Annotated in this window: 51 protein-coding genes (1 of these 51 cut by a window edge); 15 read left to right on the top strand and 36 right to left on the bottom strand. The window is 35.3% G+C overall.

Going from position 1 to position 45,654, the window contains the following annotated elements:
- Nucleotides 1–174: 174 nt before the first annotated feature.
- Both JOC48_RS13525 and JOC48_RS13520 read right to left on the bottom strand, forming a co-directional pair.
- Complete coding sequence (locus JOC48_RS13525) at nt 175–1,200, bottom strand: SepM family pheromone-processing serine protease (RefSeq protein ID WP_204500539.1); 1,026 nt, start codon at nt 1,198–1,200, stop codon at nt 175–177.
- On the bottom strand, nt 1,197–1,985 hold the full coding sequence (locus tag JOC48_RS13520; protein ID WP_239584366.1) for a patatin-like phospholipase family protein: 789 nt from the start codon (nt 1,983–1,985) through the stop codon (nt 1,197–1,199). Before JOC48_RS13520 ends, JOC48_RS13525 begins: the two co-directional genes overlap by 4 nt.
- Nucleotides 1,986–2,159: 174 nt before the next feature.
- On the opposite strand from JOC48_RS13520, the gene ylbJ reads away from it, so the two are divergent.
- Entirely contained in the window at nt 2,160–3,383 is a 1,224-nt protein-coding gene (gene ylbJ, locus JOC48_RS13515) for a sporulation integral membrane protein YlbJ (RefSeq protein ID WP_204500537.1), read from the top strand.
- A gap of 88 nt (nt 3,384–3,471) precedes the next feature.
- On the opposite strand, the gene coaD is transcribed toward ylbJ, so the two are convergent.
- The 8 genes from coaD to JOC48_RS13475 all read right to left on the bottom strand — a co-directional run bounded on the left by coaD (nt 3,472) and on the right by JOC48_RS13475 (nt 8,139).
- Nucleotides 3,472–3,975 carry a pantetheine-phosphate adenylyltransferase gene (gene coaD, locus JOC48_RS13510; RefSeq protein ID WP_204500535.1) on the bottom strand — a complete coding sequence of 168 codons (504 nt, stop codon included), beginning with the start codon at nt 3,973–3,975 and terminating at the stop codon, nt 3,472–3,474.
- A gap of 20 nt (nt 3,976–3,995) precedes the next feature.
- Complete coding sequence (rsmD, locus tag JOC48_RS13505) at nt 3,996–4,583, bottom strand: 16S rRNA (guanine(966)-N(2))-methyltransferase RsmD (protein WP_338024312.1); 588 nt, start codon at nt 4,581–4,583, stop codon at nt 3,996–3,998.
- Between the two features lie 325 nt (nt 4,584–4,908).
- Nucleotides 4,909–5,184: a YlbG family protein gene (locus JOC48_RS13500; protein WP_204500532.1), complete on the bottom strand. Its 276-nt coding sequence runs from the start codon at nt 5,182–5,184 to the stop codon at nt 4,909–4,911.
- Between the two features lie 39 nt (nt 5,185–5,223).
- Complete coding sequence (locus JOC48_RS13495; protein WP_204500531.1) at nt 5,224–5,667, bottom strand: YlbF/YmcA family competence regulator; 444 nt, start codon at nt 5,665–5,667, stop codon at nt 5,224–5,226.
- Nucleotides 5,668–5,728: 61 nt separating this feature from the next.
- Nucleotides 5,729–5,962: a YlbE-like family protein gene (locus tag JOC48_RS13490; protein WP_204500530.1), complete on the bottom strand. Its 234-nt coding sequence runs from the start codon at nt 5,960–5,962 to the stop codon at nt 5,729–5,731.
- Nucleotides 5,963–5,974: 12 nt separating this feature from the next.
- Entirely contained in the window at nt 5,975–6,391 is a 417-nt protein-coding gene (gene ylbD, locus JOC48_RS13485) for a YlbD family protein (protein ID WP_204500528.1), read from the bottom strand.
- A 100-nt stretch (nt 6,392–6,491) separates the two neighbouring features.
- On the bottom strand, nt 6,492–7,553 hold the full coding sequence (locus JOC48_RS13480) for a CAP domain-containing protein (protein ID WP_204500527.1): 1,062 nt from the start codon (nt 7,551–7,553) through the stop codon (nt 6,492–6,494).
- A gap of 151 nt (nt 7,554–7,704) precedes the next feature.
- Nucleotides 7,705–8,139: a CBS domain-containing protein gene (locus JOC48_RS13475; protein ID WP_204500526.1), complete on the bottom strand. Its 435-nt coding sequence runs from the start codon at nt 8,137–8,139 to the stop codon at nt 7,705–7,707.
- A gap of 195 nt (nt 8,140–8,334) precedes the next feature.
- Between JOC48_RS13475 and JOC48_RS13470 the strand changes: the two genes are divergently transcribed.
- Together JOC48_RS13470 and ytvI are read left to right on the top strand one after the other, a co-directional pair.
- The gene (locus tag JOC48_RS13470; protein ID WP_204500525.1) at nt 8,335–8,700 is read left to right on the top strand and encodes a YugN family protein; all 366 of its coding nucleotides are present in this window, start codon (nt 8,335–8,337) and stop codon (nt 8,698–8,700) included.
- Nucleotides 8,701–8,843: 143 nt separating this feature from the next.
- On the top strand, nt 8,844–9,902 hold the full coding sequence (gene ytvI / locus JOC48_RS13465) for a sporulation integral membrane protein YtvI (protein ID WP_204500524.1): 1,059 nt from the start codon (nt 8,844–8,846) through the stop codon (nt 9,900–9,902).
- A 114-nt stretch (nt 9,903–10,016) separates the two neighbouring features.
- Here the strand turns inward: ytvI and JOC48_RS13460 are convergent, their stop codons facing one another.
- From JOC48_RS13460 to cyoE, 9 genes are all read right to left on the bottom strand, one after another.
- The gene (locus JOC48_RS13460) at nt 10,017–11,192 is read right to left on the bottom strand and encodes a GNAT family N-acetyltransferase (RefSeq protein ID WP_204500523.1); all 1,176 of its coding nucleotides are present in this window, start codon (nt 11,190–11,192) and stop codon (nt 10,017–10,019) included.
- A gap of 6 nt (nt 11,193–11,198) precedes the next feature.
- Nucleotides 11,199–11,702 carry a GNAT family N-acetyltransferase gene (locus JOC48_RS13455; protein WP_204500522.1) on the bottom strand — a complete coding sequence of 168 codons (504 nt, stop codon included), beginning with the start codon at nt 11,700–11,702 and terminating at the stop codon, nt 11,199–11,201.
- 81 nt (nt 11,703–11,783) lie between these two features.
- Nucleotides 11,784–12,239, bottom strand: coding sequence for a DUF420 domain-containing protein (locus JOC48_RS13450; RefSeq protein ID WP_204500520.1), 456 nt, complete (start codon nt 12,237–12,239; stop codon nt 11,784–11,786).
- Nucleotides 12,240–12,286: 47 nt separating this feature from the next.
- On the bottom strand, nt 12,287–13,186 hold the full coding sequence (gene ctaG, locus JOC48_RS13445) for a cytochrome c oxidase assembly factor CtaG (protein ID WP_204500519.1): 900 nt from the start codon (nt 13,184–13,186) through the stop codon (nt 12,287–12,289).
- 252 nt (nt 13,187–13,438) lie between these two features.
- Nucleotides 13,439–13,762, bottom strand: a complete 324-nt coding sequence (gene ctaF, locus JOC48_RS13440; protein WP_204500518.1) for a cytochrome c oxidase subunit IVB — start codon at nt 13,760–13,762, stop codon at nt 13,439–13,441.
- A gap of 3 nt (nt 13,763–13,765) precedes the next feature.
- Nucleotides 13,766–14,383 carry a cytochrome (ubi)quinol oxidase subunit III gene (locus tag JOC48_RS13435; RefSeq protein WP_204500516.1) on the bottom strand — a complete coding sequence of 206 codons (618 nt, stop codon included), beginning with the start codon at nt 14,381–14,383 and terminating at the stop codon, nt 13,766–13,768.
- Complete coding sequence (gene ctaD, locus JOC48_RS13430) at nt 14,383–16,239, bottom strand: cytochrome c oxidase subunit I (RefSeq protein ID WP_204500515.1); 1,857 nt, start codon at nt 16,237–16,239, stop codon at nt 14,383–14,385. Before ctaD ends, JOC48_RS13435 begins: the two co-directional genes overlap by 1 nt.
- Nucleotides 16,240–16,274: 35 nt before the next feature.
- On the bottom strand, nt 16,275–17,342 hold the full coding sequence (coxB, locus tag JOC48_RS13425) for a cytochrome c oxidase subunit II (protein ID WP_204500514.1): 1,068 nt from the start codon (nt 17,340–17,342) through the stop codon (nt 16,275–16,277).
- A gap of 67 nt (nt 17,343–17,409) precedes the next feature.
- Nucleotides 17,410–18,345 (bottom strand): heme o synthase, encoded by a 936-nt coding sequence (gene cyoE, locus JOC48_RS13420; RefSeq protein ID WP_204500512.1) that lies wholly within the window; start codon nt 18,343–18,345, stop codon nt 17,410–17,412.
- A 533-nt stretch (nt 18,346–18,878) separates the two neighbouring features.
- Between cyoE and JOC48_RS13415 the strand changes: the two genes are divergently transcribed.
- Nucleotides 18,879–19,784, top strand: coding sequence for a COX15/CtaA family protein (locus JOC48_RS13415; protein WP_204500511.1), 906 nt, complete (start codon nt 18,879–18,881; stop codon nt 19,782–19,784).
- A gap of 82 nt (nt 19,785–19,866) precedes the next feature.
- Here JOC48_RS13415 and ftsW read toward each other — a convergent pair whose 3' ends face one another.
- Both ftsW and JOC48_RS13405 read right to left on the bottom strand, forming a co-directional pair.
- Nucleotides 19,867–21,060, bottom strand: coding sequence for a putative lipid II flippase FtsW (gene ftsW, locus JOC48_RS13410; RefSeq protein ID WP_204500510.1), 1,194 nt, complete (start codon nt 21,058–21,060; stop codon nt 19,867–19,869).
- A 183-nt stretch (nt 21,061–21,243) separates the two neighbouring features.
- Complete coding sequence (locus JOC48_RS13405; protein WP_204500508.1) at nt 21,244–21,528, bottom strand: Fpa/YlaN family protein; 285 nt, start codon at nt 21,526–21,528, stop codon at nt 21,244–21,246.
- A gap of 201 nt (nt 21,529–21,729) precedes the next feature.
- Between JOC48_RS13405 and JOC48_RS13400 the strand changes: the two genes are divergently transcribed.
- Both JOC48_RS13400 and JOC48_RS13395 read left to right on the top strand, forming a co-directional pair.
- The gene (locus tag JOC48_RS13400) at nt 21,730–22,197 is read left to right on the top strand and encodes a hypothetical protein (protein ID WP_204500507.1); all 468 of its coding nucleotides are present in this window, start codon (nt 21,730–21,732) and stop codon (nt 22,195–22,197) included.
- Nucleotides 22,198–22,413: 216 nt separating this feature from the next.
- Nucleotides 22,414–23,004, top strand: a complete 591-nt coding sequence (locus JOC48_RS13395) for a YhcN/YlaJ family sporulation lipoprotein (RefSeq protein ID WP_239584365.1) — start codon at nt 22,414–22,416, stop codon at nt 23,002–23,004.
- 83 nt (nt 23,005–23,087) lie between these two features.
- Here JOC48_RS13395 and JOC48_RS13390 read toward each other — a convergent pair whose 3' ends face one another.
- Nucleotides 23,088–23,345, bottom strand: coding sequence for a hypothetical protein (locus JOC48_RS13390; RefSeq protein WP_204500506.1), 258 nt, complete (start codon nt 23,343–23,345; stop codon nt 23,088–23,090).
- A 143-nt stretch (nt 23,346–23,488) separates the two neighbouring features.
- On the opposite strand from JOC48_RS13390, the gene JOC48_RS13385 reads away from it, so the two are divergent.
- Nucleotides 23,489–23,692: a YlaI family protein gene (locus JOC48_RS13385; protein ID WP_204500504.1), complete on the top strand. Its 204-nt coding sequence runs from the start codon at nt 23,489–23,491 to the stop codon at nt 23,690–23,692.
- A gap of 44 nt (nt 23,693–23,736) precedes the next feature.
- Here the strand turns inward: JOC48_RS13385 and JOC48_RS13380 are convergent, their stop codons facing one another.
- Nucleotides 23,737–24,114 carry a YlaH-like family protein gene (locus JOC48_RS13380; protein WP_204500501.1) on the bottom strand — a complete coding sequence of 126 codons (378 nt, stop codon included), beginning with the start codon at nt 24,112–24,114 and terminating at the stop codon, nt 23,737–23,739.
- Nucleotides 24,115–24,398: 284 nt separating this feature from the next.
- Between JOC48_RS13380 and JOC48_RS13375 the strand changes: the two genes are divergently transcribed.
- Nucleotides 24,399–24,593: a DUF5325 family protein gene (locus tag JOC48_RS13375; RefSeq protein ID WP_204500499.1), complete on the top strand. Its 195-nt coding sequence runs from the start codon at nt 24,399–24,401 to the stop codon at nt 24,591–24,593.
- Between the two features lie 59 nt (nt 24,594–24,652).
- Here JOC48_RS13375 and JOC48_RS13370 read toward each other — a convergent pair whose 3' ends face one another.
- Nucleotides 24,653–25,459, bottom strand: coding sequence for an inositol monophosphatase family protein (locus tag JOC48_RS13370; protein WP_204500497.1), 807 nt, complete (start codon nt 25,457–25,459; stop codon nt 24,653–24,655).
- 189 nt (nt 25,460–25,648) lie between these two features.
- Between JOC48_RS13370 and JOC48_RS13365 the strand changes: the two genes are divergently transcribed.
- Complete coding sequence (locus JOC48_RS13365; RefSeq protein ID WP_204500495.1) at nt 25,649–26,272, top strand: YktB family protein; 624 nt, start codon at nt 25,649–25,651, stop codon at nt 26,270–26,272.
- Nucleotides 26,273–26,334: 62 nt separating this feature from the next.
- Here the strand turns inward: JOC48_RS13365 and JOC48_RS13360 are convergent, their stop codons facing one another.
- Nucleotides 26,335–26,601: a UPF0223 family protein gene (locus JOC48_RS13360; protein WP_204500493.1), complete on the bottom strand. Its 267-nt coding sequence runs from the start codon at nt 26,599–26,601 to the stop codon at nt 26,335–26,337.
- Between the two features lie 171 nt (nt 26,602–26,772).
- Here JOC48_RS13360 and JOC48_RS13355 point away from each other — a divergent pair, with 171 nt between their 5' ends.
- Nucleotides 26,773–28,245: an aminotransferase class I/II-fold pyridoxal phosphate-dependent enzyme gene (locus JOC48_RS13355; protein WP_204500490.1), complete on the top strand. Its 1,473-nt coding sequence runs from the start codon at nt 26,773–26,775 to the stop codon at nt 28,243–28,245.
- Between the two features lie 166 nt (nt 28,246–28,411).
- Here JOC48_RS13355 and JOC48_RS13350 read toward each other — a convergent pair whose 3' ends face one another.
- Nucleotides 28,412–29,278, bottom strand: coding sequence for a polysaccharide deacetylase family protein (locus JOC48_RS13350; RefSeq protein ID WP_204500487.1), 867 nt, complete (start codon nt 29,276–29,278; stop codon nt 28,412–28,414).
- A 184-nt stretch (nt 29,279–29,462) separates the two neighbouring features.
- Between JOC48_RS13350 and JOC48_RS13345 the strand changes: the two genes are divergently transcribed.
- Nucleotides 29,463–29,894, top strand: coding sequence for a hypothetical protein (locus JOC48_RS13345; RefSeq protein WP_204500486.1), 432 nt, complete (start codon nt 29,463–29,465; stop codon nt 29,892–29,894).
- A gap of 22 nt (nt 29,895–29,916) precedes the next feature.
- On the opposite strand, the gene lpdA is transcribed toward JOC48_RS13345, so the two are convergent.
- The 5 genes from lpdA to JOC48_RS13320 form a co-directional block, all read right to left on the bottom strand.
- Entirely contained in the window at nt 29,917–31,326 is a 1,410-nt protein-coding gene (lpdA, locus tag JOC48_RS13340) for a dihydrolipoyl dehydrogenase (protein ID WP_204500485.1), read from the bottom strand.
- A 4-nt stretch (nt 31,327–31,330) separates the two neighbouring features.
- Entirely contained in the window at nt 31,331–32,626 is a 1,296-nt protein-coding gene (locus JOC48_RS13335) for a dihydrolipoamide acetyltransferase family protein (protein WP_204500484.1), read from the bottom strand.
- Between the two features lie 28 nt (nt 32,627–32,654).
- Nucleotides 32,655–33,632, bottom strand: a complete 978-nt coding sequence (locus JOC48_RS13330; RefSeq protein ID WP_204500483.1) for an alpha-ketoacid dehydrogenase subunit beta — start codon at nt 33,630–33,632, stop codon at nt 32,655–32,657.
- A gap of 3 nt (nt 33,633–33,635) precedes the next feature.
- Nucleotides 33,636–34,718: a pyruvate dehydrogenase (acetyl-transferring) E1 component subunit alpha gene (pdhA, locus tag JOC48_RS13325; RefSeq protein ID WP_204500482.1), complete on the bottom strand. Its 1,083-nt coding sequence runs from the start codon at nt 34,716–34,718 to the stop codon at nt 33,636–33,638.
- Between the two features lie 679 nt (nt 34,719–35,397).
- Nucleotides 35,398–36,054, bottom strand: coding sequence for a YkyA family protein (locus tag JOC48_RS13320; protein WP_338024311.1), 657 nt, complete (start codon nt 36,052–36,054; stop codon nt 35,398–35,400).
- A 299-nt stretch (nt 36,055–36,353) separates the two neighbouring features.
- Between JOC48_RS13320 and def the strand changes: the two genes are divergently transcribed.
- The 3 genes from def to rnjA all read left to right on the top strand — a co-directional run bounded on the left by def (nt 36,354) and on the right by rnjA (nt 39,317).
- Complete coding sequence (def, locus tag JOC48_RS13315; RefSeq protein ID WP_204500544.1) at nt 36,354–36,908, top strand: peptide deformylase; 555 nt, start codon at nt 36,354–36,356, stop codon at nt 36,906–36,908.
- Nucleotides 36,909–37,435: 527 nt separating this feature from the next.
- Nucleotides 37,436–37,645, top strand: coding sequence for a DNA-dependent RNA polymerase subunit epsilon (locus tag JOC48_RS13310; RefSeq protein WP_204500480.1), 210 nt, complete (start codon nt 37,436–37,438; stop codon nt 37,643–37,645).
- Nucleotides 37,646–37,649: 4 nt separating this feature from the next.
- A complete protein-coding gene (rnjA, locus tag JOC48_RS13305; protein WP_204500478.1) occupies nt 37,650–39,317 on the top strand; it encodes a ribonuclease J1 in 1,668 nt (555 codons plus the stop codon).
- 117 nt (nt 39,318–39,434) lie between these two features.
- Here the strand turns inward: rnjA and JOC48_RS13300 are convergent, their stop codons facing one another.
- The 5 genes from JOC48_RS13300 to JOC48_RS13280 all read right to left on the bottom strand — a co-directional run bounded on the left by JOC48_RS13300 (nt 39,435) and on the right by JOC48_RS13280 (nt 45,219).
- Nucleotides 39,435–40,109: a potassium channel family protein gene (locus tag JOC48_RS13300; protein WP_204500476.1), complete on the bottom strand. Its 675-nt coding sequence runs from the start codon at nt 40,107–40,109 to the stop codon at nt 39,435–39,437.
- Between the two features lie 144 nt (nt 40,110–40,253).
- The gene (locus JOC48_RS13295) at nt 40,254–41,996 is read right to left on the bottom strand and encodes an ABC transporter ATP-binding protein (protein WP_420829221.1); all 1,743 of its coding nucleotides are present in this window, start codon (nt 41,994–41,996) and stop codon (nt 40,254–40,256) included.
- 112 nt (nt 41,997–42,108) lie between these two features.
- Nucleotides 42,109–43,860, bottom strand: coding sequence for an ABC transporter ATP-binding protein (locus JOC48_RS13290; protein ID WP_204500472.1), 1,752 nt, complete (start codon nt 43,858–43,860; stop codon nt 42,109–42,111).
- Between the two features lie 270 nt (nt 43,861–44,130).
- A complete protein-coding gene (locus tag JOC48_RS13285) occupies nt 44,131–44,580 on the bottom strand; it encodes a TlpA family protein disulfide reductase (protein WP_204500470.1) in 450 nt (149 codons plus the stop codon).
- 96 nt (nt 44,581–44,676) lie between these two features.
- Nucleotides 44,677–45,219 carry a peroxiredoxin gene (locus JOC48_RS13280; protein WP_204500468.1) on the bottom strand — a complete coding sequence of 181 codons (543 nt, stop codon included), beginning with the start codon at nt 45,217–45,219 and terminating at the stop codon, nt 44,677–44,679.
- A gap of 360 nt (nt 45,220–45,579) precedes the next feature.
- Here JOC48_RS13280 and JOC48_RS13275 point away from each other — a divergent pair, with 360 nt between their 5' ends.
- Nucleotides 45,580–45,654, top strand: partial view of a mechanosensitive ion channel family protein gene (locus JOC48_RS13275; protein ID WP_204500466.1) — the 5' portion only. It continues 771 nt past the right edge of the window; 75 of the gene's 846 nt are visible here — the first part of the coding sequence; it begins with the start codon at nt 45,580–45,582; its stop codon lies beyond the right edge, outside the window.

The raw sequence follows: 45,654 nt of genomic DNA, 5'->3' as shown, positions 1-45,654 counted from the left end.
GAGCGAAAGCTCGAGGAGGCTCACCAGCCGCCCGCGGAAAGCGAAGTGTATTTCCGCAGCGATATTCGAAGCTATCACTCTGGCGCATTAATCGTATATTGCGCATCATAGTTTTTGTGTAAATATTAGAAAAAAGGATGTCTATAGGTGCTCCTAAAAGACATCCTTTTATTGTTATTGCCTCGGCTCTAATTGTTTTAAATATTCAATTGCGTCACTAAATGTATCAACAGCCACAATCTCCATATCTGTTTCAATTTCCTTCGCAGTTTCTAAGGCTACTTGGTAATTGGAATTTTTCGAGCCAGATTCATTTGGTGCAAAAAAGATGTCACAGCCTTCCTCATCGGCTGCTATCACTTTTTTATCAATTCCACCGATACGTCCTACTTCCCCCTCATAGCTTATTTCACCCGTACCAGCTATTTGATAGCCTTTTGTAATATCTTCTTCCGTTAATTGATCATAAATTTCTAGTGCAAACATCAAACCAGCACTTGGTCCTCCAATATTACCACTAATAAATTCAAGTTCTGGATCTACCTTGACATCACGGTTCGTAACTAACTGTATGCCCATACCTACTTTTTCTTCCTGATTCGGAAAAGCTTCTAGTTGAATGGTCTGCGTTAATTCTTCTTCTTCTCTTTCAACAGTTATATCGATTGTATCACCAACTTCCTTCGCTTCAACATACTTAATTAATTGATCCGTATCTTCTATGGTTTGGTTATCAACCGATAATATTTTATCTCCCGTTTTTAATATTCCTTTTGCAGGCATCCCCTCAATCACACTAACCACATATACACCCTCATAATTGATTTCAATATGTTTATTTGCTGCTTGGTATGCAACGACTGTTGATGCTTGCTGGGAGTTTTCCATCATTTGTAGCTGTGCTTGAAAATAGTCTTCCTGTGAAACCCCTTCAGGTATAACCTCTTCAATTGGTGTAATATCTTGATGCTGCTGAATGGAAGCAAGAAGATATTGCATTGGAGTTGCTTGCCCCCCTCTGACTGTAACTAAATGCATTTCTCCTTCACTTTCAAAAGCTCCATCTACTTTTACAATTGGATTTAATTCATCAGCATTACCAGGTTTATAAACATAATAAGGAAGACGATATCCCATGAGAAATGCAATGATTGCAACTAAGATAATTGAAAAAATAAAACTGCGACGATTAAAATTCATTTTTTCTTCTCCTTCCAAATCTCGATGCACTGAAAAATCTGATTTAATTTTTGTTTTGCTTCCTTTTCTCCCGCTTCAACAATCTCCATGATGTTCGTATAAGCCCTTGAACTATAATTTGATACGTCAGGGATTAGCATGACATCAGCGTCAACACCTATGTAGTTTACTAATTCATCTTGCATAATATCTATACTTTGAAGCATAACATCATAAATCGATTGAATATCGGTATTTACTATAAAGTGCGAACAATCAACAGCAATCACAATATCTGCACCCATTTCCTTCGCCACTGAAACCGGTACTCGATCAATGACACCACCATCAATATAAAGTTCATCTCCTATTTGGGCAGGTACAAAAAAACCGGGAATCGATATACTTGCACGAACCGCTTCAGCAGGACTTCCTTCCGTAAATACCTTTTTCTTTCCGGTATATAGGTTTGTCGCCACTATTCCTACAGGAATATGAAAAGCCTCTAATTTCTTATTATACGTAAATAATTGGATGTAATCCTTTATGCGATTCCCTTGAATAAAGCCCATTTTTGGAACAGTAAAATCTAAAAAATATTTACGTTTGAATGTTTTTGCTAATTGATATAAATGATCCACCTGCTGGCCAGCTCCATATAATGTACCAATAAGCGCACCCATACTGCTGCCTGCAATAAAATCTATTGGAACTCCATTTTCTTCTAAAACCTTTATTACACCTAAATGAGAAAAACCTCTTGCGCCACCAGAGCCCAACGCCAATCCTATTTTTGGATTTTTCAAATGATTACTCTCCTCAACGTAAAACTGTTTTTTATCATAATATGGCATAAAAAAAGCATCTATGAGCGTATATTGATATAGAGATGCTTGTACGAAAAGGAGTTAAGCCTATTTTACTATTACTAATGTGATAAGTACAGATATTGTGAAGCCCGCAGTTGGGAGGCCTCTAAGTTGAAATCTTTGTTCAAATCAATAAGCTTTGCAAGTATAGCATTATTTTTGGCAATTGCACTTATCAAATTCCCACAGGAAGCTTTAGAAGCTAGCACTCGCGGAATCGATATGTGGTGGGGCACTGTTTTCCCCTCTTTATTACCTTTTTTTATAACTGCTGAATTATTAATTGCATTCGGTGTGGTTCAATTCATCGGCGTTTTATTTGAGCCGATTATGCGCCCACTCTTCAATGTTCCAGGTGTAGGAAGTTTCGTTTGGGCAATGGGGATGGCAAGTGGCTATCCGTCAGGTGCTAAACTTACATCCCGGTTACGACAAGAAAAACAAATATCTAAAGTTGAAGCAGAGCGACTCGTGTCATTTACAAATGCTTCTAATCCACTATTTATCATTGCAGCAGTTTCAGTGGGGTTCTTTCATGACGCAACGCTCGGGCTCTTATTAGCCATCTGTCATTATACAGGGAACGCAATTGTTGGTATTTGCATGAGATTCTATGGAAGAAGCGCAAATGAAAAATACGAAGAAAAGAAAAGTAAGGCTTCACTAAAAAAAGCATTTAAAGAACTACATAGAACCCGTATCAAAGATAGACGTCCATTTGGTAAAATTTTGGGTGATGCCGTTGTTAATTCAGTTCAAACGCTTTTGATGATCGGTGGCTTTATCATTATGTTTTCCGTGTTTTCTAAGCTAATCTACCTCGTAGGTATATCAACTATTTTTGCAAGTGGATTATCTGTGTTAATGAAATTATTTGGACTACCAACAGATTTATCACTACCGATGCTCTCCGGCTTGTTTGAAATTACACTTGGAGCACAATTAATTTCGGAAACAAACGGAATTGAGATGCTAGCAAAGGTGATCGTGATAAGTTTTATCCTAGCCTTTAATGGTTTTTCTGTCCAAGCACAAGTTGCAAGTATTCTAGCAGAAACAGATATTCGATTTGCTCCTTATTTCTTTGCAAGAATTCTACATGGCTTTATAGCCAGTATCCTTGCTATATTTTTATACAAACCACTTTATATTGACCAGAAGGCGTCTAGTCCATACATTGAACCTGTGTTTTACCAAATTTCACATAGTTCCTGGTTAGAAGCATTAACGCTATTACAAAGGATTGGTCCTGCCATCACCTTGGTTACTCTCACTCTTACTATCTTTATCCTACTTCTAAGATCAACGAATGTTAAAAATATAAAAAAAACATAATGTATAAAAACGACAAGTCTTTCGTATGAGTAACTACATGCCAATGTGATTACTTCTTTCTTTACTTGGAACAAAGCTGAAAGTGATTTTAGCTTTCAGCTTTGTCATCTACATATGAATATTTCCCTTTTAACGCTTTTTCTACCATTTCTGGGACAAGGTCTGAAACGTTTGCATTAAACTTCGCAATTTCTTTTACCATGCTTGAACTTAAAAAAGAATACTGGTTATTCGTCATGATAAAAAATGTTTCCACATCTTCATTAAGCTTACGATTCATCGACGTGATTTGTAACTCATACTCAAAGTCACTTACAGCACGTAAGCCACGTAAAATAGCCTGTGCATTTTTCTCTCTCGCATAATCCATTAATAAACCACTACATGAATCAACAGAAACATTTGACAGATCCTTTGTGGCATCTTCTAACAATTGTACTCTTTCCTCAACAGTGAATAACGGTGATTTAGACTGATTATTAAAAACAGCAACAATCACTTGATCAAATACCTTTGCCCCTCGTTGGATAATATCTAAATGACCATTTGTAACTGGATCAAAACTACCTGGACATATTGCAAGACGTGTCATTGTATGTTCCCCCTTTTCCTTCATTGCGTACTTTGTTGGTGATAGATCGTAATAGCAGTCGTTCCTCCGTATACTTCTGTCTTAACCTTTTCAAAATTACTATGAAAATTTGGCAGCTGTTCCGAAGCATCATGCTCACATACAATCATTCCATTCGTATCCAAGAGTTGATATGTATTAATTTCTTCTAACAATTCCTCATAGGCTATTTTAGTATATGGAGGATCAAGAAAAATTATTTGAAACGACAACCCTCTTTTACCCGCCGCTTTCAATGCACGAAAAGCATCTGTTCGGTAAACCTCAGCTGCATCCTTCAAATCTAAAAACTTTAAATTATTATGTATCGTTTGGATTGCTTTTGGATGTAGATCAACAAATACAACTTTATCCATACCTCTGCTTAATGCTTCGATACCTAACCCACCACTACCGGCAAATAAATCCAGACAATTACCTCCATCAAAATAAGGACCAATCATTTGAAAAAGAGCTTCTTTTACTTTATCAGTAGTCGGCCTTGTTAGACGATTTGGGACTGGTTTTAGTGGATGACCTTTGTATTTTCCGGAAATCACTCTCATCAACTTGACACCTCTCTTAAGTATTCGAACTTATCCTACCACAAAATATTCCTACTAGGAAACATAGAACTTTTTATGACATCGATGTATATTTTTGACTATAACGTCCATAATAAGCTACTGAAGCGACTAAATATCGAAATTTAGTTGCTTCTGAAGACGGAGAAGACTTACGTTTCCCCATAAGTTCTTCCTCCGGTTTCTCCTCTCCCTTTGCCTTTTTGTTTTCTAATTGAAAACAAAAAGGGCCTGCAGATTTAATATCTGCAGGCTTTTTTTATCCTTTCAAAAGAAAGTAATTCAATGTAGTAAAAGTTTTAGGAGTTCAACAGGATACTTTTAGATACACCTAAATCCCCATTTTATAATCGTATTCCTTTGCCTTATCCACTTTTGCATTATCAAATTCGGTTCTTATAAAAGGTTTATAAGATACATCTACTTTTGAAACATATGGAAGTCTATCAATTTTTTCTATTTTTTCTTCTATTTCATCCTGATGAACGTAAAGTACAGCATAATGCAAGTCCTTCGAGACATAGATTAAGTGTCCATAACGTCTTATTTGTTTAATATTTTTCATGTGTTGAAACCAAACAATAACCCCTTGACGTTTTGCAAACATAATTATACCTCACTTCACCAATACTTTATATAATGTTTATTACGATGCTTTACAACCGCACCCACTACTTCCGGAGCCACAACCACAACCACCATCTTTTAATAATGCTCCATCCTGTGGGACCTTGATGTTATCACTTACACTAAACGCGACAAGCTGACTTACCTCATCTAAAAGCTCTTGCAGATTCCTTTCTGCTACTTTAAATGACGCTACCTTGTCATTCATGTCCATTTCTCTTTTCGTTGAACGAATGGACTTCATTATATGATTATAATCAGGATGATATCTTCCAAAGCGCTGAACTTCTTCGTATTGATCTTTCGTATGCTTAAAAGCAGCAATTAATTGTTGGGCCTCGTCATCTTCTTCTAAATTGTTTTTAGCATGACGATATGCCTCCATCACATCTGATTTAAGTATCAACTGGGCAATATCCTCTGATTTATCAATTAAATCAACAATCTCTAATGTGGCTATCAATATATCCACCTCCACAACAACTATCATACCAATAATCGTTCACAAATAAAAGAGGCAGGCCCTAATCTTTCATTGTACCTGCCATTTGTAGAAGCATCGAAATCATTTGAATTTGATTGGAAACCTTTTCTATTCTCTGAGGAACTGTCTTTCCATAGAAAACTTTAGCTTCTTGTTCCATAACTGGAATCTTGTTTGGATCCCTTGTTAGTTCTCTATACCATTGTGGGTTTAGACGAACAAATTGGAGTAGATCTGGACGTGATTGTAAGAATTCATAAAGCCCTGGTTGCATGTTCCATCCCCCCTAATCTTTATTAAATTGGAACGGTGGCCTGTGTTCTCCTTTGGTTGAGTTATTTTTTCGAACGTTTTGGAATTGTCCAATTAGTGATTGAATATTTGTAATAGCCCCATTTAATTGATTAATATGGCCTTCGACTTTATCAAGATCCACATTTTCAACCATATTCATGATTTGATTCATAATGTCACTTTTATCCTTTTTAGATTCCGTGGTTTCAGCCTTTTCTCCTTCTTTTGAACTTTTCTTTTTCTCTTTATATTTCTCCCATGACGGATCATCTTCTCCTAATAACACCCATTTTTCATAATAAGTTTGCCAACTCTCATTTCCACTACGAACATGTTTAATTAACCCTGGGTGCTTTTTTACAAAAGTTTTAAATTCTTCAATCGAAGGATGCAGATCTTTCTTACCCAACTTCCTCACCTCAATTGTATTACTTTTCTTAATCCATTTTATGATTTGAGGTAGACCTTGTGACTAGGCTGATATTAGAAACACGATTCGTTAAATAAAACTATTCCTCCATGTGTTTTTGTAAAAAATTCTGTGTGTAATAATAACGATAAACACCAACACCTAAATGTGTGTATTCTCCCTTAAGTAAAGCGTCCCGGTGTCCTTCACTATTTAACCAACCCTCTACAGCAGCAGGGCCGTCCGTATACTGAGCAGCAATATTTTCTCCAGCAGATAAATAGTTAATTTCTCCATTTATTAATCGTTCCTTTAAACCTTCACCATTTGGTGAGTAATGAGAAAAGTAATTTTTCTCCGACATATCTTTACTATGTCCAAATGCCACTGTAGCAACAGCATCATCCCAATCCAAAGTTGCTTTTTCATACCTGGAACGAATAACATTGGTAATATCAAATATTTGTTGTTCCATTCCACCCTCCACTTTTGTCCACTCATTTTCTGTTAAGACGCGTTCCTCTGGAAGACTTCCTCGATAAAAAATTTCATAAGGACGTTGCGCTAATAAAACTTCAGGTCTTAATATTCGGATGGAAGAAAGGCTATTCAAAAAGGTGTCAAAGTATAATTGGATAAATACTTCTTCTTCTAGTTGAATTAATGGCCTAATTTTCAAATCACTTTCACTTAGGTTAAAACGAAAAGAACCATCTCCATTAGAGAAAGAGACCTCTTTCTGAATATCTAACACCTGCTCAATGTCTTCATAGGGTTGTCCAATTTCGATTGGATGAATTGGGAGCACATCACCTGTTGCAAAAATAGTGACTACTTGGTTATTTTTGACTCCAAATTGAATATGCCTGTTTGGATCGTCGGTATAAACCCACCATTCATATCCATAAGAACTTAAATCCTTTCTGTTTGGTAAACCAAATTGTTTCTCCAATTCATGCACGGACTTATCCACCCAATAGAATAATTCACCTTCTGTTGAAGTATTTAGATCTATGTAGGACTCTTTTGACTCAAAAGACAACTCCCTTAGTTTAAGGTCTACATTCGATAGTAAATGATTAGGTTCTAATTTCTCTTGTATAATATAGATAATTCCTCCTGCTATTAAAGAAAGGATAAATAGATACCTTATTCCCCTCATTGTAACTCTCCCTATTTTTTACTCCTTTAACTATTATAGTATTTCGTTATTAAGTATATGAACAAATAAATGATGGCATATAAAAAAACACAAAAAATGAGGCTGTCCCAAAAGCAAAGGATCAGCCTCATTTTTTTAACTGCTTTGTAAATTAATGAATTTCATTGTGATGATGCTCTGAAATATTCTCGAGTGCTCGACCTGCTGCTTCGTTGGATTTATCTTCTAGTGCCAAATCACCAAGAGCAACAATTCCAACCAGTTCTCCACGGTCTACTACTGGCAAACGACGAATTTGATGCTTTGCCATCAGCTTACTTGCCTCTTGAACAGAAGTATCAGCTGAAGCCGAAATTAAGTGATCACTCATGACATCCTGTAATTTAGTTGATTCACCTTTTCCTTCTGCAACACATCGTACAACAATATCACGGTCTGTTACCATTCCTAAAAGCTTTCGATCTGAACTACATACTGGAATAGCACCAGCATCTATTTGTTTCATCTTTTTAGCCGCTTCTACAACAGTATCATCTGAATTACAAAAAGAAACATCTGTAGTCATAACATCTTTTATTGATTTCATCGCAGTTCCTCCTTAACAAAGATTTAATGGTTTAATCCATTCAAATATTAGTTTTACCCGGAATACAATAGAACTTGCATGTCAATAATAAAAAACCAATAACAGATTCTTTAGTTAACCTTTGTTAATTATTGCAACTTCGTTTAATTCATACTATTATAGGTTTAGTTGATACAATTATGTGAGGTGGAAGTAATGAGAATTGAAGATACTGGAATTGAAGATGCAATTGTTGATTTAAAACCATTAGACCATTTAATGGAATCCATTAACTTTGTCCGAGCTGGTCAGTGGGATTACGAAAGAGTGACGTATGATTATAAAATTGGTTCTGCAGAAAAAAATATTACCTATTACATAAGAGTGCAAGGATATGCAATGGAAGGTGATGTAGATCGAGGAAATGCTGTCATTAAACTTTTGACTCCACTTATTGGTAAGCATTATTATCCACATGGAATAGAATATGGAGAACAAGAAAACTTTCCACAATCAGTTATCGATCGAGCGAATAGCTTGTTAACCAAAGTTAAGGAAGAAGTAGACAAATACAAAAACTAATGGAAAAGACTGTTGAGTAAGTATCAACAGTCTTTTTTATTAACTTTTTATTAATTTTTCCCAAAAAGAATCGCTAACGTGGTAAAATTTAATTAGATATAATTGATTAAGTTTGTTCTGTTGAAAGGAGATACATAACTAAATTGTTCCGTTATCTGACAAAGCGCCAGTGGATACTAATATTATTAGCATTAATTTTCGTAATAGCAGGCTACTTTATTTTACCAGTATCAATTCCATTGCTATTAGCTTTTTTCACAGCACTTTTCTTAAACCCATCGATTCGGTGGCTGCAGTTTCGATTTAAATTAAACCGAAAAATTTCCGTGATCATTGTATTTGTCGTATTTCTTGTCATCATTAGTGTAATTGGAACTTATTCTGTCACACGTGCAGTGACACATATCGTTAATTTTGCAGAAAATGCACCATCTTATGTAAATCAAATTAATGCGAAACTAATTGAATTGGAAACGGATTTGGATCATGTTACGGAGGACTTACCACCGGAATTCGTGAAAGAAGTTAAAGAAGGAATAGAAACTAACCTATCTAGCTTTACTGATTTTGTAAAAGATCGATTTCAATTAGAAAAGATAGCATCTGCAATTAGTAAGGTTCCAGAATACTTAGTTAGTTTAATTGTTTATTTACTTGCTTTATTCATGTTTATGTTAGAGCTGCCAAGGTTAAAAGCAAATGCCTATAATAACTTAACCGATGAAACTGCAGAAAAAGTTCGTTTTATGAATGCACGTTTATCCTATGTTGTGTTAGGCTTTTTAAAAGCTCAATTTTTAGTTAGTATAATCATCTTTATTGTTTCATTAATAGGTTTATTAATAATTGCTCCTGAATTTGCTGTAATCATGTCCATCATTATTTGGTTGATTGATTTCATTCCAATTATTGGTTCAATCGTCATTCTTGGTCCATGGGCGTTGTATATGCTTATTACTGGAAATGTATTTGCTGGAACACAGTTAGCTGTATTGGCTGTTATATTATTAGCGATACGGAGAACAGTAGAACCAAAAGTGATGGGAAAACACATTGGTTTGTCGCCATTAGCAACATTAATTGCCATGTATCTTGGACTTAAACTTATTGGTATCTTAGGGTTCATATTAGGACCTTTAGTTGTCATTGCTTTTAACTCAGCAAAAGAAGCGGGCATCATTAAGTGGAACTTTAAATTATAAGTGCAAGAGAGTAGCGCATGAACTTCATACAGGTTCATGCGCTACAACTTTGTTTAAATGTAACAGAGCAGTATTTCGCGTCGTAAAAAATTTTCAGGAATGAAGTGTAGCCGATTAGAAAAAGTCCAATAGAGCTGGGGGTAATGGCTGAATAAGTTTTTTTGCTACCTCAATATCCCCTTCTATTTGCAAATGGTCAAATGTGTGCAAGCGTTCTACTGACTCACTATTGAATAAAAGTGCTGTTAACGTTTGTATGTTTGTAGTTATGCTTAAATCACTATCTGGATCCATGTTTTTTGTTATCTTTTCTACACGATTATCTTGAATAAATAACGTCCAACCACCACTATTCCACTCTGCATAATCATCTTGTAACAGAATCGAAACTTTGAATGGTTTATCCGTTCTAAAGAAAGGGTAACTAAGGATGAAGCGCTCAAAGTCAACAATCCTGGTCATAAAATATGATTCTCTGCACATCTTAATTTTGGGATTATGAAAATAAAAGACAATGTCATCTTGCGGCTGAACATTCAATTCTACTTGATCAGTCATCGAGTCATGGTTTCGAATCCATTCTAACAACCCTTTACAGGCATCACCAGTTAAAAAAACGAACTCATTAACTTGTAATACCCCATTTTTCACTTTTGATGTTAAATAACCAGTGGCTTTCCCCATACGATCATAATAAATAATAACGTGATCATCCGTAGATAGAACTCGTTTCTCCCACCACCAAAATTCTCTCTTCATCACCAAACTGTATTTTTGAGCCATCTGCTCGTACAATGATTGAAGTACATCGTTTGCATGCTCAAACGAAACACGAACACAACGTCCATCTACATTCACTTTGGCGATATCTACTGGGTTAAAATAATATTTATGTACATAGTGTGTTAACTCCCAACCAAATTTCCGATAAAAAGAGATAGAAAAAGGAGCAAGCATCGATAACGTTTGATTACGATCTCTCATCTCTTCTAATCCAGCTTTAATGAGGGCTTCTACATGACCTTTTCTACGGTGCTCTGGCCAAGTTGCAACAGCTGCAACTCCTCCAAAGGGAACAACATCCTTGCCTAGAAAAAGCTCCAACGGTAAAAGATGGAGTTTTGCAGAAAGCTGATCATTTTCAAAGATACCAAAAATGGTTTGTTTTTCCATTTCAATCTTTTGTTCTGCACGCTGCTGTTCCGTAAGTGTGTACTTGAATGCATATTCACTTAAATTTAATACTTCATCATAGTTACTATCATTTATTCTTTTTACCACTTTACTCATGCTTAGCTATCCCCTTTTCTCAAAAAAGATAAAACTCTTATCCATTGTAACTTTTTTAAACCCATTTTTATACAGAACTTTTTGAGAAGGTATATTTTTCTTCTCACAACTTGCCGTAACTAGTTGATAGTTCAAAGAAAATATCCATTGCGTAATAACATCAACCGCTTCAGTAGCATAACCTTTGTTTCTTGCATGGGGAATAATATAATATCCTATGTCCAAACTATTTTCATTTACATCCTTATTAACGATAACCTCTCCAATTAATTTACGTTGCTGCTTATTTCGAATAATCCAAGGTCCTATACCTAGGTTAACATTTTCTTTTTCATATTTTTCTAAATAGAATGGCAAACTTGCTTTCAAACCAACGGAAGGAAATTGATGATCTCTAGGAAGATTGTATTTACGAAAGAAGCCTGGTAAATCTGTTAACAACAATCTACCACCAATTAAATCTATCGGCTCAAGATAAATCCGCCTTCCTTCTACATGTTCCATTTCCATGAAATCCTCTCTGTTATTAGGTTTTAACTAGATTAAAAAAAACGAGGATCATCCTCATAGGCGACCCTTCGTTTCCAAATCTTACAATCCCAAAATTGCTTTAATCATACTTGTTGTTTCTCCACCCTCATACAAAATATAAAGTAATAAATAGACAGCGACTCCTGTAATAGCAGTGAAAAACCAAATAATACTAGTAACTGGACCGATTTTCTCATGTTTTTTAATATTTCTTTTGAATGCTAGAACCAATGTGATAATTCCAAAAACCGCACCAACAGTAGCTAAAATAATATGAAAGATTAAAAAAGCCGTATAGTATACTTTTAACTCTTCCGGTCCGCCAAAGCTAGTATTTCCAACAATAATCGTTCTTGATAAGTAAATAATAAAAAATAGTAATGCACTTATTGCTGCACTTATCATCGTATTTCTATGTGCTCGAAACTTTTTCTTTACGATAAATACCCAACCAACTGCAACTAGAAGTGCACTCAGAACAATAAAAAAAGTACTTAAAGTAGGTAATAATGGCATACAATCATCCTTTCTTTGACAATATTTTAAATGCAGCTAATTGTTATCTATGATTCACTTGGATTCGTGCTAGGTATTGCATCAACCTTATGACTCTCTTTATTAAACCAACCAAAGAACACACGTGCCAAAACAATCCCGTACACAATTTCTTGTGTAATCTTCATTAATATTCCGCCTAATTGCTGATCCTCAACGAGTGGAATCGGGGAAAACATGGCTGGACCACTTAGAGATAAACCGCTAAGAACAGAAATGGGTACACACAATTCTAATGCTTCAATCCATCCTCCAGTCGCGCTATAAGTTGTATAAAGTCCATGAGTAGAAAATATGATTAACGCACATGCTGGTGTAATTAAAACTCCATTTGCAAAAATATAGCCTATTTTCATCAGGGGTGAGAGCTTGTCCATTTCCTTTATCGGTGTAAATATTGGCCACCACATAAAAAACGCTGTAACTAAGATAATTGTTGTAATGGACGCATGGGCCACAGAGGATGCTTTCGCATAATCAAAAATACTTGGAATATGATACATCGAAAACAAACCATTAAATAAAATAATGGCTATCAATGGTTTGGTACATAACGATAGTATTTCCTTCAAAATTGGCAATTCAAAAACTTTTCTCCATAGCCATTCTGGAATTCCTTTTATAATAAAAATTGGAAATACTAAATAATATAAAGCCATCTGCACCATGTGGGACGTAAACATAATATGAGAAATCAAGTCTATAGGAGAACCCTTTACAATGTAAAGTAATGTTAATCCCATATAAAAGAATAGTTGCTGTGCCATCGTTGGCTTTTTAGCTGTCGTAAACTTATGTCTAAAGCTTACGGTTAATAAGTGATATGCTACTCCTAAGCAAAGGATAAAAAGCATATAGTATGGACTCCAAAGAGCTCTAAAACCGAAAATTTGTAATTCTAACCACATATTTTTCACTCCATAAATTAAGCCTTATCTATCATTATAACGTATAAGAGAAAGGAAACATGCTAGGCAAATGTGACAATAAAATTAAATTTAATAATGCAAATCCATTATACAGAATTAAAATCCTTTATAAAAGCTTAACTATCCTTCGTATGTTGCGTGTTAAAAATAATAATGGGTGTTGACTATGTCAACACCCATTATTATTCGTCTCACAAGAAGTTCAAAGTTAACTCCATGAGATGCATTCGATTACCACCATATTAACACTAGAAAAGTTAAAATAGTAAGAAATGCAACACTGATACCACCATACATCATAATTGCTGGCAATTCATGTCCTTTATGGCTCATATGCATAAAGTAATACAATTGAAAAATGACCTGTACTATTGCTAACACAACAATGATTGGAATGACAAACAGTTTATCCAAACCAGCAGCAACCATTGTGAAAGCGATGATTGTAAAGACAATCATTAAAGCAAATGTAATTACTTGCTGTTTCATTTCTTCTTTTTTCTTTTTCTTATGGTAATCTAATTCATTTTGAACCGAATTGGTGTTTTCAGCCATCGCTTAAATCACCCCCATTAGATAAACAACCGTGAAGATGAATACCCATACAACATCAATAAAGTGCCAGTATAGACTTGCAATATAGAACTTTGGCGCGTTGTATAAGTTCAGTCCACGCTTGGCATTACGAGCCATGATGGTAATGATCCATAACAGACCAAATAATACGTGTCCTCCATGAAAGCCTACTAATGTATAAAAGGCAGATCCAAACGCAGAGGAGCGGAACGTAAACTCATAATGATGAATATAGTGATAGAACTCATAAATCTCAAAGCCGAGAAATCCTAACCCTAACGCTACCGTTATTCCCAGCCATATTTGCATTTTCCTAAAATCATTATTCTTCATATGATACATCGCGTACACACTAGTTAAGGAACTAGTAAGTAGCAACATTGTCATCACAAATACTAACTCCAGACCAAACAATTCCTCAGAGGTTGGTCCGCCATTATTCGAATTTCTTAATGCCAGATATGTTCCAAACAAACTAGCAAATAAAACTGTTTCTCCACCAAGGAAAAACCAAAAACCTAAAAACTTATTCTTACCTTCTAGGGTGGCTTTTTCGGGCTCGCTTGGCATTACTTCAGGATTTAATGTATCGTGACTCATTATAACCCAGCCCCCTTATCCAAATCTTCTTTATGAATATGATGACCTAAATCATCTTTAACGGAACGAACAAACATCGCCCCTAAGGTAATTCCCATTCCGATAAATACTGCTAACAACCAGCTAATATTATCGATTTGGTAAATAAATCCAAATCCTGCGATAAATAAACCTAAAGACATGATAAAAGGTAAAATAGACGCATTCGGCATATGGATATCATCTAAAGGTTCTGCCGGTGTCATTTCTTTTCTTCCCTCTGTCTTTTCTACCCATAAAGCATCTAAACCACGAACTAAAGGTGTTTGCTTAAAGTTGTAATGCGGCGTTGGATTTGGAATTGCCCACTCTAGTGTACGACCATCCCATGGATCTCCGCTTACTTTTTCGCCTTTAGAAGTCGTAACGATAACATTTATCAAAAACACAATCGTACCGACAGCCATTAAAAAGGCACCAATCGTACTAATAAAGTTACCAGTATCTAACCCTTGATCTGCTAAGAACACCCAATAACGACGTGGCATTCCCATTAGACCAAGAAAATGCTGAATGAAGAATGTTAAATGGAACCCGATAAAGAAAGTCCAGAATGTAATTTTTCCTAACGTTTCATTTAAAATTTTACCAAACATTCTTGGCCACCAATAATGAAGACCAGCAAAAATACCAAACACTACCCCACCAACGATTACGTAGTGGAAATGTGCTACAACAAAGTAAGTATCATGATATTGATAGTCAGCTGCCGCTGCGGCCAACATGACCCCAGTCATACCACCAAGTGTAAAGGTTGGTATAAAGCTTAATGACCATAACATCGCAGAATTAATCTGTATGTTTCCACCCCAAAGGGTAAATAACCAGTTAAATATTTTTATTCCTGTTGGAACAGCAATTGCCATTGTAGCCACAGCAAAAATAGAGTTTGCTGCCGGTCCTAGTCCCACTGTAAACATATGGTGTGCCCACACCATAAATCCTAGGAAACCAATTAATACAGTCGCAAAGACCATTGCTGTATATCCGAATAAACGTTTTTTCGCAAATGTAGGTAAAACCTCACTAAACACTCCGAATGCAGGCAGGATTAAAATATATACTTCCGGGTGCCCAAAAATCCAGAATAGGTGCTCCCAAATAACTGAATTCCCACCCATATTAGCATTAAAGAACCCAGAACCAAACAGTCGGTCAAACATTAATAGAAATAGTCCAACAGTAAGTGCTGGAAATGCAAAAAGAATCAATGCACTTACAACAAATGTAGTCCATGTAAATAATGGTAAACGCATATATGTCATACCTGGTGCGCGCATATTTACAATCGTCACTAAAAAGTTAATCCCTGCAATTAACGTACCAGCACCGGAAATCTGTAAGCCTAGAATGTAAAAGTCTACTCCGTGACCTGGAGACGTTGTTGATAGTGGTGCATATGCAGTCCAACCAGCATCAGGTGCTCCACCTAAAAACCAACTTGCATTTAATAACAATCCACCGAATAAAAATAACCAAAAGCCCAATGAATTTAGAAATGGGAAAGCTACGTCCCTAGCTCCAATTTGTAGTGGAACGACAGCATTCATTAAAGCAAAAATAAGTGGCATTGCTGCTAAAAATATCATAGTCGTACCATGCATCGTTAATATTTCATTATAAAACCCAGCACTCACAAAATCATTTTCTGGTTTTATTAATTGTATACGTATGGCCATTGCTTCGAGCCCGCCAATTAGGAAGAAAAAACCACCACTGATTAAATATAAAATACCTATTTTTTTATGATCGACAGTGGTTAAATAATCCCACAATACAGCGCCAAAGCCTGTTCTCTGCGCAGTTGTAGTACTCACGCTTATAAACCTCCCTTAACCTCTTCCATCCATGTTTACTCGTTATTGTTAGCACTTTCTGGAGTAATTTCTGATGGTTTTAATTGTAGTAAGTAATCTGCAATTTGATTTGCTTCTTCTTCATTTAATTCATCATTTACTAAGTATGGTGCACTAGACATTTTATTTCCTTCTTTTAATTTCTCTGGATCTAAAATCCATTCAACAAGGTTTTCCTTGTTATAGTCAATAACACCTGCTATTGCAGTTCGATCACCAAAGTTAGTAAGGTTTGGTGCTAAAGCTGTTGGTGAAGATCCAATTGCATGACAGCTAATACAACTATTTTCAAACAATTCTTGTCCTTCTTGTGCACTTGCTGTTTCAGGTTCTGCTTCCGGATCAACATTTTGCATATCTTCTACCCATTGATCAAATTCATCTGGACTAACAGCCACTATTTTAAAGTCCATTAAAGAGTGAGAAGGTCCACATAATTCGGCACATTTGCCCCAATAAACGCCTTCTTCATAAGCCTCGATATACATCGTGTTCTCGTTTTCCGGATTTGTGTCCATCTTTCCTGCAATGGATGGTACCCAGAAAGAATGAAGGACATCACTGGAAATCATATTCAGGTAAATCTTTTCACCAGTTGGAATATATAAATCTTGACTTGTTTGAATTTCCTCACCTTGATAATTGAAATGCCACCAATACTGGTTTGCAGTAACATTAACATTTAATGAATCATCCTTATCTGACTCATCGGCAAGGTTAAATGTTGCAGCTACAGTTGGAACAGCAATAATGACCAACAAAATAATTGGTATAACTGTCCATATTATTTCTAAGGCTTTATTCCCCTCTGTTTGTTTTGGAATAAAGTTTTCTTGACCCTTCTTTTGACGATAACGGACCAATACCATCGTATAAATAATCATTACGACAATAAATACAACGATCATAACGATTAAAGAAATAACAATAAGATCTAATGATACCTGAGCCCCATACCCCTTAGGTAAAAAAGCGGTCAAGTTTTCCTTTCCGCAACCTGAAAGTATTAAAGGTAGTACACTTAACAATAGCAGAGTACGGACTTTTCCCATCCAACCTTTCATGAAAATACCTCTCTTTCTTTATGTTCCTTCATATATTATCAATTAGAATATAAATATATACTCTAAATTAACTAACTACAGGTGGTAGTGTAACGACAATTATCATTATGAAAAAGACAGTTAAGTAACACAAGGAATACATAAACATCCAATGAGCCCACTTTAAATCATCTTTCATAAAAAATCCTTTTGCCCCTAGTAATAACCAACCAATATTTAATAAAGTAGCAATCACCAAAAAGAAAGTCCCTAATGAAAATAAATAAAATGGCAATGGCAGTAAACAAGCTACGTAAACTACAATTTGTCTTTTTGTAAAAGAAAATCCATACACAACTGGTAGCATTGGAATACCAGCAGCTCGATACTCTTCACATTTTTTCATTGCTAATGAAAGAAAATGTGGAGTTTGCCAAATGAACATAACTAGGAAAAGAACGATTGCAACGATATGGAGGTTGGGGTCAATGGATGCCCATCCAATTAAAGGTGGAATTGCTCCTGATAAACTGCCGACTACCGTATTTATCGTGTATCTCCGTTTTGACCAAACCGTATATAAAACAACATACGCAAACCAACCAAGCACACCAAATAGAGCAGCTTGTATTGTAGTAAGCATTAATAAGACAAATCCTACAATTGATAAAGCGATGCCTAAAAACAAAATATAGGATAAAGGAATGGAACCAGTTACTGTAGGTCTAGTCATTGTCCTTTTCATAACTGGATCAATATCACGATCATAATAATTATTAAGAACACATCCACCAGCAATGACAAATGCTGTACCTGTCATCGTGATAAAAAAGGTATCAATATGGCTGGTAAGAGAAGCACCTGTAAAGTAAAGTGCAAGCCAAAAACCAGCAAAAGCGGTTAATACGTTCGAATTAATGATTCCGATTTTTAAAAGTGCCTTAAGATCTGACCATAACGTTACACGACTATTACTATCAGCATTTCCAATAATTTGTGTTGATGTTGTTTCCACCTTGTCCATCTTGATTTTTACCCCCCTTCCTCTTCCCCCATAACTAAAGTTGTTATTATTTGTAGGATTGATTCATGTTCTTTAAAAATAGGATTTCCAAATTATCATGTTTATAACCTATTTTTCCCAAAAGTTATAGGCGCAATTGTCAGCAATATTGTATCATGGATTTACATTTCAATCTATTTTACTACTCAATTTATTACATATTGTGACAATTTTGTGAAACGTGTTCATAAATTAAAATAAAAGGCTTAAAAGCCTTTATGATAAGATGAGTAAACACTATTTAACTCGTTTCATCGTAACTTTTCTGGGGGAGAACAGTTTCGAAAGCCCCTTATTTATTTCTAGCAAACAAAGGTCGACAATGCAACCCTTTTTATATTTTTTAGTGAAAATAGTTAGTAAACGTGATAGTATATCTCTTGGCACATTTATTTAACCTAATTCATAGCGATCTAAATTTTGATATTTGAATAATATTGTTAACAAACAATGATCATCTAGATTTAAGATCCACTTAAGCTTGAGGTGGCAAAATGATAAAATTTTTAAAAAGATTGTCTATTATCGCAACAGTTTGTATGGTTTTCGTATTAATTGGTGGAGCATTAGTAACCAAAACAGACTCAGGCATGGGTTGTGGTGCAAATTGGCCATTTTGTGAAGGTGCTTTATCATCACAATTAATTATTGAATTAAGCCATCGTTTGGTTTCTGGAATTGCAGGTATTGTCGTTCTCGTTCTATCCATTCTTTCATGGAAGTATATTGGACATATTCGCGAAGCAAAATTTTTATCTTTTATTTCAATCTTCTTTCTTGTATTACAAGGATTGATTGGTGCTGCAGCAGTTTTGTGGTCACAATCAGATTTCGTTCTAGCTTTACACTTTGGAATTTCGTTAATATCATATGCTGCAGTATTTTTACTCACGCTATTAATTTACGAGGTTGACCATAAATTTGATGCTGACTCTTTAGTCATTGATAAAGGGTTGCGGAAACATTTATACAGTTTAACTGTTTACATCTTATTTGTTGTTTATACAGGGGCCCTCGTAAGACACATCGATTCTAGTTTAGCATGTGGAAGTTGGCCTTTTTGTGATAATAATACCCCCTTTTCTTTTGATATGCACTTAGGTCAGTGGGTACAAATGGGCCATCGCTTTGCAGCAGGTATCGCCTTCATATGGACAGTCTATTTGTTTTTTAAAATTCGTAAAGATTATCCGAACAGCCGTGTGATGTACTTGGGTTGGGGAACAGCAACGACTTTAATGGTTGCACAGGTTATCTTCGGAGCATTAATTATCTTTACATTCGTTAATTTAGTGATTGCCCTGTTTCACGCACTAGTGATTACCGTCTATTTTGGCTTACTATGTTATTTTATACTTCTTTGTTCAAGAAGTGCGGCCTTTGAGAGAAAGAAAAGTTGAACTACTTTGGTAAGTTTTACAAAGTAAAAATAGCTGATTCGAGAGTAAGGACCACCATTTCCTTACAATCGAGTCAGCTATTTTAATTAGACCAAGACTTCCTATTTCTCATTCCCGCAATATCATCCACTATTTCGTCATCTGGACGTTCTTTTTCAAATCTCCTTAATTCGTTAACTTTTACTTTTCTAGCAATATTGTTTAAAATTCCCATCGATAACATGAGAATAAATAAAGAGGAACCTCCATAGCTAATAAAAGGCAATGGTACTCCCGTAATTGGTAGAATGCCGCTAATTGCTCCTAAATTAATAAAAACCTGTATGCCTACCATAGAAGAAATACCAATGGCTAATAAGGAACCAAAACTATCTTTACACCGATTTGAAATATATAGTCCTCTAAGAACAATAATAGCAAGAAATCCTATTACTATAAAAACGCCAATAAATCCTAGTTCCTCTGCAATTACTGCCATAATAAAGTCGGTATGAGGCTCTGTTAAATATCCTAATTTTTGTACACCTTGTCCTAGACCTTGCCCTGTCCATCCCCCTGTGCCTATTGCTAAATAAGACTGAATAAGATGATAACCACTATCTTCCGGGTCTTCAAATGGTTGATATGCACCTGTGAATCTTTCCAAACGTTCATCCGTAATCATTTGAGTTGCAACCAGAATAATTAATAACATTCCCGTCATGACCAAGAAAGAAAGGTGGCGGAACTTAATTCCTGAGCTAAATATGACAGAACAAGCGATAAGAAAAATGATTGCAGCTGTACCTAAATCTGGCTGTAACACGATTAAAGCTAATAATAATCCTGTTAAAATCAAAGGAGGTAGCACGGCTTTGGTAAAGTCAAAGATATAACTTTGTTTTTTGGAATAGATGGATGCCAAATACAAAATTAAACCTAATTTAACAAACTCGGCTGGTTGAAAACGAAAAGGTCCAACTTTAATCCATGATTGGGCATTATTTACTTCCTCTCCAACTAAAAGAACAAGAAGTAATAGGATGATCATACTGAAAATGATGAATTTCATTATGTCCTGATATCTATGATAAGAAAAGAAGCTACAAAAAAAGAAGCCTAATAATCCCAAAATATACCATTGTAATTGTTTCATCATAAAATAGTTGCTTGGAACATCATAGGTAACAACAGCCACCACCATGCTCGCACTATAAATCATAACAATACCAAAGGCAGGAAGGAGTAACGGAATAATAGCCAGGGTAAAATCAAACGATTTCCATTTTTGTTTCATTTTATTACTCCTTATTATGTATTTTAGTTGAAAGTAACTGGTATCTATTTTCCATATTGATAAATCGCTCCATCAAACCACCGTTTTTTCTAACACTTATTACCGAGGTCTTCCTTCCCATTAGTATGGAAGTAATAAAAAAACCTTGCCAACTGGCAAAGGCTTTAATGAAATGGAGACAGTTTAAGATGACTGTTGAGAAGCTTCATGTAACACGTTAAGTTGTCTCTCAAGGTTCTCTAAAAGTTGTTTCCCAGCCTGCTCAGATACAAGATTAAGACGTACGGCAAAATCGATTTCTCTTGATAATCCAAACATTTGTGTATCTAAAACCTCTTCATATAAAGGGCATTGAGGCATCGTTAAGTTGTCCATTTGAACTTTGATAAGTTTTAAGATTTTATCTGCATCAGCCTTTAGAAGGGCATAGGCCTTTTCTTGATTATTCACAGCCACATCAGGTATCAAAATAATCCCCTCCGTTAAAACTACTTTCTGTATTTATATTAGCGTTTATAGCTAAAAAATGCAAGGTAAGAAACCATAATACATTGGATAAAATATAATTAAATATGAATTCATCTAGTTTATTATAGTAAAAATGCTGAAAAAATTAATAAGGTCTGCTATTCTAGGTAAGAATTGATTTTTTAAAAAGGATGGTAAACAATGATTGTTCAGTTAACTGGTAATGTATCCTATTCGATTACATTAGATCCTACGGTATGGATATTTGATGACAGAAAAATATTATTTGATGATGCATTTGACGATCAAAAAGTAAACAGTCAGTATAACTCGGTTGAACAGTTTGACAGGGAAACATTTATCAAACCTCCTGTTAATAAAAGTATAGCAAAGTTTGAAAGAGAAAAAATATTAACAAATACATATGTAATGCCAATTAAAGATTTTTTAAAAACGGCAGAAATCAGCACGGAAGCTCAACATGCACGTTTACAAACTAGTAATGAGGAAGGCCATACAATTACGCTAGATCAATTACAAAACTGTTTTCTAATGTTTGCTAAGGAAGGCAAACCTTTAAAAGAGGACGGCCCAGTTCATCTATATTTCGGAGATGGCTCTAACAAAAACGCACCAATTAAAGGGATCAAGAAAATAATTATTGAATAAAGATCCCCACTATTCAAAAGACTAACACAATCATGTGTTGGTCTTTTTTTTCATCCTATATCCAAGAAGCTTAAATATTAACACTGAACAAAGACTTGATGCTGCCCAATTTTCTTATTATCACTGATTCAATGTATAAAGTTTCTTTAATCAACGAAAAATAACCTCGTAAACATATACGGACTTGACCAGAAAGTATAAAAGGAGGAGTGTTCATTGTTTAAACATTCTCTGTTTTCAATTATGTGCTTATCCCTAGTCTTAGTTGCTTGTCAACAAGAAGAAAACGAAATAGGACAGGAAGATCGCGAAGAACTTATCCATGTTAAGAATTCCGATCCTGTTGAACGAAAAGAATACTCAAATCAAGAAATTGCAAAACATTTAGCAAATCTTGCGAGTGAAGTGCCAAATGTGAATGGAGCAAATTCAGTAGTTGCTGGGCCATATGCTGTTGTTGGAATTGATGTTGACAAAGAACTTGATAGGTCTAGAGTTGGTACGATAAAGTATGCAGTAACAGAAGCACTACATGAAGACCCTTATGGTAAAACGGCAATTGTAGTTGCTGATGCCGATGGCGCAGAACGAATTAGAGATATTGCAAACAAAATTCAACAAGGACAACCAATTCAGGGATTTGTTTATGAATTATCAGAGATTGTAGGTAGATATATGCCTGAATTGCCATTAGATGAAAACCCACCAACAGATGAAGATCAAAACAAAGGTTCAGTTTCTGAACAAGAAGAAGAACAATTAGACGAAATTCAAGATGAACAATCCAAACATAAACTCAATCAATAGAAATGGAGCTGTCTCATAAGGTTCTGTCTTTCACATCTCGTAGTTAAGAGAGCCTATGTCTTTTGAGACAGCTTCATTATATTTTACTTATTTTTTTCTCGCTGGTAGTATCTTACTCCAAATTGTGAACCCTCTGCTACCATCCTGGCATTTTCTAGGCTGTCCTTTTCTGGAATTCCAGCTTCTTCAATTGGTAATCGGGAGTCTGCTTTGTTCACTTTTTCTTTAAAGCTGTCTATCTTGTGTAAGAGTTCTTCTCTCTTTCCTTTTACAGATAATAGCAAGGTAATCGTGCCAGCACTTATTACACCGATTGCTGAATAAAGAACACGTTTTTTCATAATAGCAACCTCCTCTATGCTATGTTATAAAAACAGTACCCGATATATTTTTTAATTAAACTGGTATTTATATTTCTACCTCTTAATGGCAAGTAAAATATGTGATAGAATGAACTAGATAGCTCTAATTAAGAGGTGAAAAAATGCGAGTAAAATGTACGATTTGTGATAGCATAGAAAAGATAGACAGCGACTCTTTACAAGCAAAGCGATTAAGAAACAGAAGAATTCATATGTACCTGTGTCCTACTTGTGACGAACGTATTGGTGAAAATACAAAAAAGCGAATAGCAACAGGTAATTTCAAGCTTTATAAAGAGGAAAAAAAGAATGATAATTTAATATAGATGAAAAGAGGCTGACCCTTTGCTTTCGGGACAGCCTCTTTTCATTAAACAGATTCACTATTTTTCATTTTTCGTTCTCGATGCAGTCTTAAACGATATATACCTAATATAGCTGCAATTACTATTAGGCTTTCAGCCACAGGAAGGTTCAATCCGAATATAAGTGTAAGGAAAAAGGTTCCAATGATTAACACTATATAAACAATGGTTGACTTTAGTGGCGGAAGTTTTTTTGCAAAACCAAACTTGTAAGCCAATATTGTAAAAAAGACAATGGTCAAATATAAGTAAAAAAATCCTTTTGTCAGGATTGCAACATCGTCTGGGTTATTAAAATCGACTGTAGTTCCAAGGTCTTGCATAAAATAATTAGCAACAGGCCAAAGATCGCCAGGAACATTCATAACACCTTGATTCTCCATCTGTATCCCCCCTACATTAGCAAAACTTAAGCTCTGGAGTGTAAGTCCAAATGGTAAAGCTTTAGTTTTATTTTACAACCTTATCATTTCTAATCGTGCATAGAAAAACTTGACTTTCGTCTCATTTTTAAAAAAACTGTCGAAGATTTCTTATACTTTCTACCATCCTTACCTATCATACTAAATGTTTTATCTGGTTGCTAGCGTAATTGGCCATAATAAACATGTTAGTTTTCCTTTACAATGTTTATCAAAACAAGCATACTATTAATGAGGTGAAACCAATGCAATCCATTCAATTTTCCAAGTTAATCTTAGCATTTTTAGTCATCGCTTCCTTCTCATCCGTCGGTATCTCTATTGCTTATCGAAATGGGTGGTTAGCTTTTCTGTTTATCGTAATCGGATTTTTAATAATGGGTGTTGGCTTATCTTTGAAAAGAAAACAAGCCAGGCACGGAGAAAGCAACATGTCATAATAAAACGGTCTGCTAATCAGACCGTTTTATTATGAACGCTTGATCGTATTTGGAAAAAATTATTCTTTCAGTTCAATGTAATCATTTACTAATTGTTCTTGAATTGTTTGATTACAGCTAAGGATAGTAGAATTGCTAAGTAAATCTAACGTTTTTCCATTTGCTTGTGTTGTAATTCCTCCTACCTCTTCTACCAAAATAACTCCAGCAGCATAATCCCAAGGAGCTAGTTTCATCGTTAAGTAGGCATCTGCTATTCCTTCAGCTACATAGGCAAATTCAAGTGCAGCAGATCCATAAGACCTTGTTCCCCTTACTTTCTTAATTAATGCTTGTACTTTTCTTTCATTTATCCTGTTGTTTTCACAAGCCCAAAAACCATTAAGAATTAAAATGGACTTCTCTAAACTTAGTTCTGGTTCCAACTGAGGTAACTTTTTATCATTTTTATATGCGCCTTTTCCTCTTATTGCGTGATAAAGCTCATCTTCCATTACATTATAGATGAGACCAATTTCTCCTACTCCATCGAAATAAATTCCAATAGAAATAGCAAAATGCTTTTTTTGATGGACAAAATTCATCGTTCCATCTATTGGATCTACTATCCACACAGTTCCTTGTAATGAATCTAATTCTTCACCAAATCCTTCTTCACTAAATAGATGATGCTCCGGATAATGCTGGTTAATCTTATCGGCAAAAAACCTTTCCGTGTCGCGATCCATTTGAGTGACTAAATCATTAGGGTTTGATTTGGTATCTATGTATAAGGGCTCATCAATAACATTTCTTATATGTGCACCAGCATCTAAAATCCAATCTTTAGCTTGTTCGTAAACCCTTTTTCTCTCCTGCTCATTCATACCTTATCCTCCAAATGGTTAGTTTTCATACATCTTAACAAAAAAATATATAATATGCACATAGTTTCTCTAAAGAGTGTTTGCAAACATATCATTTTGGGATAGCTGCATCTTTTTTAATTCCTAATGTCTTGTGATAAAATAAGAAAAAATCGTTGTATATAGGAATGAAAGGTGTGATTATTTCAAATGGCGTTTGACGGCTTTACTAAACAAGATTTTGAAACTTTTATGATAGATGGTCTTGATGAAAGGATGGAAGCGATACGCGAAAGAATTCAACCAAAATTCCAAGATATTGGTACTGATCTAGCAGAGTATTTATCCATGAAGTTAGGAAACGAAATGTATTTACATATAGCAAAGCATGCAAGACGCTCAGTGAACCCTCCAAAAGATACTTGGCTTGCTATAGCCAATAACAAGCGTGGCTATAAAAAACATCCCCATTTTCAAGTTGGTCTGTTTGATGACCACGTATTTATTTGGCTTGCATTAATTTATGAACTTCCTAACAAGTCAGTAATTGCCAAGCAATTATTAGAAGAATATGAAGCATTAAAAAAATTACCAGAGGATTTTGTCGTTTCACTTGACCACACAAAGAAAGATTCTATTCCAATTACAGAATTATCCCAAACCAATATAGAGCGTTTTCGTGATGTAAAAAAAGCTGAATTCTTAGTTGGTAAACATGTTGCTGCCTCAGATAGTATGCTTGAAGATGGACAAGCTTTCTTATCTTTTACAAAAGAAACAATTGACCAGCTAATTCCTTATTATCAGTTGGCTTTAAATGCAAACGATAATTAGAATAATAAAAGGAGAGCAGAATTACGGTTCCCTGCTCTCCTTTTTTCATTTCCTTAATAAAACTACATTCTAACCTTTGGCTGGTCCACTTCTTTAGCTTTTTTAACTGTCCGGTAACAAGAATATCCCGATTCTTTTTCGAATTTTCCACATAACTGCTTTTCTTCGCTTTTGGAAGGAACGATTTGTTTAAACCTCGTGTAAGAGAGTAACAAATCATCTTTGTTCACACCAGCCTCATATGCCTTTTCGACCATGGAAAAAAAATTGACTACATCAATGATTTCCTGTTTTGACCACGTTTCATCAATAGGGTAACTATAATTCATGCTTACGTCCTCCTTGTCTCTGTATTAAGCCGTATGCCCTATTTTTAGCCTATGTATTTTTTCTTTTACTAGCTTATCATGATTCTGACAATTTTGGCTAAAACTAGCTATTGATGTAATGATTTGCTATAATTTTGATTTCAGTACTTAAATTAAGAGGTGTAGGAATATATGGTATCTCAAAATGAAACGCCACTATTTACTGGCTTACTCGAGCATACAAAAAGCAAACCGATACAATTTCACATACCCGGCCATAAAAAAGGAGTTGGAATGGATCCAACTTTTCGTCAATTCATTGGTGATAACGCCTTATCAATTGACTTAATCAATATTGGACCTTTAGATGATCTCCATCACCCGCGTGGAATGATTAAACAAGCACAGGATTTAGCTGCCAATGCCTTTGGTGCCGATTACACTTTTTTTTCCGTACAAGGAACTAGTGGGGCTATTATGACAATGGTACTTAGTGTATGCGGACCTGGAGATAAAATTATTGTACCAAGAAATATTCATAAATCTGTTACAACAGCTATTATTTTTTCTGGAGCAACACCTATTTTCATACATCCTGAAGTTGATAATGTTTTGGGTATTTCACATGGAATTACTCCAGATGCTGTAAATAAAGCATTAAATGCTCATCCAGACGCTAAAGGAGTATTAGTTATTAACCCTACTTATTTTGGAATAGCAGCTGATTTAACAAAAATAGTGGAGATTTCTCATTCTTATGATGTACCAGTTCTTGTCGATGAGGCACATGGCGTTCACATCCATTTTCATGATGAATTACCATTATCTGCAATGCAGGCTGGCGCTGATTTAGCTGCAACAAGCGTCCATAAATTAGGTGGTTCCATGACTCAAAGCTCAATTTTGAATTTAAAAGAGGGATTAGTGTCCCATGAACGAGTACAAAGTGTTTTATCGATGCTTACAACCACTTCAACGTCCTATATTCTTTTAGCATCACTTGATGTAGCTCGAAAACAGCTGGCAATGAATGGCAAGGAATTACTTAATCGAACATTAAAGTTAGCAGAGGAAACAAGGGAGGCAGTAAATCGTATTCCGAACATAAAATGTATTGGAAAAGAAATCATAGGAAGTGAAGCAACTTTTAGCTACGATCCTACGAAGCTTATCATTTCAGTTAAAGATTTAGGAATTACTGGCTATGATGTAGAAGTGTGGCTTCGAGAAAAATATAATATTGAAGTTGAACTATCCGATTTATACAATATTTTATGTATTATTACACCTGGAGATACGGAAAAAGAAACGGACTTATTAGTAAAAGCCCTTCAACAACTTGCCAATGATAAATCAATAACTGCCACGGAGCAGAAGATTCATGTAAGAATACCAGATATTCCCGTCCTTGCTTTAACACCTCGAGCTGCCTTTTATGCAGAAACAGAAACAATACTATTAAAGGATGCAGTAGGTAGAATAAGCGCGGAATCCATTATGGTATATCCACCCGGTATCCCAATTTTTATTCCAGGAGAAATAATTACAAATGACAATATAGATTACATTCACGAGAACCTTGACGCTGGTTTACCAGTACAAGGACTAGAAGATGAAACGTTAAACAATATTAATGTAATCAAAGAGCACCGACCTTTTCAATAGAAATTAGCAATTTGAAGTTTGGAATTTTTTAAATAGGCTATTTTCTAAATTGCAAAAACGCTTGGACTTAACTCCAAGCGTTTCTTTGTGTGGTGCTATTCCTGTTGCATTACAGCAAGTTATTTAACATTTTCTTAAAATATTTTACCGGAACGATTTATGGCTCCTATTCCGATGGAACGATCCATTCCGGATTAACAATTTCATAACCTTTGTCGCGAAGACCAGTTACAATATCAGCTAACCCTTTCGCAGTCCATTCTCTATCGTGCATCAATAAATTTGATCCGTTACTTAATAATTCCGTATTAACCATAATATCAGCAATCGCTTCTGCTGTCCTATATTCTTGTTCCCAGTCATACCCATATGACCAATTCATAACTACCATACCTTCTTCTTCAACGATTTGATTGGAATAATCCGTATTCAAACCAAATGGCGCTCGAAAATATTTCGGTCTTTCCCCAGTTATTTCTTCCACCAAATCACTCAATTGTATGATTTCATCTTTTTGCTCACTTTCCGAAATATCTGGAAGGGATGCATGGTTATACGTATGATTACCAATAGGAAATCCCATATCATATATCTGTTTTAACACCTTCTGCTCTTCTTCCGTATCTAAAAAATGACCATTTACAAAAAAGATTGCTTTTGCATCTAAATCTTTCAACGTTTGTGCCATCTCCAAGGAATACTTATCTGGGGCATCATCAATGGTTAATAAAACTACCTGATCATTATCATCCTCAGAAATCGGACGAACACTCCAATTTGAAGTAATCTCATATTTTGGAACATATTCCTCTACAACTTCACCCTGCTCTGAATCTGTATCATCCTCTAACACAGCATCGTTTTGATCAATTTCTTCATCCTTAACTTCTTTCTGATCAGTCTGTTCTTCTTTTGGAGATGGTTTTTCTATAACAGGCTGTTCATCTTGAGATCCATCACCTTGTGTAGAATTCGTATCCGTACAGCCTACAACAAATAATAAAACAACAAATAAAACTGAAAAATACCTCATAGCAATCCCCCTGATGTAAATGATAATTCTATTATAATTGATTTTATGATAGGAAGCGGAAATATTTTCTCAATTATTTTAAAAACAATACCTATTTTTTCATTTTCCTAACAATTCCATTACATCATCCCTCCACATTTTTTTCTCTGTTAGAATAAAAATAATCATCTTATAAAGAAGGTGAATGATAATCATTAAACATTTTTTAATTTGCTTTATCATTTTGTTTCCTATCTCTGGTTGTGATAGTCAAAAGAAAATAAACGTCATATCCTTAAAATCTAACAATTACCATATTTATTTCTATGCAGAAAAAATCAATTCAGTAGCAGAGGACGCATATTTACAAGCAATTCTTGATTTTAAAACAAATCTTGCCTCAAGTATGGACGACTTTCAATTAACTCAATCAGAAACAAATATTTCAAATGTACACCATATTAAAAATTTCCCAACTTTAATTATTACAAAAAATGGAGAAACTGTGGCAAAGGTTACTGGCAAGGCTTCTTCAGCTGAAGTGTTATCAAACTTAAAATCGGCTATTAATTATCCCTTTGCAGACGAACAGAATAGAATGGATTTAAAAAAGGATCAGCGCTTCTATTATCACTAGAAGCACTGATCCTTTTATCTTCTTATTTTACGATATGAATTGGAGAACCAATCGCTACTTCTGCAGCTTCCATCGTAATCTCACCAAGAGTTGGGTGAGCATGTATAGTAAGTGCTAAATCTTCAGCTGTCATTCCAGCTTCAATCGCTAAGCCCAGTTCTGCAATCATATCACTTGCGTTTGGACCTGCAACTTGAGCACCAATGACGAGTCCGTCCTCTTTACGGGTTACAAGCTTTAAGAACCCATCACTAGCATTTAAGGACAGCGCACGACCATTTGCGGCAAATGGAAACTTAGAAGCTGTTACTTCAAATCCCTCATCTTTTGCTTCTTGCTCTGAATAACCAACTGTAGCTAATTCAGGCTCAGAGAATACAACTGCTGGTATTGCATGATAATCAATTTCAGCATTTTCTCCAGCAATAGCCTCAGCAGCAACTTTGCCCTCATAAGATGCTTTGTGCGCAAGTGGTGGTCCATCTACGATATCACCAATGGCATAAATATTTTCAACATTTGTGCGACACTGATTGTCAATCTTAACTAGTCCTTTTTCATCCAGTTCCACACCAACTTGCTCCAAACCAATTTCCTCTGTGTTTGGACGACGACCAACTGTTACAAGAACATAATCAGCATCAACTTTTTCTTCTTTCCCTTTTGCTTCATATGTAACTGTAACACCGTCTTTTGATTCTTCTACACCTTTAGCCATTGCATTTGTTACTACGTCGACACCTTTTTTCTTTAAGTTACGTTTTACTAAAGCAGTCATTTGTTTTTCAAATCCACCAAGAATGTCTTTAGCACCTTCAAGAATTGTTACTTTTGTACCGAAGTTAGCATATGCGGTACCTAACTCAGTACCAATATAGCCCCCACCGATTACAACCATTTTTTCAGGAATTTCATCAAGGTTAAGTGCTCCTGTTGAATCTAAAACACGATCAGAGTATTTAAATGTCGGAATTTCAATTGGACTAGACCCAGTTGCAATAATACAGTTCTTGAACGTATATGTTTGTGAACTCTTATCGTCCATTACTCGAACAGTATTTTTATCAACAAAGTAAACTTCTCCACTAACAATATCAACTTTGTTGCCCTTTAATAGTCCTTCAACTCCACCAGTAAGTTTATTAACTACACTAGCTTTCCATTCTTGAACTTTGGAAAAATCAATTGTAACATTTTCGGATTTAATTCCCATATCATCTGAACCATGAGCTTTTTCTACACGGTGTCCTGCTTCAATTAATGCCTTTGAAGGGATACAACCTACGTTTAAACATACACCACCGAGTGTACCTTTATCTACAATTGTAACCTTTTGACCAGTCTGAGCTGCTCGGATAGCTGCTACATATCCTCCTGGTCCAGCCCCCACTACAAGTGTGTCTAACTCTATCGGAAAATCTCCTACTACCATAATCTTACGCCTCCATCATTATTAATTGTGGATCGTTTAACAATCTCTTAATTTGATTTAAAGCTAATTGTGCTGTAGCACCATCAACAATACGATGGTCAAAGCTTAGTGACAATGACAATACTGGAGCTACAACTATTTCACCATCACGAACAACTGGCTTCTCACCAATACGACCAATTCCTAAGATAGCTGCTTCTGGGTAGTTAATTACTGGAGTAAACCATTGTCCACCTGCAGATCCGATATTAGAAATTGTGCTAGATGCACCTTTCATCTCATCCGGAGCAAGTTTTCCATCTCTTGCTTTTACTGCAAGCTCATTAATCTCCTGCGAAATAGCAAAAATGGACTTAGCGTCTGCATTTTTCACTACCGGTACAAGTAAGCCTTTTTCAGTATCTGCAGCAATACCAATATTAAAGTAATGCTTATGAACGATTTCATCTGTCTCATCATCAATTGACGCATTCAAAATTGGATAATTTCTCAATGCTGATACCAACGCTTTTACCACATATGGCAAGTAAGTTAATTTGATGTCTTGTTCAGCAGCAACAGGCTTAAATTTCTTTCTGTGTGCTACAAGTTCAGTAACATCAACATCATCATGCAACGTAACATGAGGTGCTTTTGTTTTAGAGTTAACCATTGCTTTTGCAATAGCTTTACGGATTCCACTCATTTTTTCACGAGTTTCTGGATATTGACCTTCTGGAATAGGTTGTTTTTCAGCAGCCGCTGGAGCACTTTCTTCTTGCTCTTTCGATTCAGAAGGTTGCTCTGCTGTTGCTTGGCCACCATCCAAGAATTGATCAACATCTTCTTTTAAAATTCTTCCATTTTTTCCTGATCCTTGTACTTCACTAATGCTTACACCTTTATCTCTTGCATACTTTCTAACAGAAGGCATAGCAATCACACGTTTGTTAGAATCCTTGTCTTCCTGTGGTGCTTCTTGCTTAGAAGTATCAGCAGGTTTAGCTTCTTCTTCTTCTGCTGGCTTTTCCTCTTGCTTTGGTTCTTCTTTTGCATCATCATCTCCACCAGCATCTTCATATCCTTCAGCATCTATAGAAATAATCGTTTCTCCAACAGTAGCAACAGAACCCTCTTCGAAATGTATTTCCTTTACCGTTCCTTCAACAGGTGAAGGGATTTCAACAACGGCCTTGTCGTTTTGCACCTCACACAAAACGTCATCTTCTTTTATTTCATCTCCAGGCTTTATAAACCATTTGACAATCTCACCCTCGTGGATTCCTTCGCCAATATCTGGGAGCTTAAATTCAAAAGCCATTTCTCATTACCTCCAATCATAGCTTCCATTAAAAATTAATTACTTTGTCTACTTTTTCAATGATGTCATTATAATTTGGCAACCAAACTTCCTCAGCTTGTGTAAATGCGTAAACCGTATCTGGTGCTGCAACAGTTAAAATTGGCGCTTCTAAATGTAGAATTGCTCTTTCTTGGATTTGTGAAACAATGTAGGATGCCAAACCTGCTTGACGTTGTGCTTCTTGTACAACGACAACACGGTTTGTTTTTTCAACCGATTGAACAATTGTTTCCAAATCAATTGGCATAACTGTTCGTAAATCAATAACTTCTGCTTGTACACCATTTTTTTCTAGTTCTTCTGCAGCTTTTAAACAAGCATGTACCATCGCACCATAAGCAACAAGTGTTACATCACTTCCTTCACGCTTTACATCCGCTTTTCCAATATCAATCGTATATTCTTCTTCCGGAACCTCGCCACGGAATGAGCGGTATAATTTCATATGCTCTAGATATACAACGGGATCATTATCACGAATCGCTGAAATTAATAAACCTTTTGCATCGTATGGTGTAGAAGGAATGACAACTTTTAAACCTGGTTGCTGTGCAACTAAACCTTCCAGCGAGTCCGCATGAAGCTCTGGCGTATGCACCCCTCCACCAAATGGTGAACGAATCGTTACTGGAGCATGTTGTGTATCGCCTGAACGATAACGAAGTCGTGCCATTTGACCATTGATTGCATCCATTGCTTCGTATACAAAACCAAAGAATTGGATTTCAGGAACTGGTCGAAATCCTTGAATAGATAGACCAAAAGCAAGTCCACCAATACCAGATTCGGCTAGTGGTGTATCAAATACTCGATCTTCACCAAATTCCTTTTGTAAGCCTTCCGTTGCACGGAAAACCCCACCATTTTGTCCAACGTCCTCGCCGAAGACTAGCACATTCTCATCATTTTTTAATTCAGTACGTAATGCATCAGTAATTGCTTGAATCATTGTCATTTGAGCCATGATTTACTTCGACTCCTTTGCTTTATATTCTTCCAATTGTTCTTGTAAATGAGCAGGAAGTTCCTCGTACATATTAGAAATTAAATCCGAAACTTTTTGTTTTGGTTGCTCATCAGCTTTCTTAATTGCTGCTTTAATTTCTTCTTTTGCTTGCTCAATTATTTTGTTTTCTTCTTCTTCTGACCAGATTCCTTTATTCTCTAAAAATTTACGGAAGCGAACGATTGGATCTCTCTTTTCCCATTCATTGTCTAATTCTTCCGTACGATAGCGAGTCGGATCGTCCCCAGCCATTGTATGTGGACCATAACGGTAAGTAAGTGTTTCAATCAATGTTGGACCTTCTCCACTAACTGCACGTTCTCTTGCTGCTTTTGTGGCAGCATAAACAGCCAATACGTCCATCCCATCCACTTGTATTCCTTCGATTCCAGCCGCAACAGCCTTTTGGGCTAACGTTTTAGCAGCTGTTTGTTTCTCTACCGGCACCGAAATAGCAAAGCGGTTATTTTGCACAACAAAAATAGCCGGAGCGCTATATGCACCTGCAAAGTTGATACCTTCATAAAAATCACCTTGTGATGTACCACCATCACCTGTATAGGTTAATGCAACAGACTTTTTCCCACGTTTCTTCATCCCAAGGGCAACGCCTGCCGTTTGGATGTACTGTGCACCAATAATAATCTGAGGGCTTAATGCATTAACACCTTCTGGCATTTGATTTCCATGATAATGACCTCTTGAAAACAAGAAAGCTTGATACAACGGTAATCCATGCCATATGATCGGAGGAACATCACGATAGCCTGGAAGAATAAAATCCTCTTTTTCTAATGCATATTGTGTTCCTAATTGAGATGCTTCTTGACCAGCTGTCGGTGCATAAAACCCTAATCTTCCCTGACGATTTAATGCAATAGAACGTTGATCCAAAATTCGAGTATATACCATTCGATGCATAATTTCTTTTAATTCGTCATCTGATAAATCCGGCATTGCATCTTCATTTACAATTTTGCCTTGTTCATCCAAAATCTGAAACGTTTCAAACTGATTTTCCACATTTTCAAGCACACGTTTCAATCTAGTCACCTCTTCCTTTCTATTCCTTGTTCATTTTTACACGGTTATCACCGTACGTAATCCTTAGAAAAACTCGAAATTGGCTCGTATGAACGAGCGTCGAAGTTTTTTCTCATACTTTTAACAGACAATAAAAATGTGAAAGTATAAGAACAGAATATACGTTCATTAGTAAGTACAGTAAGCCCTTATTAGGGCAAAAGTAATGAATGAATAAAACCGAATAAAACACAATAAACCTACCTTCGGAATTCATCACACTTTCCTTGAAAAAATCTGTACCAAGTTAGTTAATCATACATTACCCTGAATCGGCTTTTTTTAATCTATGTATGAATTAGTTTCATAAACTGTTACATAAGAATGTATAAAAACGACTGGTACAATTTTTATTCATTTATTAGTTTAGCTTATTCGTCCATACTGGTCAAACACTTTGATACTTATTAATAAAGTAAAATTTGTAATCGATTTAAAATATAACGTCAAACAGAATATTATTGGAGCATTTTGGATAAAATAATAAACTGTTTCACTTGAGTTGTTTCCCTGTACCAATCCTTTCATTGCCTCAAATGTTGTTACCATTTAAAAAAAGGATCATTACAAGAATGACGTGTTAATGCAAAAAAACAATGAAAAAAGCTTTCGCATGCGTTGCGAAAGCTTTCATATATTATTATTCACTATATTGAACATTTAATTCAGCAAGTTCATAAAATTCTCTTTTTAACGTATTATATACTTCTGTTTTTTCGTTAAATAATTGATTTGTTTCAATTACTTTATCATAGGATTCATTTACAGCTTCTATTTGGCTTCTCAATTCTTCTTCCTCTACATCTTCTTTTTGTAACAACTGATACAACGCTTCATCTTCATTAAGTGAATTGGTATAAGCATCATTTAAATCAAGATAAGCATTGTACCTTTCTTCCATTGCTTCCGTTAATTCAACTGCTTTTGTTTTTATTGATTCATCATTTATTTCTTCAATTAATGGGTTCACCTTGTCAAACTCTTCTTTTGCGTCCTCAATACTTTGCTTTTCCGTAACAATAATTTCTTTACGCTCATCAATATTTTCTAAAGCTCTTGTTGACAATTCCTGAATCCGATCTATATCATCCATACCTAATTCAATAATTTCATCATAAATTTCTTTTTCCTCATCTTCTAATTCAACTAAAGACCCTTGTTTTTCAGCAAAAGGTTCTTCTAGACTAACTGCCTGCTCTAAATGCTCGTACATTTCTTCCGGAATAGATTCACTGTTACATCCTGTTAAAAAAATTAAAAAAACAGTCATAGCAACGATTATTTTTTTAACTAGCACTTAATAATTCCTCCTAACGTCTTTTCGTTCCTTCTTGTTATCACAAGGTTATTTTTCAATAGTATATCATATCATGTAATGATTCCTACTTTTATTCTATGAAATATTTTTTGGTTCATGCTATCAATGAAAAAATATCATTACTTACACATTTTTTGAAGCGTATTAATAAAGTTAGCTGTGTTCATTTTCATTGTTGATTTTGACTCAAAAACATTAAAGCATTTGAAGTATCTTTTCTGCTTGTTTCTATGTTAAACTATTATTCAGCAAATGAAGCAAATCAAGGAGTGAAGACCATGATTACAATGGATGATATTGTTCGCGAAGGTAACCCCATTTTATATAAAATAGCTGAAGATGTATCATTACCTCCTAGTGAGGAGGATAATCGGACACTACAAGAGATGCTTACGTATTTAAAAAATAGTCAGGATGAGGAGATGTCCACCAAACATAACCTCAGACCCGGAGTCGGTTTGGCTGCCCCACAAATTGGCATTTCAAAACGGATGATTGCAGTTCACTTTGAAGATTTTAACGAAAAACTATATAGCTATGGGCTATTTAACCCAAAAATAGTTAGTCATTCTGTGCAAAAGGCATACCTTTCTACAGGAGAAGGTTGTTTATCTGTTGATCGGGAAGTACCAGGGTATGTTCCTCGTTATAATCGAATCACAGTCAAAGCTACTGATTTAGAAGGAAATGAGCTCAAGCTTCGTTTAAAGGGATATGCTGCGATTGTGTTCCAACATGAGATTGACCATTTAAACGGGATTATGTTTTATGATCATATTAATAAAGATAACCCTTTTGAAGAACCAGAAAATGCTGTAGCTGTCGATCGCTAAATGATAAAGTCAACGTTTTTAGCAAAACCTCCTGCTTAAATTTTTAAGCAGGAGGTTTTGCTAAAACTATCTTTATAAAATTTTCGGTTCACCTAAAGGAACAAAATAGTATAAATTATTCTAGTATAAGAATAATTTTAACGTGGAAAAATATAAGTACATAAATACGGTGAAAGCTTTAGTTTCTTTCTTTTTTCACAGGAATAATAGGTTTCTATTTCCAAAATTACTATTTCATACTATACTATATATTAAGAGGGATTGGATCGGTTAACGTTTTTATTGCTTTTCTTTGTGTATAAAGAAAGGAGCTGCAAGTAAATAATGTTAAAACGTTTAAAAGAAAAGCTTAAAAAACGATGGAAAGAATTATTAGGACGTAAACGTGTGCCTAGTGCGTGTGAAAATGAGAGTCGATAAACAAATCTGATAATAAAAAATACAAATCAAATACGAATGGAATAATCACGGAGCTATGATATGAAATACAAAAACGAACCAATTTAGTTATTAAGGAGAGAGTTATTATGATATATAAAGTACTGTATCAGGAGCTTACATTAGAAGTTCCTGTTAGAGAACGCACAAAAAGCTTGTACGTAGAAGCTGAAACTGAAAGAGAAGTACGAAAGTTTCTCTCCGATCGCAATTTAAACATCGAATTCATCCAGCAACTAGATGAGGCTCATCTTGAATATGAAAAAGAGTCTGAAGATTTCGTAGTGGAGAATGCATAATACTATGAAATTTGTAAAAAATGACCAAACTGCTGTTTTTGCACTAGGTGGTCTAGGTGAAATAGGTAAAAATACGTATGCTATTCAATTCCAAGACGAAATTATTCTGATTGATGCGGGCATTAAATTTCCCGAAGATGAATTACTTGGAATTGACTATGTAATTCCTGACTATACCTATCTTGTGCAGAACCAAGATAAAATTAAAGGATTATTTATTACTCATGGACACGAGGATCACATTGGGGGTATTCCTTACCTTCTACGGGAGATTAACGTTCCAATTTATGCTGGAAAACTTGCGATCGGACTTATAAAAAATAAATTAGACGAACATGGTCTTTTACGAAATGCTAAACTTCATATTTTTCAAGAAGATGATGTTATTAAATTTCGTAAAACATCCGTAACATTTTTTAGAACAACACATAGCATCCCTGATTCTTATGGAATCGTAGTAAAAACCCCTCCGGGAAACATTGTTCATACTGGAGATTTCAAATTTGATTTTACACCTGTTGGTGAACCAGCTAATCTTACAAAAATGGCTGAGATTGGTAAAGAAGGTGTCCTCTGTTTATTATCAGATAGTACAAATAGTGAAGTTCCTGGATTTACGATGTCAGAACGAGTAGTTGGCGAAAGTATTAACGATATTTTTGCAAAAGCTGATGGTAGATTAATTTTTGCAACATTTGCTTCCAATATTCATCGATTACAACAAATGGTTGAAGGAGCCGTTAGAAACAATCGTAAAGTAGCCGTATTTGGTAGAAGTATGGAAGCAGCAATTGCAATTGGTCAAGAATTAGGCTACATTCGCGCTCCTAAAGACACGTTTATTGATGCACAACAAATTAATCGACTCCCTGCTCAGGAAGTAACTATTTTGTGTACTGGTTCACAAGGCGAGCCAATGGCAGCATTGTCTAGAATAGCCAACGGCACACATAGACAAATTCAAATTATTCCTGGAGACACTGTCGTATTTTCGTCCTCACCAATCCCTGGTAATACGGTTAGTGTAAGTAGAATTATTAATATGTTGTATCGTGCCGGTGCAGATGTTATTCATGGTCCTCTTAATGATATTCATACTTCTGGCCATGGTGGTCAACAAGAGCAAAAGCTAATGTTGCGACTAATTAATCCGAAGTTCTTCATGCCAATTCATGGAGAATATCGTATGTTGAAAGAGCATACAAAGTTAGCACAGCTTTGTGACATGGACCCTAGTGATTGCTTCATTATGGACAATGGTGATGTCCTTGCTCTTGGTAAAGATAATGCCAACATTGCTGGAAAGATACCATCCGGCTCTGTCTACGTTGATGGAAGCGGAATTGGTGACATTGGAAATATCGTATTAAGAGATAGACGAATTTTATCTGAGGAAGGTTTAGTTATCGTCGTAGTTAGTATTAACATGAAAGAATTTAAAATTGCTTCCGGACCAGATATCATATCCCGAGGTTTTGTATACATGAGAGAGTCCGAAGACCTTATTAATGAAGCGCAAAAAATAGTTTCATCTCACTTAGACAAAGTGATGGAACGACGCACAACACAATGGTCTGAAATTAAAAATGAAATCACAGATACCATTGCTCCTTTCTTATATGAAAAAACCAAACGCAAACCAATGGTTCTTCCGATAATAATGGAAGTTTAGTTTAGACAAAGAAAAATGAGGCTGCCCTTTGCTTTTGGGACAGCCTCATTTTTAATCTTTTTTGGACGCAAAACTCTCTCAACAAAAGTAAGCTTTCTTTTGTAAGTGATAGATAGTCTAATCATCATCTACAACAAGTTGTTTTTCAAATCTAGAAATATCTTTATCCGCTCCAATGACTACTAAGATATCACCTTCATGGATCACTTCTGTAGCCATCGGTGATACGTTAACCTCTTTACGATTGGCCTGTTTAATCGCTACAACGTTACAACCAAATTGTGCCCGTATATCTAGATCCACCAATGATTTTCCACTCATTTTCGTACCTGCCTTCACTTCGACAATACTATGATCGTCAGAAAGCTCAAGGTGATCCAATATGTTATTCGATATGATACTATGGGCGATACGCTTTCCCATATCCCGTTCAGGATGAACTACTTGATCAGCACCTATTTTATTAAGAACCTTTTCATGATAATCATTTTGTGCTTTAACAGTAATCGTTTTAATTCCTAATTCCTTTAACATTAACGTAGTTAAAATGCTCGCTTGAATATTATCGCCAATTGCAACAATGACATGGTCAATATTTCTGATTCCTAATTCCTTTAATACCTTTTCATCCGTCGCATCAGCAATAACTGCATGAGATGCTATATTTTTAAATTCATTTACTTTATCCTCTTCTGTATCAATAGCTAGAACTTCCATTCCTTCTTTACTCAATTCTCTACAAATACTTCCTCCAAAACGTCCTAGTCCAATAACTGCAAACTCTCTCTTCATCGTTATTCCTCCGTGTTTAGGTGTATTGCTTTCACTAGTCTATCACACTTTATTAGGAAAATCCTTTGATATTCTAACTTATAAATTCTGAAAGTGTAAAAAAACATAAAACCTTTATCGATTAATATCGATAAAGGTTTTATACTATAGTGCATCAAGCATTTGAAACTGTGACTTTACTAAGTCAAAATATTCACCCTTCTGATGCATTAACTCATCATGATTTCCTTGTTCTAAAATTCTTCCATGCTCTAAAACAATTATATTATCAGATTCTCGTATCGTTGATAAACGGTGTGCAATCATAATAGCTGTTCTACCCTTAAGAAGCTTCTGCAACGCATTTTGAATTTTCACTTCTGTTTCTGTATCAATACTTGCTGTAGCTTCATCAAGAATCAATATTTTAGGATCTGCCAGTAATGCACGTGCAAACGAAAGCAATTGCCTCTCTCCAGCAGATAGAATATTACCTCTTTCTTCTACTTCTGTATAATATCCATCAGCAAGCTTCGTGATAAAGTCATGGGCACCTACAACTTTTGCAGCATCCATCACTTCTTCATCTGTTGCACCTGGTCGACCAAAACGTATATTTTCCATAATTGTTCCAGAAAAAATAAACGTATCCTGTAAAACAACACTTATATTATTTCTTAAACTATCTAATTTCATATCTCTAAGATCATTGCCATCAATTTTCACGGACCCTTTTGTCGGATCATAAAATCTGCTGATTAAATTGGCAATCGTAGATTTACCCGAACCAGTGTGTCCTACTAAGGCGACTGTTTCACCTGGTTTCATTTCTAACGATATTTCATGAAGAGCAACACGGTCGTCATCATATGAAAATTGAACACGATCAAACTCTATATGCCCCTTCATATTAGTGAATTCCTTAGCATTATCCTTCTCTTCAACATTCGGTTGTTCATCAAGGAATTCAAAAATACGCTCAGACGAAGCCATCGCCACTAGTAATTGATTGTATATTTGACCTAGACGTGAAATAGGTTCCCAGAACATACCTAAGAAAAATGCAAAAGATACAAATGTCCCAATTTGAATCCCGCCATTTTCTGGACCGAGTAGTAATAAATGTGCACCATAAGAAATCAAAATAACTGTTCCAATGGCATTACTCATTTCAACAAATGGTCCAAAGTATGCACTTTTCTTCATTGCTAGTCTTTCTTTTTCGAAATTATCCGTATTAACACCATCGAAATACTCCGTGTTTTCTTTCTCTTGTGAAAAAGATTGTGTAATTCTAATTCCTTGCATACTCTCATTTAAGTGTGAATTAAGTCTAGATTTTTGAATTCGAACATCCTGCCAAGACCTACGAATATTTCTTCTTAGTTTAGTTGAAATGTAAAACATAATCGGCAATATAACCAAAACAGCCATTGCTAATGGAGGACTCAAAACAAATAATATAACAATGATCCCTAGTAGCATAACGACATCCATAAGTAGATTGATAATCCCGTTTGTAAACAATTCTTGTAATGAGTTCACATCATTTAAGATTCGAACAAGAATCGAGCCTGCTGAGCGCTTATCAAAAAAGTTATGTGACAAGCGCTGAACATGTGAAAATAGTGTCTCACGTAAATCGTAAATAACCTTTTGACCCAATATATTAATCCATTTAATTCGATACATATTACCAAGATAGCTCAATAAATACAGTAGTGATATACCAATAATCAAGTATGTTAACATCGTAACATCTTCATTTGCTATTGCCACATCAATGGCTACTCTACCAATAAGAATTGGAACAGCTAATCGCACCATTGTTGAGATTAACATGGCAATCATTGCTCCTGGCAACAATGTTTTGGTATATGGTTTCAGATATTTTAAAAGTCGCAACATTTGTGTCCAGTTAAAGGGCTTTTCTACCGCACGGTCTAGTGGGTAATAAAACCGTTTCAAATGTGGACTTTCTTGCTTCGTATTCAGTTGCTTAGCCAATTGTTGTACCCCCCTAATTCACAGCGCCCATAATCGCCTGTTTATCCTGATACTGAATATCATAAATTCGTTGGTACGGTCCTCCGTTGTTTAGTAAATAATCATGTGTACCTCGTTCAACAACTTCACCATTATCGAGTACAATTATTTCGTCAGCATGTTTTAATGATGAAATACGGTGAGCAATAATAAATGTCGTTCTATTTTGCATAACTTCTTTTAACGCCTTTTGGATTTTGAACTCTGTTTCCATATCAACAGCAGATGTTGCATCATCCAATACTAAGATACTTGGATCTATCAAAATAGCTCTTGCGATAGCAATTCTTTGTTTTTGACCACCGGATAAGCCCATCCCTCTTTCACCGAGCATCGTATCATATCCTTTAGGCATTTCCATGATAAATTCATGAGCCTGAGCCCGCTTCGCTGCATCAATAATATCGTCCATGCTTGCTGAAGGATTTCCATACGCAATATTTTCTTTAATCGTAGTAGAAAATAAAAAGGACTCTTGAAGAACAAAACCTATATGTTTACGCAACGTTTTTAAATGATAATTACTAACAGGAATACCATCAATCAGTACTTGGCCTTGTTCTGGCTCATAAAAACGCGTCATGAGCTGCGTTATACTTGTTTTACCAGAACCTGTAGCACCAATTAAACCAATCGTTTTTCCTGGAGGTGCATCAAAGGAGATATTTTTTAAAGCAGAATCATCTTCTGGTGTGTACGTAAATGTTACATCTTTAAATGTTACATGTCCTTCTACCGTAACAGGTTCAATTGCCCCAGGCTTTTCTTCAATATCTTCCTTAGCCTCTAGAATTTCTAGTAGTCTTTCTCCAGATGCTTTTGCTTGTGAGAATTGGTTAACTATAAAACCAAGATGCATTAATGGTCCTAAGATGTAAGTCAGCAAACTAAAGAACGCTACTAATTTACCTAAACTTAGGGAGTCATTAATGACTAAATAGCCTCCGAATATAAGCAAAGCTACCATACAGATGTTACCTAGAAACTCCATAAATGGAAAGTATTTAGCCCAAATATTAGATGTCTTAATATTTACTTCTCGATAATTCACATTATTACTTGTGAATCTTTCAATCTCAAAATCTTCTTTTGATAAAGACTTAACTGTATTCATGCCACTTACGTTTTCCTGAATTCGTGTATTTAGTCTTCCTAAAGACTTACGAATCGTTCGAAATGCCGGATGAACTTTACGGTCAAAGCGGTAAACCACTACTGCTAAGAACGGCATTGCCGCCATAGTAACTAACGCCAATGGAACAGAATAATAAAACATGACACTAAGACTTACAATAATTAATAATGAGACTTTCACTAATTCTTTACAACCAGCAGCTAAAAAGAATTTAAAACCTTCTACATCCATCGTCAATCTTGACATTAAATCCCCTGTTCTTGCATTGTCATAATAAGTGAATGAAAGCCTTTGCAACTTCTTGTACAGCCCATCTCGCAATGTATAAACAGACTTAACCCCGAATAGATCTCCTAAATATTGTTGTAAAAAGTTTGCAATACCTTTAACAATCATTATTAAAATAAATCCTACGGATAGATAAGGTATTAAAAAGTACTGAGATTTCAATACCACCTCATCAATTGTTAGCTGTAATATAATTGGATATAAGACAGTTATTCCAGTTACTAATAATACAAAAAACAACGAGTAGAAAAAGTACTTTTTAAAAGGCCAGTAATATTGTTTTAATTTTTTAAATGTTTCCAAACTGTCTCCCTCCTCACGGTGAATTTTTTTAGCGTATAAATAAATATATCGGGTTACGAAATATTTTTCCACCTTTTTGACTCAATTTTTGAATTTTTTTTTACAATTTATAGAACAATGAACATTTTATCAAAAAATTATAATTTTATGACTATTTTTTAATATTTTAACTCGTACTTTTTAAAAAACTTTCACAAATCATTCTTAACGAAAACGAAAAAAAATAAGATGCCTAAAGAATGGACATCTTATTTACTAAAAAAACTACATTTATTTTTCATTTTTTCCAAGTACTCTATTCACACGCTTACGAAGCATCTTCATGCCTCCACCACCTGCTTGGAAGTGTCTAAGGTTACCTTCTGCATCAAACACATAATAAGCAGGAACATATTGATTTTCAAAAGCATCTGTTAATGCGTGTTTGTTATCCACAAATATTGGTTGTGTAATGTCATGTTCTGCTGCAATTTCTTTCACTTGGTCAAGATCCAAGTCTTTTTCCGAACGTGGCATATGCACAGCAATAACATTTAAATCATCCTTGTACTCATCTCGAAACTCATTAACATTTGGCATTGCTTCCTTACACAATCCACAGCTAACTGACCAAAAATGAATTAATGTAGGTTTATTTCCAACTAAATCATCTCTGCTTACTTCTCCATTCAACCATTCTGTAGCACCAGATAATTCTGGCATGGGCTCTCTAAGTTTCATATTTAGCTCCTCCCTTCTATTGAAAAGCATGGGGCCTAACCCACTAAAATTGAGCCAGACCCTATTTAAACAAATTTATAATTGATAGCTAAACGATTATAATGTTTCCTGACCTGGCTTCCAGTTTGCTGGGCAAAGACCACCAGTTTGAAGCGCTTGAAGTACACGTAGTGTCTCATCAACATCACGACCAATATTGTTATGATTTACAACTTGGTATTGAAGCTCACCTTCAGGGCTTATAATGAATAAACCACGAAGTGCAACCCCTTCTTCTTCAATTAGTACGCCATAATCAGCTGAAATTTGGTGATTGGTATCAGCTGCTAATGGATAAGCTAAATCTCCTAGTCCATTATCATCACGAGATGTATTAATCCATGCTAAGTGTGTATGTATCGTGTCAGTAGATACACCAATTACCTCAGCATCTAAATCTTCAAATTCATCATAACGATCAGAAAGAGCAGTGATTTCAGTTGGACAAACAAAGGTGAAATCCATTGGGTAAAAGAACAACACTGTCCATTTGTCATTCTTCATATTTTCTTCTAAAGACACTTTTCCAAACTCTTTATTGGGAAGAACTGCATCCATTTCAAAGCGTGGAGCCTGTTTCCCTACCATACGTTCTGCCATATATAATCCCTCCAAAAATAATTTAAAATATAATAGAAACAAATAATCTTTGTTTCCTTCTTCACAATTAAAAATTATAAATATATTGTCATTTATAGTCAATTAATGTGCTCTTTCTATAGCTATATTAAAAATTATATCCAAAACCATTAAATATAAACACTTTATTCACGCTCACCTTTTTCGCAGGAAGAATGGAAGCTTATCATTTGATTACAATCTCGATTTTCGCTTATTCTAAGATTCAAAAGGGAGGCTCTGTTAAAGGATAGTGTTGATAATGTAGTATATTGTTGAATACTAATGCCAAATGGAAATGAATACCGAACTTTAACACAGCCCAAAAGAAGGGAGAATTATATGAGTATCTTTCAAGATGGTTTGAATATCAACTTTGCAGAATTACTTGACCTTTTTGTTACAAAAGGGTTTAAA

The organism is Aquibacillus albus, assembly GCF_016908325.1.
GTDB classification, from domain to species: Bacteria; Bacillota; Bacilli; order Bacillales; family Amphibacillaceae; genus Aquibacillus_A; species Aquibacillus_A albus.
This window is presented reverse-complemented; position numbering and strand designations above follow the sequence as displayed.

What these genes read in the sequence shown, in the direction of transcription:
- JOC48_RS13525 (WP_204500539.1), bottom strand. Translation starts at nt 1,200, where the DNA reads ATGAATTTTAATCGTCGCAGTTTTATTTTTTCAATTATCTTAGTTGCA.
- coaD (WP_204500535.1), bottom strand. Translation starts at nt 3,975, where the DNA reads ATGACACGTCTTGCAATATGTCCAGGTAGTTTTGATCCAGTTACAAAT.
- JOC48_RS13500 (WP_204500532.1), bottom strand. Translation starts at nt 5,184, where the DNA reads ATGTTTGCAAAACGTCAAGGGGTTATTGTTTGGTTTCAACACATGAAA.
- JOC48_RS13490 (WP_204500530.1), bottom strand. Translation starts at nt 5,962, where the DNA reads ATGCAACCAGGGCTTTATGAATTCTTACAATCACGTCCAGATCTACTC.
- JOC48_RS13480 (WP_204500527.1), bottom strand. Translation starts at nt 7,553, where the DNA reads ATGAGGGGAATAAGGTATCTATTTATCCTTTCTTTAATAGCAGGAGGA.
- JOC48_RS13475 (WP_204500526.1), bottom strand. Translation starts at nt 8,139, where the DNA reads ATGAAATCAATAAAAGATGTTATGACTACAGATGTTTCTTTTTGTAAT.
- JOC48_RS13470 (WP_204500525.1), top strand. Translation starts at nt 8,335, where the DNA reads ATGAGAATTGAAGATACTGGAATTGAAGATGCAATTGTTGATTTAAAA.
- JOC48_RS13460 (WP_204500523.1), bottom strand. Translation starts at nt 11,192, where the DNA reads ATGAGTAAAGTGGTAAAAAGAATAAATGATAGTAACTATGATGAAGTA.
- JOC48_RS13455 (WP_204500522.1), bottom strand. Translation starts at nt 11,702, where the DNA reads ATGGAAATGGAACATGTAGAAGGAAGGCGGATTTATCTTGAGCCGATA.
- JOC48_RS13450 (WP_204500520.1), bottom strand. Translation starts at nt 12,239, where the DNA reads ATGCCATTATTACCTACTTTAAGTACTTTTTTTATTGTTCTGAGTGCA.
- ctaG (WP_204500519.1), bottom strand. Translation starts at nt 13,186, where the DNA reads ATGTGGTTAGAATTACAAATTTTCGGTTTTAGAGCTCTTTGGAGTCCA.
- ctaF (WP_204500518.1), bottom strand. Translation starts at nt 13,762, where the DNA reads ATGGCTGAAAACACCAATTCGGTTCAAAATGAATTAGATTACCATAAG.
- JOC48_RS13435 (WP_204500516.1), bottom strand. Translation starts at nt 14,383, where the DNA reads ATGAGTCACGATACATTAAATCCTGAAGTAATGCCAAGCGAGCCCGAA.
- coxB (WP_204500514.1), bottom strand. Translation starts at nt 17,342, where the DNA reads ATGAAAGGTTGGATGGGAAAAGTCCGTACTCTGCTATTGTTAAGTGTA.
- cyoE (WP_204500512.1), bottom strand. Translation starts at nt 18,345, where the DNA reads ATGGACAAGGTGGAAACAACATCAACACAAATTATTGGAAATGCTGAT.
- JOC48_RS13415 (WP_204500511.1), top strand. Translation starts at nt 18,879, where the DNA reads ATGATAAAATTTTTAAAAAGATTGTCTATTATCGCAACAGTTTGTATG.
- ftsW (WP_204500510.1), bottom strand. Translation starts at nt 21,060, where the DNA reads ATGAAACAAAAATGGAAATCGTTTGATTTTACCCTGGCTATTATTCCG.
- JOC48_RS13400 (WP_204500507.1), top strand. Translation starts at nt 21,730, where the DNA reads ATGATTGTTCAGTTAACTGGTAATGTATCCTATTCGATTACATTAGAT.
- JOC48_RS13390 (WP_204500506.1), bottom strand. Translation starts at nt 23,345, where the DNA reads ATGAAAAAACGTGTTCTTTATTCAGCAATCGGTGTAATAAGTGCTGGC.
- JOC48_RS13385 (WP_204500504.1), top strand. Translation starts at nt 23,489, where the DNA reads ATGCGAGTAAAATGTACGATTTGTGATAGCATAGAAAAGATAGACAGC.
- JOC48_RS13380 (WP_204500501.1), bottom strand. Translation starts at nt 24,114, where the DNA reads ATGGAGAATCAAGGTGTTATGAATGTTCCTGGCGATCTTTGGCCTGTT.
- JOC48_RS13375 (WP_204500499.1), top strand. Translation starts at nt 24,399, where the DNA reads ATGCAATCCATTCAATTTTCCAAGTTAATCTTAGCATTTTTAGTCATC.
- JOC48_RS13370 (WP_204500497.1), bottom strand. Translation starts at nt 25,459, where the DNA reads ATGAATGAGCAGGAGAGAAAAAGGGTTTACGAACAAGCTAAAGATTGG.
- JOC48_RS13365 (WP_204500495.1), top strand. Translation starts at nt 25,649, where the DNA reads ATGGCGTTTGACGGCTTTACTAAACAAGATTTTGAAACTTTTATGATA.
- JOC48_RS13360 (WP_204500493.1), bottom strand. Translation starts at nt 26,601, where the DNA reads ATGAATTATAGTTACCCTATTGATGAAACGTGGTCAAAACAGGAAATC.
- JOC48_RS13355 (WP_204500490.1), top strand. Translation starts at nt 26,773, where the DNA reads ATGGTATCTCAAAATGAAACGCCACTATTTACTGGCTTACTCGAGCAT.
- JOC48_RS13350 (WP_204500487.1), bottom strand. Translation starts at nt 29,278, where the DNA reads ATGAGGTATTTTTCAGTTTTATTTGTTGTTTTATTATTTGTTGTAGGC.
- JOC48_RS13345 (WP_204500486.1), top strand. Translation starts at nt 29,463, where the DNA reads ATGATAATCATTAAACATTTTTTAATTTGCTTTATCATTTTGTTTCCT.
- lpdA (WP_204500485.1), bottom strand. Translation starts at nt 31,326, where the DNA reads ATGGTAGTAGGAGATTTTCCGATAGAGTTAGACACACTTGTAGTGGGG.
- JOC48_RS13335 (WP_204500484.1), bottom strand. Translation starts at nt 32,626, where the DNA reads ATGGCTTTTGAATTTAAGCTCCCAGATATTGGCGAAGGAATCCACGAG.
- JOC48_RS13330 (WP_204500483.1), bottom strand. Translation starts at nt 33,632, where the DNA reads ATGGCTCAAATGACAATGATTCAAGCAATTACTGATGCATTACGTACT.
- def (WP_204500544.1), top strand. Translation starts at nt 36,354, where the DNA reads ATGATTACAATGGATGATATTGTTCGCGAAGGTAACCCCATTTTATAT.
- JOC48_RS13310 (WP_204500480.1), top strand. Translation starts at nt 37,436, where the DNA reads ATGATATATAAAGTACTGTATCAGGAGCTTACATTAGAAGTTCCTGTT.
- rnjA (WP_204500478.1), top strand. Translation starts at nt 37,650, where the DNA reads ATGAAATTTGTAAAAAATGACCAAACTGCTGTTTTTGCACTAGGTGGT.
- JOC48_RS13300 (WP_204500476.1), bottom strand. Translation starts at nt 40,109, where the DNA reads ATGAAGAGAGAGTTTGCAGTTATTGGACTAGGACGTTTTGGAGGAAGT.
- JOC48_RS13295 (WP_420829221.1), bottom strand. Translation starts at nt 41,996, where the DNA reads ATGTTGCGACTTTTAAAATATCTGAAACCATATACCAAAACATTGTTG.
- JOC48_RS13285 (WP_204500470.1), bottom strand. Translation starts at nt 44,580, where the DNA reads ATGAAACTTAGAGAGCCCATGCCAGAATTATCTGGTGCTACAGAATGG.
- JOC48_RS13280 (WP_204500468.1), bottom strand. Translation starts at nt 45,219, where the DNA reads ATGGCAGAACGTATGGTAGGGAAACAGGCTCCACGCTTTGAAATGGAT.